The organism is Streptococcus marimammalium DSM 18627, from assembly GCF_000380045.1.
GTDB lineage: Bacteria > Bacillota > Bacilli > Lactobacillales > Streptococcaceae > Streptococcus > Streptococcus marimammalium.
Window position 1 is genome coordinate 173,015 of record NZ_KB904340.1, and the last position, 57,671, is coordinate 230,685.

General features: G+C 30.3%; 58 protein-coding genes and 1 other annotated feature (2 of these 59 running past the window's edge). Of the genes, 5 read left to right on the top strand and 53 right to left on the bottom strand.

The genetic code is table 11. The features are described from left to right. From A3I1_RS0102360 to miaA, 5 genes are all read right to left on the bottom strand, one after another. On the bottom strand, positions 1-448 hold the 5' portion of the coding sequence (locus A3I1_RS0102360; RefSeq protein WP_018369723.1) for an SDR family NAD(P)-dependent oxidoreductase. Its footprint begins 323 nt before the window's first position; the window shows 448 of its 771 coding nt (coding positions 1-448); the start codon lies at positions 446-448; its stop codon lies off the left edge, out of view. Further along, positions 445-1,377, bottom strand: coding sequence for a ribonuclease Z (gene rnz / locus A3I1_RS0102365; protein ID WP_018369724.1), 933 nt, complete (start codon positions 1,375-1,377; stop codon positions 445-447). The genes A3I1_RS0102360 and rnz overlap by 4 nt, the downstream gene beginning before the upstream one ends. A gap of 27 nt (positions 1,378-1,404) precedes the next feature. Further along, the gene (locus A3I1_RS0102370) at positions 1,405-2,040 is read right to left on the bottom strand and encodes an HIT family protein (RefSeq protein WP_018369725.1); all 636 of its coding nucleotides are present in this window, start codon (positions 2,038-2,040) and stop codon (positions 1,405-1,407) included. Then, positions 2,027-3,274, bottom strand: coding sequence for a GTPase HflX (hflX, locus tag A3I1_RS0102375; protein WP_018369726.1), 1,248 nt, complete (start codon positions 3,272-3,274; stop codon positions 2,027-2,029). Before hflX ends, A3I1_RS0102370 begins: the two co-directional genes overlap by 14 nt. A 75-nt stretch (positions 3,275-3,349) precedes the next feature. After that, on the bottom strand, positions 3,350-4,246 hold the full coding sequence (gene miaA, locus A3I1_RS0102380) for a tRNA (adenosine(37)-N6)-dimethylallyltransferase MiaA (RefSeq protein WP_018369727.1): 897 nt from the start codon (positions 4,244-4,246) through the stop codon (positions 3,350-3,352). Between the two features lie 69 nt (positions 4,247-4,315). Here miaA and A3I1_RS08340 point away from each other — a divergent pair, with 69 nt between their 5' ends. Further along, positions 4,316-4,492, top strand: a complete 177-nt coding sequence (locus A3I1_RS08340; protein ID WP_018369728.1) for a DUF3042 family protein — start codon at positions 4,316-4,318, stop codon at positions 4,490-4,492. Positions 4,493-4,552: 60 nt separating this feature from the next. On the opposite strand, the gene trhO is transcribed toward A3I1_RS08340, so the two are convergent. Continuing rightward, positions 4,553-5,518, bottom strand: a complete 966-nt coding sequence (trhO, locus tag A3I1_RS0102390; RefSeq protein ID WP_018369729.1) for an oxygen-dependent tRNA uridine(34) hydroxylase TrhO — start codon at positions 5,516-5,518, stop codon at positions 4,553-4,555. Positions 5,519-5,727: 209 nt separating this feature from the next. On the opposite strand from trhO, the gene ald reads away from it, so the two are divergent. Further along, positions 5,728-6,831: an alanine dehydrogenase gene (ald, locus tag A3I1_RS0102395; protein ID WP_018369730.1), complete on the top strand. Its 1,104-nt coding sequence runs from the start codon at positions 5,728-5,730 to the stop codon at positions 6,829-6,831. A gap of 32 nt (positions 6,832-6,863) precedes the next feature. Here ald and addA read toward each other — a convergent pair whose 3' ends face one another. The 15 genes from addA to A3I1_RS0102470 all read right to left on the bottom strand — a co-directional run bounded on the left by addA (position 6,864) and on the right by A3I1_RS0102470 (position 25,056). Further along, entirely contained in the window at positions 6,864-10,484 is a 3,621-nt protein-coding gene (gene addA / locus A3I1_RS0102400) for a helicase-exonuclease AddAB subunit AddA (RefSeq protein WP_018369731.1), read from the bottom strand. After that, positions 10,481-13,726, bottom strand: a complete 3,246-nt coding sequence (gene rexB / locus A3I1_RS0102405) for an ATP-dependent nuclease subunit B (RefSeq protein ID WP_018369732.1) — start codon at positions 13,724-13,726, stop codon at positions 10,481-10,483. Before rexB ends, addA begins: the two co-directional genes overlap by 4 nt. 91 nt (positions 13,727-13,817) lie before the next feature. Next, positions 13,818-15,695, bottom strand: a complete 1,878-nt coding sequence (locus A3I1_RS0102410) for an ABC-F family ATP-binding cassette domain-containing protein (protein ID WP_018369733.1) — start codon at positions 15,693-15,695, stop codon at positions 13,818-13,820. After that, a complete protein-coding gene (locus A3I1_RS0102415; RefSeq protein ID WP_018369734.1) occupies positions 15,676-16,899 on the bottom strand; it encodes a CCA tRNA nucleotidyltransferase in 1,224 nt (407 codons plus the stop codon). Before A3I1_RS0102415 ends, A3I1_RS0102410 begins: the two co-directional genes overlap by 20 nt. A gap of 68 nt (positions 16,900-16,967) precedes the next feature. Then, entirely contained in the window at positions 16,968-17,822 is an 855-nt protein-coding gene (locus A3I1_RS0102420) for a DegV family protein (protein WP_018369735.1), read from the bottom strand. A 3-nt stretch (positions 17,823-17,825) separates the two neighbouring features. Next, on the bottom strand, positions 17,826-18,200 hold the full coding sequence (locus tag A3I1_RS0102425) for a DUF1149 family protein (RefSeq protein ID WP_018369736.1): 375 nt from the start codon (positions 18,198-18,200) through the stop codon (positions 17,826-17,828). Between the two features lie 95 nt (positions 18,201-18,295). Then, positions 18,296-19,297 carry an NAD(P)/FAD-dependent oxidoreductase gene (locus tag A3I1_RS0102430; RefSeq protein WP_018369737.1) on the bottom strand — a complete coding sequence of 334 codons (1,002 nt, stop codon included), beginning with the start codon at positions 19,295-19,297 and terminating at the stop codon, positions 18,296-18,298. A 41-nt stretch (positions 19,298-19,338) separates the two neighbouring features. After that, complete coding sequence (gene trmD / locus A3I1_RS0102435; protein ID WP_018369738.1) at positions 19,339-20,067, bottom strand: tRNA (guanosine(37)-N1)-methyltransferase TrmD; 729 nt, start codon at positions 20,065-20,067, stop codon at positions 19,339-19,341. Further along, positions 20,057-20,575 carry a ribosome maturation factor RimM gene (gene rimM, locus A3I1_RS0102440; RefSeq protein ID WP_018369739.1) on the bottom strand — a complete coding sequence of 173 codons (519 nt, stop codon included), beginning with the start codon at positions 20,573-20,575 and terminating at the stop codon, positions 20,057-20,059. Before rimM ends, trmD begins: the two co-directional genes overlap by 11 nt. A 134-nt stretch (positions 20,576-20,709) precedes the next feature. Then, on the bottom strand, positions 20,710-20,949 hold the full coding sequence (locus tag A3I1_RS0102445) for a KH domain-containing protein (protein WP_018369740.1): 240 nt from the start codon (positions 20,947-20,949) through the stop codon (positions 20,710-20,712). 5 nt (positions 20,950-20,954) lie between these two features. After that, the gene (rpsP, locus tag A3I1_RS0102450; protein ID WP_026216737.1) at positions 20,955-21,227 is read right to left on the bottom strand and encodes a 30S ribosomal protein S16; all 273 of its coding nucleotides are present in this window, start codon (positions 21,225-21,227) and stop codon (positions 20,955-20,957) included. 101 nt (positions 21,228-21,328) lie between these two features. Beyond that, positions 21,329-21,946, bottom strand: coding sequence for a VTT domain-containing protein (locus A3I1_RS0102455; RefSeq protein ID WP_018369742.1), 618 nt, complete (start codon positions 21,944-21,946; stop codon positions 21,329-21,331). Further along, a complete protein-coding gene (locus A3I1_RS0102460) occupies positions 21,939-23,156 on the bottom strand; it encodes an ABC transporter permease (RefSeq protein WP_018369743.1) in 1,218 nt (405 codons plus the stop codon). The genes A3I1_RS0102455 and A3I1_RS0102460 overlap by 8 nt, the downstream gene beginning before the upstream one ends. 3 nt (positions 23,157-23,159) lie before the next feature. Then, positions 23,160-23,873, bottom strand: coding sequence for an ABC transporter ATP-binding protein (locus tag A3I1_RS0102465; protein WP_018369744.1), 714 nt, complete (start codon positions 23,871-23,873; stop codon positions 23,160-23,162). Beyond that, positions 23,866-25,056 (bottom strand): efflux RND transporter periplasmic adaptor subunit, encoded by a 1,191-nt coding sequence (locus tag A3I1_RS0102470; protein WP_018369745.1) that lies wholly within the window; start codon positions 25,054-25,056, stop codon positions 23,866-23,868. Before A3I1_RS0102470 ends, A3I1_RS0102465 begins: the two co-directional genes overlap by 8 nt. Before the next feature lie 290 nt (positions 25,057-25,346). Between A3I1_RS0102470 and A3I1_RS0102475 the strand changes: the two genes are divergently transcribed. Continuing rightward, a complete protein-coding gene (locus A3I1_RS0102475; protein WP_018369746.1) occupies positions 25,347-26,150 on the top strand; it encodes a PrsW family glutamic-type intramembrane protease in 804 nt (267 codons plus the stop codon). 77 nt (positions 26,151-26,227) lie between these two features. Here A3I1_RS0102475 and A3I1_RS0102480 read toward each other — a convergent pair whose 3' ends face one another. From A3I1_RS0102480 to cdaA, 18 genes are all read right to left on the bottom strand, one after another. Then, complete coding sequence (locus tag A3I1_RS0102480; RefSeq protein WP_018369747.1) at positions 26,228-27,490, bottom strand: uracil-xanthine permease family protein; 1,263 nt, start codon at positions 27,488-27,490, stop codon at positions 26,228-26,230. Positions 27,491-27,502: 12 nt separating this feature from the next. Continuing rightward, the gene (gene pyrR / locus A3I1_RS0102485; protein ID WP_018369748.1) at positions 27,503-28,024 is read right to left on the bottom strand and encodes a bifunctional pyr operon transcriptional regulator/uracil phosphoribosyltransferase PyrR; all 522 of its coding nucleotides are present in this window, start codon (positions 28,022-28,024) and stop codon (positions 27,503-27,505) included. Positions 28,025-28,222: 198 nt separating this feature from the next. After that, positions 28,223-29,119, bottom strand: a complete 897-nt coding sequence (locus A3I1_RS0102490) for an RluA family pseudouridine synthase (protein ID WP_018369749.1) — start codon at positions 29,117-29,119, stop codon at positions 28,223-28,225. A gap of 1 nt (position 29,120) precedes the next feature. Then, on the bottom strand, positions 29,121-29,567 hold the full coding sequence (lspA, locus tag A3I1_RS0102495; RefSeq protein WP_018369750.1) for a signal peptidase II: 447 nt from the start codon (positions 29,565-29,567) through the stop codon (positions 29,121-29,123). Positions 29,568-29,706: 139 nt separating this feature from the next. Beyond that, positions 29,707-30,000, bottom strand: coding sequence for a 50S ribosomal protein L27 (gene rpmA, locus A3I1_RS0102500; protein ID WP_018369751.1), 294 nt, complete (start codon positions 29,998-30,000; stop codon positions 29,707-29,709). 21 nt (positions 30,001-30,021) lie between these two features. Then, entirely contained in the window at positions 30,022-30,363 is a 342-nt protein-coding gene (locus tag A3I1_RS0102505) for a ribosomal-processing cysteine protease Prp (RefSeq protein WP_018369752.1), read from the bottom strand. Positions 30,364-30,376: 13 nt separating this feature from the next. After that, positions 30,377-30,691, bottom strand: coding sequence for a 50S ribosomal protein L21 (rplU, locus tag A3I1_RS0102510; RefSeq protein ID WP_018369753.1), 315 nt, complete (start codon positions 30,689-30,691; stop codon positions 30,377-30,379). 16 nt (positions 30,692-30,707) lie between these two features. Further along, positions 30,708-30,782: a sequence feature (ribosomal protein L21 leader region), on the bottom strand. A 416-nt stretch (positions 30,783-31,198) separates the two neighbouring features. Further along, entirely contained in the window at positions 31,199-31,753 is a 555-nt protein-coding gene (locus A3I1_RS0102515) for a GNAT family N-acetyltransferase (protein WP_018369754.1), read from the bottom strand. Continuing rightward, complete coding sequence (locus tag A3I1_RS0102520; RefSeq protein WP_018369755.1) at positions 31,738-32,946, bottom strand: CapA family protein; 1,209 nt, start codon at positions 32,944-32,946, stop codon at positions 31,738-31,740. Before A3I1_RS0102520 ends, A3I1_RS0102515 begins: the two co-directional genes overlap by 16 nt. A gap of 201 nt (positions 32,947-33,147) precedes the next feature. Continuing rightward, positions 33,148-34,362, bottom strand: coding sequence for a tRNA uracil 4-sulfurtransferase ThiI (gene thiI, locus A3I1_RS0102525; RefSeq protein ID WP_018369756.1), 1,215 nt, complete (start codon positions 34,360-34,362; stop codon positions 33,148-33,150). Between the two features lies 1 nt (position 34,363). Next, positions 34,364-35,512: a cysteine desulfurase family protein gene (locus A3I1_RS0102530; RefSeq protein ID WP_018369757.1), complete on the bottom strand. Its 1,149-nt coding sequence runs from the start codon at positions 35,510-35,512 to the stop codon at positions 34,364-34,366. A gap of 51 nt (positions 35,513-35,563) precedes the next feature. Next, a complete protein-coding gene (locus tag A3I1_RS0102535) occupies positions 35,564-36,202 on the bottom strand; it encodes a TIGR01906 family membrane protein (RefSeq protein ID WP_018369758.1) in 639 nt (212 codons plus the stop codon). Further along, a complete protein-coding gene (locus A3I1_RS0102540; protein ID WP_018369759.1) occupies positions 36,192-36,965 on the bottom strand; it encodes a TIGR01457 family HAD-type hydrolase in 774 nt (257 codons plus the stop codon). Before A3I1_RS0102540 ends, A3I1_RS0102535 begins: the two co-directional genes overlap by 11 nt. After that, complete coding sequence (locus A3I1_RS0102545) at positions 36,955-37,689, bottom strand: acyl-ACP thioesterase domain-containing protein (protein WP_026216738.1); 735 nt, start codon at positions 37,687-37,689, stop codon at positions 36,955-36,957. The genes A3I1_RS0102540 and A3I1_RS0102545 overlap by 11 nt, the downstream gene beginning before the upstream one ends. A gap of 4 nt (positions 37,690-37,693) precedes the next feature. Further along, complete coding sequence (hemW, locus tag A3I1_RS0102550) at positions 37,694-38,824, bottom strand: radical SAM family heme chaperone HemW (RefSeq protein ID WP_018369761.1); 1,131 nt, start codon at positions 38,822-38,824, stop codon at positions 37,694-37,696. A 179-nt stretch (positions 38,825-39,003) separates the two neighbouring features. Beyond that, entirely contained in the window at positions 39,004-40,353 is a 1,350-nt protein-coding gene (gene glmM / locus A3I1_RS0102555; protein ID WP_018369762.1) for a phosphoglucosamine mutase, read from the bottom strand. A gap of 53 nt (positions 40,354-40,406) precedes the next feature. Continuing rightward, positions 40,407-41,366, bottom strand: coding sequence for a CdaR family protein (locus A3I1_RS0102560; protein WP_018369763.1), 960 nt, complete (start codon positions 41,364-41,366; stop codon positions 40,407-40,409). Further along, complete coding sequence (gene cdaA, locus A3I1_RS0102565) at positions 41,363-42,220, bottom strand: diadenylate cyclase CdaA (protein WP_018369764.1); 858 nt, start codon at positions 42,218-42,220, stop codon at positions 41,363-41,365. The genes A3I1_RS0102560 and cdaA overlap by 4 nt, the downstream gene beginning before the upstream one ends. Positions 42,221-42,323: 103 nt before the next feature. Here cdaA and murT point away from each other — a divergent pair, with 103 nt between their 5' ends. Next, positions 42,324-43,667, top strand: a complete 1,344-nt coding sequence (gene murT, locus A3I1_RS0102570; protein ID WP_018369765.1) for a lipid II isoglutaminyl synthase subunit MurT — start codon at positions 42,324-42,326, stop codon at positions 43,665-43,667. After that, the gene (gatD, locus tag A3I1_RS0102575; RefSeq protein ID WP_018369766.1) at positions 43,667-44,455 is read left to right on the top strand and encodes a lipid II isoglutaminyl synthase subunit GatD; all 789 of its coding nucleotides are present in this window, start codon (positions 43,667-43,669) and stop codon (positions 44,453-44,455) included. The genes murT and gatD overlap by 1 nt, the downstream gene beginning before the upstream one ends. 170 nt (positions 44,456-44,625) lie before the next feature. On the opposite strand, the gene A3I1_RS0102580 is transcribed toward gatD, so the two are convergent. The 14 genes from A3I1_RS0102580 to A3I1_RS0102645 form a co-directional block, all read right to left on the bottom strand. Further along, a complete protein-coding gene (locus A3I1_RS0102580; protein WP_018369767.1) occupies positions 44,626-46,539 on the bottom strand; it encodes an ABC-F family ATP-binding cassette domain-containing protein in 1,914 nt (637 codons plus the stop codon). A gap of 59 nt (positions 46,540-46,598) precedes the next feature. Beyond that, positions 46,599-46,967, bottom strand: a complete 369-nt coding sequence (locus A3I1_RS0102585) for a hypothetical protein (protein ID WP_018369768.1) — start codon at positions 46,965-46,967, stop codon at positions 46,599-46,601. Positions 46,968-47,117: 150 nt separating this feature from the next. Beyond that, positions 47,118-47,615, bottom strand: a complete 498-nt coding sequence (locus A3I1_RS0102590; protein WP_018369769.1) for a DUF1307 domain-containing protein — start codon at positions 47,613-47,615, stop codon at positions 47,118-47,120. 208 nt (positions 47,616-47,823) lie between these two features. Beyond that, complete coding sequence (locus A3I1_RS0102595) at positions 47,824-48,354, bottom strand: YehR family lipoprotein (protein ID WP_018369770.1); 531 nt, start codon at positions 48,352-48,354, stop codon at positions 47,824-47,826. 671 nt (positions 48,355-49,025) lie between these two features. Further along, positions 49,026-50,027, bottom strand: coding sequence for an acyltransferase (locus A3I1_RS0102600; protein ID WP_018369771.1), 1,002 nt, complete (start codon positions 50,025-50,027; stop codon positions 49,026-49,028). 1 nt (position 50,028) lies between these two features. Then, a complete protein-coding gene (locus A3I1_RS0102605; RefSeq protein WP_018369772.1) occupies positions 50,029-51,057 on the bottom strand; it encodes a zinc-binding dehydrogenase in 1,029 nt (342 codons plus the stop codon). Between the two features lies 1 nt (position 51,058). Continuing rightward, positions 51,059-51,766 (bottom strand): IspD/TarI family cytidylyltransferase, encoded by a 708-nt coding sequence (locus A3I1_RS0102610; RefSeq protein WP_018369773.1) that lies wholly within the window; start codon positions 51,764-51,766, stop codon positions 51,059-51,061. Then, a complete protein-coding gene (locus A3I1_RS0102615) occupies positions 51,767-52,969 on the bottom strand; it encodes a hypothetical protein (protein WP_018369774.1) in 1,203 nt (400 codons plus the stop codon). Positions 52,970-52,978: 9 nt separating this feature from the next. Continuing rightward, complete coding sequence (locus A3I1_RS0102620) at positions 52,979-53,794, bottom strand: LicD family protein (protein ID WP_018369775.1); 816 nt, start codon at positions 53,792-53,794, stop codon at positions 52,979-52,981. 28 nt (positions 53,795-53,822) lie between these two features. Further along, the gene (locus A3I1_RS0102625) at positions 53,823-54,836 is read right to left on the bottom strand and encodes a glycosyltransferase family 2 protein (RefSeq protein ID WP_018369776.1); all 1,014 of its coding nucleotides are present in this window, start codon (positions 54,834-54,836) and stop codon (positions 53,823-53,825) included. Positions 54,837-54,884: 48 nt separating this feature from the next. Beyond that, complete coding sequence (locus tag A3I1_RS0102630; RefSeq protein WP_018369777.1) at positions 54,885-55,682, bottom strand: LicD family protein; 798 nt, start codon at positions 55,680-55,682, stop codon at positions 54,885-54,887. Positions 55,683-55,690: 8 nt separating this feature from the next. Then, a complete protein-coding gene (locus A3I1_RS0102635) occupies positions 55,691-56,482 on the bottom strand; it encodes a DUF4422 domain-containing protein (protein ID WP_018369778.1) in 792 nt (263 codons plus the stop codon). A gap of 8 nt (positions 56,483-56,490) precedes the next feature. Further along, on the bottom strand, positions 56,491-57,600 hold the full coding sequence (gene glf, locus A3I1_RS0102640; protein WP_018369779.1) for a UDP-galactopyranose mutase: 1,110 nt from the start codon (positions 57,598-57,600) through the stop codon (positions 56,491-56,493). A gap of 11 nt (positions 57,601-57,611) precedes the next feature. Further along, positions 57,612-57,671: the final stretch of a flippase gene (locus A3I1_RS0102645; protein WP_018369780.1), read on the bottom strand. 1,389 nt of this gene lie beyond the right edge of the window; only the last 60 of its 1,449 coding nucleotides appear in the window; its start codon lies off the right edge, out of view; the stop codon is at positions 57,612-57,614.

Here is a 57,671-nt window from a genome sequence, read left to right on the forward strand (position 1 = left end):
AATAGATACTTGATTTATTTGAAGCAATAAGACCTGCCATACTAGCAATATTAATAATATGCCCATGTTTTTTTTGAGCCATTCTTTGACCAACTAATCTTGAAAATTGAATGGTGGCAAAAGTATTAACATCAAACATTTCACGTATTTCATCATTAGTAAAATTAGTAAAATCTTTAAATTCACCAAAACCTGCATTATTTATCATGACATCAATTTGGCCAAACTGTTTGTAGATGTCATCAACCATATCACTAATTGCCTTGTCATCACGTAAATTAAGTGACTTATAAAAATAATGTTCTGATGATCCATAAATACGTTGTAATTTCTCTTTTTGACGACTTAGTAAAATCAAGTAGTCACTATTTGGTAGTTGTTTAACGATTGATTGCGCCAAACCACCACCGGCACCTGTAATAACTATCACTCTTTTTTTTCTATTCATTTAATAATAATCTCTTCTAAATCCTTCACCACATGAGTGTTTTCAAAAATCGTTTTTGCATCTTTTTCTAATTGGCGAATATCCCTTGATAAAAAGCGTGCACTAACATGATTTAATAATAATTGTTTTGCTCCAGCTTCTTTGGCGACCTCTGCAGCTTGCATATTAGTAGAATGTGCATGATTTTTTGCAATTTTTTCATCACCTTTACCATAAGTTGACTCATGAACAAGTACGTCAGCTCCTAAAGCTAGACGAACACTAGCATCTGTTTTTCTTGTATCTCCTAAAATGGTAATAATTTTTCCTTTTTTAGGGTCAGATAAATAGTCTTTTGCTTTAATTGTTCGTCCATCTAATAAGGTAACATCCTGACCATGTTTTAATTGACCAAATAAGGGACCAAACGGTACTCCTGCTTTTTTTAAACCTTCAGCATCTAACGTACCTTCTAAATCTTTTTGCATTATTCGATAACCAATACTAAGAATGCTGTGGTCAAGTTTTTCAGCAAAAACGATAAATTTGTCAGATTCAAAAATCTTTCCTAGTTGCTTTTCTTCTAACTCATTAAATTTAATTCGATAAGGTAAACGAGAACCTGTCACTCGTAAACTTGATAAGACATAACTTCTAATCCCAACAGGACCAAAAATGTCAATATCCGTTTGTTTATCATTTGCTTGGAAGGAACGACTTGATAAAAAACCAGGAAGACCAAGTACATGATCACCGTGTAAGTGGCTGATAAAGACTTTCCTTACTTTTCTAGGTTTAATTGTTGTTTCTAGAATTTGTCTTTGGGTTCCTTCTCCACAATCAAACATCCAAATTTCGTTAATTTCATCGAGCAATTTTAAAACGAGACTTGACACATTTCTTGTTTTTGAAGGTTGCCCTGCACTAGTTCCTAAAAATTGAATTTCCATACTTTTTCGATACTTTCTAATCTATAGCTATTCTTTTTCAATATAAATAATTACTTGTCTTTGCTTAAATTGATAATATTTTTTCCCAAAATAATTTTTAGATGCTTCTAGTAATTCATCTTCATTAAAACTAGCAATTTCAATAACATCACCTTTTAATAGCTTAATTTCAGTAACTAAAAATTCTGTTTGTGGGATGATTTTAGCATTTGTTTTATCAAATTCTTTTACCATCATTTTAATTTTATTATCTTCTTTAAATATTTTGTAATCAGGAAAAATTTGTGCAAGTTGTAATAGTATTTTTTCAGTTATCTTTGCTGGTTTTTCACTAAAAACTTGTGCAACTTCCAGTTCACTTTCATAAGAAAATCCATAAGCCTTTCCTGATAAATTTAATCTAACAAAAGGATTTTTTTCAATAAAACTTGGCTCATCATCAAATAATTGAAGAGCTAAGCTCAGTTGAAAATAATAATCGGTTGCTGCTTTAGGGGATTGTTTTTGATAAATCTCAGCAAAGTAAGCATTGATAACACTCGGTGGCGGCGTAATCAAGCGTATCACATCTCTTTCTTCCATATTTTTAAAAAGATGGGTCAAGTAATTTCGATCAAGATTAGTAAAACCACCATAAGTCATTGCTAATTTAAGATAATCCATGATAAAATTCCTCTAGCTTCCATTTATCTTTCGAAGAAATATAGCCTTTAACTGCTATTGTACCATCTTTCAAGTTGTCTTCATCTAAAAAAGCCAGTTGACTCAACTTAAATAATTGATAACTATTTTCGGGTTTGATTATCATGTTAAAAGGGTGAAATAGCTTCTTAATTTCATCAATAATAATTGAACGAATTCTATTTGAAGCATTAGGTGATTTAGCAGAAATCATCACTCTTGGATGAAGATTTGGCACAAAATTATCTACCAAGTCCATTTTGTTGTAAACAGCTAGACGAGGTATATTAGTCATATCAAGCTCTGTTAATAAATCTTGAACAACCTTTTCTTGTTCAAGATGATTGGGATCGCTAGCATCAATAACATGGAGTAATAAATCTACTTGACGACTTTCTTCAAGAGTTGATTTGAAAGCAGCAACCAGTTCTGTTGGTAAATCTTGAATGAAACCAACAGTATCGGTTAGTGTTGCTTGAAACCTGTCTTTAAGATAAACTTGCTTTGTTGAAGCATCAAGAGTTGCAAACAATTCATTAGCTTCATAATGACTGTTGTCAGTCAAAAGATTCATAATAGTTGACTTACCTGCATTGGTATAACCAATCAGTCCTATATTAAATGAAGATGAAGCTACTCTTTTTTCTCTAGTCGTTTCTCTATTTTTAGCAACAATTTTTAATTTTTTTTCAATATCATTAATTTGATTTCTTATGGATCGTCTATTTAATTCAAGTTGACTTTCTCCTGGTCCCCGACTTCCAATACCACCAGCTTGGCGACTTAGCATAATGCCATGTCCAACTAATCTAGGTAAAAGATACTTTAATTGAGCCAGTTGAACTTGTAGTTTTCCTTCATGGCTTCTTGCTCTCATCGCAAAAATATCAAGAATTAACTGCATGCGATCAATAACTTTAACACCAAGTTTTGTTTCAAGATTAATGTTTTGTCTGGCAGTTAAACGATTATTAACAATAACTGTATCTATTTTCTGTGCAATAATAATTTGCTTAATCTCTTCTAATTTACCTTTACCGATAAAAGTAGTACTGTCGTATTTTTCTCTATTTTGTATAAGATTGTCAATAACAAATCCACCAGCAGTTTTGGCTAATTGTTCTAATTCAAGCATTGACATTAAAATATTATTATCATTTGGTAAGGATACACCTAATAAGATAACCCGTTCTTGCTTTTTTTTGGTTTCAAGCATTAGTTGTCTCCTCTCTTTTAATCATCTATATATTATACCATAAAACTACTGTTAAAATCTAACTAAAAAAAGGCTTTATTCAGCCTCTTTTTGACTTAAAAATATTTTAACGTTTTGATCGATAATTTCAATAATATTGTTTTCATTCATTTGAAAAAAGGTGACAGCCATCCTATTTTTAAACCAGGTTATCTGCCTTTTTGCAAATCGTCGAGTATTTTGTTTTAATTGATTAATGGCTTCTTCTAGTGATATTTTTCCTTCGAAATAAGGGAAAAATTCCTTATAACCAATTCCTTTTGTAGCTTGGCTATTTGGAAAGTTATCATAAAGCCATTTTGCTTCCTCTAGTATTCCTTTTGCCATCATCTTATCAACGCGTTGATTAATACGATCATAAAGTTTTTCTCTCTCATCATTTAAACCAATAATTAATGTGTCAAAATGTGGAGGTTGATTTTCTAAATCTCTACCAAACCTAGCAATTTCTAAACTTCTAATCGCTCTTCTACGATTTAATTCACGAACTTCTAATTTTTCTTTTTTAACTAGTGCAAAGAGACTCTCATCGCTTAATTTTTCTAGGTACTTGCGATAGTCATTTACTTTTTTTTGATTCATATTTCCACCAAGATGATAGCCCTCTAATAAACTTTGAAGATAAAGACCAGTGCCACCTACAATAATTGGTATTTTTCCTTTTTTAACAATAATATTAATGGCTTTTTTAGCCTCAGAAACAAAGTCAAAAACCGAATAATTATCTGCGATATCAACGATATCAATCAGATAATGAGGGACTTCTTCTTGTTCTTCTTTGGTGACTTTTGCTGTACCAATATTGAGATGTCGATAGACTTGTTGGCTATCACCACTAATAATTTCACCATTGTATTTTTTTGCAAGTCGAATTCCTAGAGCCGTTTTTCCAATCGCTGTAGGCCCAAGGATAACAATTATTTTTGTTTTCATACCTTTTCCTTGAATTTTTAGGCTTTTTTCGTTAGTATATATTATAACATAAGAAAAAGGAGAATCCCTATGTCAAAAAATTATAGTTTCTTAAAAGGGTTGGCAACTGGTGTTGTTGGTACTTTAGTAACCGTTGCTAGTGCAGTATTTGCAGTTAAAAAAACCATCATTGAACCTGAAGAAAAAAAAGTCGCTTTTATTGAAGAAAATCGCAAAAAAGCTGCTCGCAGACGCGTATCACGCTAAGTAAAACATAAAAACAGGATTTAAACCAATCCTGTTTTTATTTGTAATTTTACAGCTTGTTTATGCAATTACATCTATGGATTCACCAATTTTGTTGAGTGCTTTTTCCCATTCTTGTTTAGTTAAGCCATTTTCAGTAATGTAGCGATTTTTTTCATGTTGACGACACTCTTTAGAACAACCACGTAAGTATTTGTCTTCATTTTCCTTAGAAGTTAATATCTGACGATTACAAAACGGGTTACCACAATTAACATAGCGCTCACAAGGTGTACCATCAAACCAGTCAACGCCAACAATTTTAGGGTCTACTTGGTTGATTGGAACAGCAATACGTTCATCAAAGACATACATTTGTCCATCCCAAAGTTCACCCTTAACTTCAGGGTCTTTTCCATAAGTAGTAATACCACCATGTAATTGACCAACCTCTTCAAAGCCTTCACGTAATAGCCAACCAGAGAATTTTTCACAACGGACACCACCAGTACAGTATGTGACAATTTTTTTATCCATGAATTTTTCTTTATTGTCTCTAATCCATTTTGGTAATTCTCTAAAGTTTCTGATTTCTGGTCTTACTGCTCCACGGAAATGACCTAGATCATACTCATAATCATTACGTGCGTCAATAACAACAGTGTCTTTATCAAGAATCGCATCTTTAAATTCTTTTGGTGAAAGGTATTTCCCAGTCAACTCTAAAGGATTAACATCATCTTCTAGTCCTAAGTGGACAATTTCACGTTTGTAGCGAACAAACATTTTTTTAAAGGCATCTGTTCTTTCTTTATCATACTTAAACCACAAATCAGCAAATCGCTCATCGCTATGAACATAGTCCATATATTTTTGGGTGATTTCATAATTACCTGAAACAGTACCATTGATTCCTTCATCAGAAATAATGATGCGTCCTTTTAATCCAATGCTTTTACAAAAAGCTAAATGCTCTTTTGCATACTCCTTTGCATTCTCAATTGGTGTGTATTTGTAGTATAGTAACACTCTTATTTTATCTGTCAAAATATTCTCCTTATTCATTTAAATAGTCTCATTGAGTATACTCTTTTTTAATGAATATGGCAACTTTTTGAAATAAAAAAATGAGTGGTTAAAAATATTAAAAAAAAATAAAGTTTTAGTAAGTTTATGTAGATAGTTGACTGAAATCAAAGATAGTGTAAAATATGTACATAGAGTTTTAAACAAAAAGTTGAAGAAAGGAAGAAAATATGATTATAGGTGTTCCAAAAGAAATTAAAACACATGAAAATCGTGTTGGATTGACTCCAGCAGGTGTACTTTCCTTAAAACAAAACGGTCATGAAGTACTTATTGAGACAAATGCAGGCTTAGGATCTGGTTTTACTAATGAAGAATACATTGAGCAAGGTGCCAAAATTGTTGCTTCTGCTAAGGAGGCTTGGGATGTAGATTTTGTCATTAAAGTTAAAGAACCTCTTAAAGAAGAGTATGTTTTTTTCAAGGAAGGACTTGTTCTTTTTACCTACCTTCACTTAGCTCCTGCACCTGAATTAACAAAAGCACTCTTAGACAGTAAAATCATCGCGATTGCTTATGAAACTGTCGAAAAAGATGGTCTCTTGCCACTACTTAATCCAATGAGTGAGGTTGCTGGTCGGATGGCTGTCCAAATTGGAACTCATTATCTCACAAAAATTAACAATGGTCTTGGTATATTAATTGGTGGTGTTCCTGGTGTTAAAAAAGGAAAAGTTGTTATTATTGGAGGGGGCGTTGTTGGTACTAATGCTGCCCAAATGGCCGTTGGGTTAGGTGCAGATGTTACTATCTTAGATGTTAACCTTAAACGATTAGCTGAATTAAATGCACAATTTGGTAATAGTATTCAAACCTTGATGTCAAATCCGCTTAATATTGCTAAAGAAGTTAAAGAAGCAGACCTTCTTATTGGTGCTGTTTTAATTCCAGGTGCACGTGCTCCTAAACTTGTAACAAGTGAAATAATTTCTACTATGAAAAATGGAACAGTTGTAATTGATGTCGCTGTTGATCAAGGTGGAATTATTGAAACTGCTGATCATTCAACCACTCATGATGAACCTGTTTATGTGGTGAATGGAGTTACCCACTATGCTGTTGCAAATATGCCTGGTGCTGTTCCAAGGACATCAACAATTGCACTCACAAATGTAACTTTACCATATGCCATTGAAATAGCAAATAAGGGAGTTGAACAAGCACTTAGAGATAATAAAGCACTTTACAATGGTGTTAACATCTACCGTGGTCTTTTAACCAATGAGTCTGTAGCTAAATCTCTAGACTTATTCTATTCAGAATTAAATTTATAAGTTTAAAAAGAAGTTGCTAAAGCAACTTCTTTTTAATATTTAACTATTTCCAAATCCTTTCCACCCAATAAGACTAGATATTTTTCTACTGACTCAATTTGATAAGATTTTTGTAAAGCTTTAGCATATAAAGACATCTGTTCTTGGTATCGTTTTTTCAATGTACTAGCATCTTGAAATTTATCAGTTTTATAATCAAACAAAATAATCTTATCCTTACATTTGATAAAACCATCTATTATTCCTCTGATTACAAATGGTTCTTGACTTAATGGATCAATCTCCAACATAGCAAAAGGAGCTTCACGGTACAATTTATCAGTGTTTTTAATTATTGTTTGACCAAGTTCTGTTGTAAAAAAGTTTAAAATTTTTGAAATATCTATCTTTTTTTTGATTGCATCAGAAGCATCAACAAAGGTAAGAGTTTCTTTAATAAGATCAGTTGTTAGATTTTCTGTAATTGGTAGACGTTGCATCAATTCGTGTACTGCTGATCCTAGTTGGGTTGCTGTAACACTTTTTTGATTTGAGAAATCAGGAAAATTAAAATTGACATCAGGTTGATATTTTGTCATTACTACCATCTCACTGGTTTCCATAATCGGTTCATAAAAAGTTTTTATTTGACTTGGTGTTTTAACCATTGGTAAATTTATTGCTGCTTCATATTGTTTATTTAGTTTATCTACATTTTCTAAGATGTCAAGTGCTCGTTTAATATCATCATTTTGACGATTATTCTTTAAATCATTTGTAGGAATTGGATTCATTTGTTTTATTTGACCAATTTTATCTGGAGTCAGATCAGATTGCTCTACAAATTTAACCTTTAGAGTATTTGATGTTTTGGAAAAAGCTTCCATAACTGCTAAAACCCAATCCTGGAAACTGCTAAAACGTTCTCTACTAGAGACTGTTAATTTTCCATTTTTTGCCTTTCCATCATATCGATTTGCTAATTTTTCTTGGCTGCCTTTACCAACAAGATAAAGTTTTTTCTCAGCTCTTGTCATAGCAACATAAAGTAAACGCATTTGTTCTGATAAACCAGCCAAGGTTAATTCTTGTTGATTTTGTTGATAAGGCAATGTTTTCATTGAAACTAAAAGATAAGGTAACTGTGTATTATTTCCAAATTCCTCTTTCATATCAACCAACAGTTTGATACCAATACCATTGTCTCGACTTAAAATTATGGGTGCAGTTTCATCTCTTTTGTCAAAGCGTTTATCCATATTGAGAATAAAGACATATGGAAATTGTAGACCTTTACTTTTATGAATGGTCATCAAGCTAACAGCTTCTTTAGGTGCTACTACTTCAACATCAGCCAAATCATTTTCAGTTTCAATAATTTTATCAATCATTCTAATAAAACGAGATAAACCTTTAAAACCTGTTGTTTCAAACTGATCAGCTCTGGTTGTTAGAGCATATAAATTAGCTTGTCTTTGCTCACCATTAGGTAAGAGACCAACATAATCGTAGTAATGTCGATCATTGTAGATTTTCCACATCAAATCATACAATCCGTGAGACTTTGTAAAACAACGCCATGACTCTAATGTTTTATAAAATCGTGTTAATTTTTGATGGTCTTTTTCTCTGATTAGTTCAGGATGAGACCCTTTTTTATTAAGAGCAAGCAAGAGTTTCTCATAAAAATAGAGTTTACCATTATTATCCCCTTGAAGAGAGAGGCGCGTCATTTCATCTTCATCAAAAGAAAACATCGGTGATCTTAAAAGAGCAACAAGTGCATAGTCATTTAAAGGATTATCGATGACTCTTAAAGTATCTAACATTACCATGATTTCAATAGACTGAAGATAATGTTGTTCCCCACCATCAGAAACAAGAGGAATACCATATTTTTCAAAAGTTCTCACAATTGCATTATTACGTGTTCTAGAAGATACAAGAAGTGTTATATCATTAAAAGAAACATTTTTTTCATTTCTAAGCCTAATAATTTCTTTTGCTACCATTTCAACTTCAAAAACAGTTAAATCATCATCAACAACTGCTTCACTTAAATTACTGTCAGTATCATAAATTAAAAATTCTGTATGGTTTTCTTCACTGGCCAAAAGCTGTTCTTTGCTACCAGCCAATAGACTATGTGTGTCATTATAGTCAATATCACCAACTCTTTCATCCATTAATCGGCTAAAGATTGCATTTGTTGCATCTAGTACTTCCATTTGACTTCGAAAATTTTCCTTGAGTAAAATAAGTCGACCATTTTCAGGATTTTTTTGATAATCTTTAAATTTATGATTAAAAATTTGTGGATCTGCCTGTCGAAAACGATAAATGGATTGCTTGATATCGCCAACCATAAAACGATTATTACCAGAAGATAACAATTCCAGCATTTTTTCCTGACTATGATTAGTATCTTGATATTCATCAACCATGACTTCATGGTATTTTTTTTGAAAACTATGACGAACAGACTCGTTTTCTTCCAAAAGTTGAATAGCAAAATGACTAATATCAGCAAATTCAAAAGCATTTTCAAATTTTTTACGCCTTAAGTATTCAATATGAAAATCAGTCATAAAATCTTTTAAAAGTGTAATCAAGGGTATAGCTTTCTCTTGATAACGAATAATAGTATCAATATGTTTAAATTGATTAATAAACTGATGTAAAGAAGTATACAGGTTGTATTTTTGTCCACCAACTGTCACTTCATTTCCACTCGGTAACAATGCCTCTATAGTTAGAGCTAACTGGGAAAGATCGAGTTTATTATGATTATTTTCTAACTCATGAGCTGACTCTCTTAAAATAGTAAAAAGATTTTGATGCTTTTTATAGTTAGCTGTGGGAATTCCTTGTTTGGTAGTTTGTTTGTATTCAGGTAGATTTGTTAAATCCTCCAGTTGATTCGCCACACTATACATTTCGTCACAAAATTTTTCAATCATAATGATTGGTAAATCATGAATAGTTACAAATTGTTTAGCAGCCTTATTAAAAGTCAAATTTAGCCAATTTAAAGGATCACTTGTTGATTGGATAAATTGATGAATAGTATCAATAACTTGATAAAATCCTGTAGTATCTTTTCTTTGACCTGAAAAATTATTCACTAATCTATTGAATAAAACAACTTTATCATCTGTCATGTATTTGTCAAACAAAGTATCAAAAACTTCATGTTTTATAATATCTTGTTCACTTTTATCTTGTAAAATACGAAACTGTGGAGGAAGACCAAGTAAGTAGCCGTATTGAGCAACAACTTTTTGAGTAAAAGCATCCATTGTACCAATATCAGCATGTTGAAGCCGTGCAATTTGTAAGGAAAGATGATGGCGAACATCATTATCAGTAGTTTTTTGTATTTCCTTAGTTAATTTTGACTCCAAGCGTTCCTTTAATTCAGTTGCAGCCTTAACTGTAAAAGTGGAAATAAAAAGTTCTTCAATATTAACACCTCTTTTTAGTTTATCAAGAATGCGTTCAACCATAACAAAGGTTTTCCCTGATCCAGCCGATGCCGAGACTAAGATATTTTGACCGTTATTATATATGGCTTCTATTTGTTCACTTGTTCTTTTTTGTTGTTTATCAGAGAGTTTTTCTTCTTCTTGTAATAATTTTATCTCTTCAACAGTTAAAAAGGGAAGTTGTCTCATCTCTTAATCTCTCCTTTCATCTGTTCTATAATTAATCGATGTTGTTCTTTACGTGGAAAAGTTTTTAATTGACGGGCTTTTGACAGATGTAAATTTGCTTCAAATCGAGTAATAGCTTTAAACTGCTCACCAGTAACTGATTTATTATCTTTGCTGTACGGATTAATTGCATAATGACCTGATAAGATTTTTTTTGCCGCATCTCGATAAAGTTTTTCATTATAAGCTATCATAATTTCTAAATCATTTTCTGAAAAAGTTGATCGTTTATTGGCATAGAGATGATTTAATTCTTGACTATTTTCTTCTAAAAATAATCCTTTATACTTTAATTCCTCTATAGATTTAGGTAAAACATCTGATAAAGATTTTATTTTATCAAGTGAAAGAATGGGATTTTTCATATGTAAATACATGGCGCCAAAAATACTATTTATCTGTTTAAATTCTTTAGTATTTTTTAAAGCAGCAATATAAGTGATAAGTTGGGGGCTTAAGCAATTGTAAAAATCAGATAAATTGAATTTTTTATCACTAGATTTATAATCAACCACACCATAACTATTTGAGTTGGCTAAGTAATCTAGTCTATCAATTTTTCCTTTGATATTAACCAATCTACCATCATCTAAAGTAAGGGTATTTTGGTTATTAGTACCAAAAACAACTTCTTGTGCTACTACTTCAATTAGAGAATTATCTTTTAACATAAAAGCAGTCTGTTTAACAATATCAAGTAAAATTGTTTTTGAAAATTGACTTTTTTTATCATGTTGATAAAGCTTCATAAAGATAGGCTCAAGGCTAACAGTTTTAATTGCTAAAAGTAGTTTTTCATCAAAAGTATTTGAGCTCTTATCTGCCATAAGTAATTCAAAAATACGATGGAGATAGTTCCCGTGCTGGCTTGCATCAGGATGAATGGAATCTTGTTCTTTAAGACCTAGAACATATTTTAAAAAATATTTATATTCATTTTCATAAAAATCTGTTAAAGCTGAAGCTGATAATTGTAAATAATTTTCTTTAGGAAATTTAACCGCTAATGTATCTCTTGCTAAAGAAACAACTTCTAAATTCTCATTTGGAATAGGTAGGAAAATATCTTCTTCTTCTAGTTTTTTCTTCAATACCCTTACAACAACTGACCAAAAAGTCTTTTCTTGTTTATCCAAATCTTCTTGTTGAATCTCTTCTTGGTAAAAATCAACCAAACGATTTAAAAGGCTGCTATAGTTTCCTAAATCATCAGGATTAATAGTAGTTAATTGATGATTTTTTTTAATAGTTGGTAGTCCAATTTGTTTAAGAACTTGTATATATGGAGAGGTCATTTCTTGACTGTCATTAATAATACTTGGACTTGAAAGAACTAATTCTTTTGTGCCTGCATTAAAAAGAGACAAAGCTACAAAATGATTTTTTTTCATCATTTCTTGACTAGGAATATCAAAATAAGCTATTTTTTTAGTGGTTTTGTTAATAACCAAACGCTCTTCATCAGTTATAAGACCAGTATTTTTAGAAGCCTTAGGGAAATGAGATTGACTAAGGCCAATTGCATAAACAAATTGATTAGTGTGGGGTTCAATTAAATCATACGATTTCACATTAACAACATCTAATGTAGCAGGCACAATACGATAATTTGCTGATAACATCCCAACCCTAAGAAAATTTAAAAAAGAGGCTATATCCAATTTATCATTTTTAAAGATAATTCGAAATTGTTCTAGAATATGACAAAAAGTTTTCCAAACTTCTTGATGTTTTTCTATTTCTTCTTGACTTGATTTCTTAGCCAAATTTTCTAAATGGCTATTGAGACTCACATCTGTTAGAAGTTTAATAAAATTTTCTAATAACCCCTTTGCAGTTTTACTGTGGCTGTTAAAGAAAATTAAAAGAGGTGCCATTACTCTTTGTCTAATGTTATTTATTTTTTCAAGGTCAAATTGTTCTTTATTATTATGAATGAATTCACGAGAAAAAGCTGCTTTTCCTTTGATATCAGCATAATTAATGTATTGTTCAAAGATATCAAGTTCCATTTGAGAAAATTTTCCAAATAATCCTGATTTTAGAAGATTGAGGAGATCTTCTGCTCTAAAATGATATCGTTTTAATCGCTCAAGTGAATCAATAAAATGAACAAGAGGATGATGGCTCATTGATTCTGGTTTTGAAAGATAGAAGGGAATCTGGTATTTTTCAAAAATAGTTTTGATATTAAGATAATAACTATCTACATCACCTAAGAGCACCAGAATATCCTTATATCGATAACCTTTGTGAAGCTTTGATCGAATTGCCTTTGCAACTTGTTCAATTTCTTCTTTTTGATGACTTACCTCCCATATAGTGATAGGAGAATTTTTAGGAATAGTTAATTCTTTGGTTGTCTCAGAAAAATCATAAAGAGTTTCAATTGTTTTAGAGAGTTTAGAAAAAAAAGTTTCTGTGGTTTTTGCTATGTATTCAGGTTTTACAAAAAATAAAGAAGATAAATGCGTGAGAAAATCAACACCAGCTTGATAGATATTTCCTTCGATATAATTTGATTGATAGGCCTTTTGACTAGCATAACAACCAACAATAATCTCTGATACTTTTTCATCTAATAATTTGATGAGATGTTCTTCTTCAGCTGAAAATCTAGTAAAACCATCAATAATAAGCACAACATCTGCTAAAGAATTATCAAGAAAACCAGAAGATACTTGTCTTGAAAAATAATCTAGCGGAGAAATACTTTCAAAATGATTATTAACAAGTTCTTCTTCTAAAGCCATAAAAATCTTTAATAAATCTTGGAATTTAGGACTATCCATTTCTGATAGCTCCAATAAATTCATATTTGCTGTTTTTAGTTCCTTATGAAGATTGACTAACTGATCAATAAAATTAGGATCTTTTCTCAAAAGTCCATAAATAGGTAAATCCTCCTCAGAAAATTTAGCTAATATTTTTTGAAAAAGCATAAAAAGACCGATATCATCAATACTTGTTCTTCTATTCTTATTATTAAGTGTAAAATAACGTGCCATTTGGGTAAAACGTGTAACCGTAATTGCAAATGAAGCTTGTTTAGGTAACAAACTAAGAACACGTCGTTCCTTTTCAAAAGATAGAGAGTTTGGAGCAATATAAAAAACTCTTTTTCCTTTTAAAGCATAATCATAAGATTTATTTGCTAATATATCAGACATGTTATTATAAATATCTGTGTATAATAATTTCATTTCATCACCACTCTAAGTTTCTTAGTTATTATTATAACAAAAAAGCCCATCAAGTGGGCTGAATTAGTCATGAAAAGAGATACCAAAATATTTATTGACTCAATTGACTAAGGTAATCATAACGCTCATATTTATCAAGAAGCTCATCATTTTTTTCGTCTAGTTCTTTTTGAAGATTAGCTAATTGACTATAATCACTTGAAGCCTCAAGCATCTTTTTTTCTATCTGAGTGATACTTTCTTCTAATTGTTCTATAGTGACTTCAATTGTTTCCCATTCTTGTTTTTCAAAGTAAGACATTCTTTTTTTTCCTGACTCATGTTTTCTTTCTGTCTTACCTTTTAATGGTACTTCTTTTTGTTGTTCTTCTTTTAGGCGAATTTGAAAATTTTTTTCATCTAGGTAATCGGTATAGTTTCCATAAAATATCTTGATGGTATTATTTTCAAAAGCTAAAATTTTAGTTGCTACCTTGTCTAAAAAGTAACGATCATGACTAACAGTGATGACTGGGCCATTAAAATTCTCTAAAAAACGCTCAAGAACTGTCAAAGTAGCAATATCAAGATCATTGGTCGGTTCATCCAATAAAAGAACATTTGGTTTTTCAATGAGAAGTTTTAATAGGTAAAGACGTTTTTTTTCACCTCCTGATAGCTTTGAAATCAAGCTACCATGACTTGATCTTGGAAATAAAAATTGTTCTAATAATTCACTAACACTTGTGATACCAACTTTTGTTTTAACCTCATCAGCAACTTCTTGGAGATAATTAATAAGGCGTTTACTTTCGTCTATTTCCTTAATTTGTTGTGAAAAATAACCTATTCTAACTGTTTCACCAATTGATAAATGACCTGAGGTTGGAGTGATATCTCCTGAAATCAGATTTAGAAGAGTTGATTTACCAACACCGTTATCACCAACAATACCAATTCTATCCTTATTTTGAATTAATAAATTAAAATCTTTGATAATAGATTTATCTGAAAAGCAAAAAGAGACATTTTCAAAAGAAATAACTTTTTTTCCAATACGTGTGGAATCAAAGTTTATTTCCATATTGTTTGAGGTCACATCATTTTTTACCTCTTTTTCTAACTTTTCAAAACGACTTATTCGTGCCTGTTGTTTAGTTGCCCTAGCTTGAGGCTGTGTACGCATCCAAGATAATTCATGTTTATAGAGCTGTTTTTTCTTGTGGAGACTATTAACTTCTCTTTCATCTTGTTCAGCTTTTAAACGAACATAATCTTGATAATTACCTTGATATTCTGTTAAAGAGGCATTAGCTAATTCAAAAATACGAGTTGAAATCATATCTAAAAAATAACGATCATGGGTAATAAATAAGACAGTTTTACGACTATTTTTTAGATAGTCTGATAACCAAGAGATGGTATGTATATCTAAGTGATTAGTAGGTTCATCAAGTAATAAAAGATCACTATCACATAAAAGTACTTGAGCAAGTTGAACACGTCTTTTAAGACCACCAGACAGTTGTGAAATTGTCTGATTGAGATTGTTAATACTAAGTTTTGATAAGACAGTTTTAACTTCACTTTCAATAGACCAGGCATCAATTGCAGTCATTTCAGACATCACTTTTTCTAAACGTGCTTGATTATCTTTAGAATAGTCCATCATCAATGATTCATATTCTTTAATTAGTCTCATTTCTTTTAGATCTTCTGATAAAACCGTATCAAGTACAGTTTTTGAATCATCAAAAACTGGGTTTTGTTTAAGATATGCAATCTTATAATCATTTGCATGGGAAAAAGGGGAAACATCTCCATCAAAACCTAATTCTTTAGAAATAACTTCTAGAAGAGTTGTTTTTCCTGTACCGTTAACACCAATAATACCAATACGATCAAGAGGATGTATCATAAAGGAAATCTTTTGAAAAACAGTTTTGTCACCAATCGTTTTGGTCAAATTATCAACTGAAAAATGACTCATCAACTAATCTCCTTTCAACAAATCTAAAAATTTTCTCTTGACAGTTCTCTAAATTCCCTCCAACAATTTCTGTTTCAATCTCATTTAAGAGCATTCCAAGTTTTGGCCCAGGAGATAAATGATATTGAGACATAAGTTGCCGTCCATTAACAACTATTTCACTTTTGTTATGAATGATAAGTTCGCTATCTAATTTACTAATTCTTTCTTGGTTAACCGTTAAACCCTTAGCTTCTCGCAATGATTCAACTTGATAAAGAATATCTTTTCCAAATCGATAAACATCTTGGCTTGAAAAGGATCTCTCAAGTCTAATGTGGTAAACAGTAATGAGATTTTCAACAGTTTTTTGAAATTCATTTGATGTTTTCCATTTTTTTAAAAATCCTTTGATACTTTTTACTTGAATGCTCATCAAAAGATTTGCCCAAGCTTGTTCAGAAGTTTCAAATTGAAAACTTGGAGCTAATTCATCAAGCATCAATTGCAAGTTTTTTTTACAATTTTTTAATCCTGGTAAAAAAAGATAAACATCACATAAAATTAATTGTTTAAGACCTTTTTGCCAAAAAGATGACATTAACAATTTATCTAGCTCAATAAAAACACGTTCAACAGAAATATTTTCCAGTAAATTTGCGTTAGCCTTCATTGCAGATAACGTTTTTTCTTCAATTGTAAAACCTAGGCTTGAAACAAAACGCAAACCTCTCATAATTCTTAAGGCATCTTCGTAAAAACGTTCACTGGCATCACCAACAGCTCTTAAAGTCTTTTTTTCTAAATCCTGTAATCCACCAAATAAATCAATGACTTCAGACTCATTGTTTAAAGCAAAAGCATTAACAGTAAAGTCTCTTCTTTTCAAGTCTTCCTTTAGAGAGCGCACAAAATGAACCTGACTTGGTCTACGAAAATCAACATAGCCCTCCTCGGTTCTAAAAGTAGTTACTTCATATTCTTCTTCATCAAAAAGAACTAATACTGTGCCATGTTCTATACCTATATCAACTGTTCTTGGAAATATTTTTTTAATTTCTTCAGGATATGCATTTGTAGCAATATCAACATCATGAATGGGATGATCTAAGATAACATCTCGAACACTTCCACCGACAAAATAGGCTTCATAACCATATTCTTTTATCCTAGATAAAATTGGTAAAGCCTTCTGAAATTCAGAAGGCAACGTTTTTAATTTCATCATTTTTCCCACTATCTTTTAATGACTAAATAAATGCGTTACAATAAAAATTATTGATAAAAGTAATTTTACTCATCACCAGCTGAAGGAGTAAAAGCAATAGCAACCGCCCCTTTTCCTAGATGGGCTGCAATAGCACAACTAAAAGTAGTAATTAAAATATTACCTTGGTAATTAGATTGTAAAATTAAATCTCTTATCTTCTCAGCTTTTTCTATGGCATTAGCATGAACAATTGAAACATCAAATGTATGATTTGATGTCACATCATTTAAAATTTCAATGAGTCGATTATGAGCTTTTTTCTCAGTTCTAACTCTTTCAAAAAGCTCTAAACTGCCATTATTAAAATATATGATTGGTTTTATACTTAAAAGATTACCTATTAAAGCAGAACCATTTGACAAACGTCCACCTTTTACTAGATGATTTAAATCATCAACAACAACATAAGCTCCTGACCCAGAAATTTGTTGCAATAAATCTCTTTCAATAATCGAAAATGGATGACCAGCCTCATAGGAAGCAATAGTATTTTCAACAAGCATTCTAAGAGGAAAACTACAAATTTTAGTGTCGGGAAAACGAATCGTTAAATGACTATATTCATCAACTAAATAGTGAATATTTTGATAAAAACCAGAAATACCACTTGATAAGAATAGACCAATGACATGAGTATAGTTTTCTTTTGAAAGACAAGCCAACACATCATCCAAATCAGCAAGACTTGGTTGACTAGTTGTTGGAAATTCCTGTGCTGTTTCCATTTTTTTATAGAAATCATCAATTTCTAAATTTTTGCCTTCTATAAAAGTTTCATTATCAATGATAACTGGTATATCTAATACAAACACATTATTTTTCTTCTTAAAACTCTCATCTAGATTAGCAGATGAGTCTGTAATAACAGCTAATTTCATTAACTAAAACTCCAAGTTTAAACCAGCTCTATCAAGAGCAATTTCAGACACCTCATAGGTTAATCTTTTGAGAATATCTAGTAATGGAGAAGCTAAGTCTTTAGCTTCTTCTTGCGAAAATTCATTTGGTTGATTAATAATACGATCTTTAATGAGATTTAGTTGAGAAATCATGCCACTCACAACAAAATCTTCTTGAACAATGATAAATTGAAGCGTTGACACAATAGTTGTTTGTCTCTTCTCCATATTTTTTTCTACCAATTTAAATTTTACTTCAACAGTTGTCTCTGGTGTACCATTTTCTTTTTCCCACTCTAAATTACGAGCATCATAATGGTATTGGTTTACAAATTCTTTTTGACGAACAATTTCCATCTTTTTCTCCTTACTAACAATTACTGTTTATTATAGCATATTTCAATAACTTCTTAAAGTTATTACGCATTATTGCTATTTAAGTAAAATCTATTTTATTTATTTATAAGACTAGTCGAGTGAACTACACGATTATCTCTTTCTGGATAGATAAGTTTAATAGCCTCGTTTACTGCAATTGGTGCCTCACCAAAACCTGTAGCAATAAGTGATAGTTTGCAATCATAAATTGCTGCATCACCAACTGCAAAGACTCCTTTATGACTTGATTCAAAAGACGAAGAAACTTTGATACTTGTTCTTTGACTATCAACTGGCCAATTTTTAAGATTCTTATTTGAATTAGTAAAACCATAGCTAACAATTAGGTCATCTAAGAAAAGAGTTGTCACTTGTTTGTCTTTAACTTCTTGAATAGTGAGTTGAGTGATAACTCCATTATTAGCTGCAAAAGAAACAGGAATAAATGGGGTTAAAAGTCTTACAGATGATTTTTTCAAAAGTGAAACACTATGTTCATGAGCACGAAATTCTTTACGTCGATGAACAAGAGTAACGCTTTTTGCAATTTTTTCTAATTCCAAAGCCCAATCAACTGCTGAATCTCCCCCACCACAGATAATAACGTTTCTATTTTTAAATTTTTCAAGCGATTTAATATGGTAATAAAGATTTGTTTGCTCAAATTCTTCTTCTTTTTCTAATCCTAATTTTCTTGGTGAAAATGCACCATTGCCACAAGCGAAAATAATAGTTTTAGAATGGTGAATAGTCTTTGAGGTATTTATCACAAAAATATCATTAATTTTTTTAAATGTTTGTACCTCTTCTTTTAAACAAATAGTCAATTTATCTGAAACTAAATCTAGTTGTTTAATTAAGTTAGATACTAAATCTTTTCCTAAAATAGAAGGATAAGCAGGAATATCAAAAATCTTTTTTTCTGGGTATAAAATAGCTGGTTGACCACCCAGCTCAGACAAGCTTTCAATAATCTTTACTCGTACACCACGTAAACCAGCATAAAAAGCAGTGAAAAGACCAACAGGGCCTCCTCCAACTATAGTAATATCGTACACATCTTCTTTTGAACGCATTATTTCTCCACTATAACTATAAACATCATTTCATTATAAATTTACTGAGATGATTTTAACTCTTCTTTAATTTCTGATAACATCATTTCTTCTTCATTTGTCATGAAATAATTTTCTAATAAATCAGGACGTTTCTGATAAGTTTTTTTAAGACTTTCTTTTAAACGCCACCTTCTAATGTTTTCATGGTGCCCACTCATTAAAACATCTGGTACTTTCATTCCTCTAAAATCATATGGGCGTGTGTATTGGGGATATTCTAATAAACCTGAAGAAAAACTATCTTCTTGATGACTAGCCTCTTTACCAATCACATTTGGGATAAGACGAACTGTAGCATCTATAATAGCCATAGCAGCTAATTCCCCTCCTGTTAAGATAAAATCTCCCAAAGAAATTTCATCTGTTACCAATTCTTTAATTCGTTCATCATAACCTTCATAATGACCACAAATAAAAATAAGATTTTCTTCTTTGGCTAATTCTTCTGCATATGACTGAGACATTTGACGCCCAGCTGGTTCCAATAGAATTATTCTAGCATTTTGTGAATCTATTTTAGCAATAGTATCAAAAATTGGTTGAGCTCTTAAGAGCATCCCATGCCCACCGCCATAGGGTTCATCATCAACATGTCTGGCTTTTTCAGCATTTTCTCTAAAATTATAATAATTAATATCAACTAAACCTTTTTCTTGAGCCTTACCAACAATAGAGTGCTTTAAAGGAGAAAACATTTCTGGAAATAAAGTTAAAATATTAATCTTCATCGTCTAATCCTTCTAGTATATCAACATCTATCTTTTTTTCAGCAAGATTAACAGATAAAACCACTGAAGGGATATAGGGAAGTAACAAGTCTTTTTTTCCCTTTCTTTGAACAACCCAAACATCATTAGCACCAGGCTGTAAAATCTCTTTAATTTCACCAATATAGTGATTTTTTTCATAGACTGATAAGCCAATGATTTCATGATAATAAAATTCATCTGTGGCGAGTGGTGACAAAAATTCTTCAGAGATTTTCAAAGAATAATTCTTAAATTTTTCAACCTCATTGATATGATAAAGCCCTTTAAATTTAAGGATGTCAAAATTTTTATGTTGACGATGGCTTTCAACGTCAAGATTTCTAACAAATTGATTATTTTTGTCAAAAAGTGCTAATTGGCTGCCAACCTTATATCTTTCAAAGACAAAATCAGTCACACTCAAAACACGAACCTCACCTTTTAAACCTTGTGTATTCACAATCTTGCCAACATTAAAATAGTTCATAGTAACTCCATTTATCTTGTTTTATTCATTTTATCATTTTAAATTGTAATAAACAAGATTCTCTATTACACTTCCCAAATATAAACTTTCTAATGTAAATTAAATAGTAATAATAAAAAGCAGTAGGCAAGCTACTACTTTTCATCGATAACAATTCTAACTTTTTTACCTTGTGTTGGTACAGAATAAACAATTGATCTTATTGCAGTAATTGTACGTCCTTTTCTGCCAATAATGCGACCAACATCGTTTGCATCTAAATCAAGATGGTACTCTAAAAATTCTGGAGTATCCTGAATTTTGATTGAGAAATTTTCTGGATGTGAAATAAGAGGTTTCACAATTGCAATAATAAGATTTTCTATTGTATCCATAAGCCTTATTTCGTAAATTTAGATTCATGGAATTTTTTCATAATTCCAGCTTTTGAGAAGATACTGCGAACAGTGTCAGAAGGTTGTGCACCTTTAGATAACCAATCAAGAACACGTTCTTCTTTAAGTGTTACTTGGTTTTCTGCTAAAAGTGGATTATAAGTTCCAACTGTCTCAACAAAACGTCCATCACGTGGTGCACGTGAGTCTGCAACATTAATACGGTAAAAAGGTTTTTTTCTTGAACCCATACGAGTTAAGCGAATTTTAACTGCCATTTGTCTCTCTTTTCTTTTTTTATTAATATTATAACAATATTCTTCATTCATTATAACATAAAAAAAATAAGTGTCAAGAAAAAATCTTGACACCATTACCATTAGAAAAAGTTTTTAACTAACTGACCACCATAAATCCAAAAATAACTGTATGAAATAATTGAAATAGGTTTTGTAATTAAAATAATGGTAATAAATTTACGATAACTCATTTTGGTCAATCCAGTAACCATAACAAGAATATCAGCTGGTGATACTGGAGATAACATATTTAAGATAAAAAAATATTCATAGGTTGGGCTAGATAATTTATTTTCATAATAATCTAGTTGTTTCTCTTTAGTGAACAATAATATAAATTTTCGACCATAGTTTCTAGTAATTGCAAATAAAATAATACTTCCAATGATAATGCCAATATAATTAAGAAGAAATCCAATTATTGGTCCAAATGCTATGAAACCAACTACTGTAGTAACACCACCAGGAATAATAGGGATTATAACTTGAACAATTTGAATAATAAAAAATAAAATTGTTCCGCAAAAAAGATGTTCTTTTATTAATTGTGCTAAAGCATCAGGATTATTTAAAATATCTAATCCTTTAATAAGATAAATAACAAGGGCAATTGATAAAATAATTGAAACAATCCCTAAAATATGGAATATTTTTTTTAATTTTTCATACTTTTCTTTTCGGTTAATTAGCCTATTCATATCTTAAAGCCTCAATTGGATCTAACTTACTAGCTTTATTTGCTGGAAGAATACCAAAAATAATACCAATAAGAGCTGAGAAAATAATACTTCCAATAGCAACCGGTATTGAAACACTTGGATGCATATCTGGTAATGATTGATCGATAAGAGTAGTTACGCCGTAGGCAATAATCAAGCCAATCAGACCACCTAGCATAGTTAATACCATAGACTCAATTAAAAATTGAGTTAATATATTTCCTCTTGTTGCGCCTAACGCTTTTCTAAGACCAATTTCTCTAGTTCTTTCAGTGACAGAAACAAGCATAATATTCATAACACCTATTCCACCCACCAATAGCGAAATGCCGGCAATTGAGCCAATTACTGTTGTCATAACGCCAAAAGCTTCGTTAATATTATTTAAAACTTCTTCTAGGTTATAAGTCTTATAGGTTCCATTTTGAGCACCTGATAAGTTGGTCAATTTCTGACCTGCTTCTTCACCTAAAATCGAAGCATTTTTAACATCATCTACATGAATGTATATCATACTGATTTCATCAACATTAAATTCAGCTGATAATTGTGTGTTGGCCATAATTGCAGTTCCATCATTTGGTAGACCTGAAATCATTCCTGACTCCTCTATTTGTTCTTTATAGATACCAACAACAAGATAAGCCTTATCACCCACAGAAACAACTTGATTTAAAGCATTTTCTGGACTATCAAAAAGTTTCTTTGCTAGTTTTGTATCAAGCATTATAATACGAGAAAATTTTTGAAAATCAATTGTTTGAAAAGAACGGCCAGCTACAATTTCTATTTCTTTCACATCAAAATAAGTTTGATTTACGCCAGTCACATTAATGTTTTCAGCTTTTTTTGATTTAAAATCGATCGTTGCTGTTGTCATATTGGTGACATAATAGTTATCGATTCCTTTTGTTTCCATAACTATTTGTTGTAGCCATTCTTCTTTAATTTGGGGTGGTTTATAGTCCATAAAATTTTCTTCTATTAAATCAAACGAATCAGGCTCATAGTATAACTGAATGTCTTGTTGATCAGAAGTGAAGATACTTGTCACTTGTTCTTTCATTCCCTGACCAAGTGCCATAATGATAACTACAGAGGTTACACCAATAATAATACCAAGCATGGTTAAAAGTGATCTCATTTTATGACTCAAAATGGAAGTCAGAGCAAATTTCCAATGTTCCATAACTTACTCCTCCTTCACTTTTGCTTGTTTAGACCATTTCTCAACAATCTCTCCATCTCGAAGAACAATGGTATGCTTAGCATATGAAGCAATTTCTGGCTCATGAGTAACCATAATGATAGTTTTTCCTTCATTGTTTAGCTCTGTTAATAGCTCCATAATTTGTTGACCAGTTTTAGTGTCTAAAGCACCAGTTGGTTCATCTGCTAAAATTAATGACGGGTTATTAACAAGAGCTCGAGCAATGGCAACTCTTTGTTTTTGACCACCTGAAAGCTCAGATGGTAAGTGACTTTTTCTATCTGATAATTCAACTTTTTCAAGTAGCTCTTCAGCCATTTTTCTACGTTTAGTTGAAGAAACACCAGCATAGATGAGGGGTAGTTCGACATTTTGAACAGCATCTAATTTTGATAATAAGAAAAATTGTTGAAACACGAAACCTAGTTCTTTATTTCTGACTTCAGCTAATTTTTTTTCTGATAAATCATCAACATATTGACCATTTAATTGATATTCACCTGATGTAGGTCTATCTAGTAAACCAATCATATTCATTAATGTAGATTTCCCTGAACCAGATGGGCCCATAATTGCTAGAAAATCTCCTTTTTCAACTCTTAGATTAATACCTTTTAAAACCTGTAATTCCTCATCACCATTATGATAACTCTTAATGATATTATGTAATTTAATAAGGGTATTTTCTTTATTCACTAGACTTATCCTCTGCTTCATCATCGTATGGTATAGCAATATCACCATCAATTGTTTGACCTTCTTTGAAATCATCCCAAGGAAAGTCGACAACAATTTGACCAATTTCTATACCACCAGTGACTTCTTGATAAACAGCATCCGCTTTTCCTATAGTCACTTCTTTTTTTGTGATTTTGCTTGTGTTTTTATTAAAAATCCAAACATAGTTTTTATCTTTTTCTTTAACAATTGCAGTAACTGGAACAAGTTTATTTTTTTCATTATTAATAACTTCAATACTTACTTTAAAACCTTGTTTTAAACTACTAGAATCACTTGTGAAGTTTATTTTAAATGGATACATTGAAGAATTTGATGACTGCTCACCTACTCCATTACTGGCTTCAGTTGGATAGTTTGAAACATAATTAATTTTACCAGTAAATGATTGATCTGGATAAACTTTTGAAGTGATTTTAACATCTTGATCAACTTTAATATTAGCTAAATCATATTCTGTTAAATCCCCTTCAACTTGCAATTGTCCCTCACTAACGATATGAATTAGAACTTGTCCACCTTGCTTAGAAGGGTTAACTGATGTATTCACTTCTACAACAGTTCCGCTAACATCACTAACAATAATTGTTTGGTTAAGTGCTTCTTGTGCTTTATTAACAACAGCTTGAGCATCAGCATATGCATCATATAAATCATTGAGTTGACTGTCAATAGATTTTTCAATAAGAGTAGATTCTAGTGCTTCTTCTCCATTATGGGTTTGGACGTTTGTAGCACCATTTCTAACTTCTTCAATTTGACGACCAACTTTATTTAGGGCTCTAACAGCTTGATCATATTCTGCTTGAGCAGCTGTTGTATCATATTGTAATAATTTTTGGCCTGGCTCAACAGCGTTACCAACTGAAACATCAAAGGAAGCAATCTCACCCTTAGAAGGATCATAATAAACATATTGTTCATTGAGAGCTTTCACTGTTCCAGACAACAAAGTACTAGAAGCTATCGATCCTTCAGTAACTTCAGCTAATGTATAAGGAGGTTTTGCATCATTTTCAACTAATGAGTTTTTATTTTGACTCCAAAAATATGCTGCTAAAATAAGAGCTAAAACTAAAATAGGCAATAAGATAAAAAGAGTTTTCTTTTTTTTAGAACCACCTTTAACTTTCCTTGACATCTTCGTCTCCTTTGTATTGTTTGTTTAATACAAGTATACTTTTTTTAAAATTAAAAGTCAAACAATAATTAAGAAAAAGTAAAACTAATTTTGATTTTTTTAAAATTTGAAGTTAATTAAATTTTTAGAAACAGCCTCATTATAATCATCCATTTTCTATTATAATGGTGTAATTACCTTACAAATTTGTTCTTTTTAGGTTACACAAGACTTTTTCACCAAAATAATCAATTTGACAATAAAGTAAGATATTGCTAAACTATAACATAATTTATATAAGGAGAAAATAAATGTCAATTTTAACAACTAAACAAAAAATAGCTGTTTCTGTCTGGCTTTTTTTAATCATCTATGGCATTGATTTTGAATTGTTTCCACTAATTGAGTATGATGGTCCAGTAATCAATCAAATTATTATTCTTTTTAGTACTCTCTTATTAGCATTTTATATAATACCAATGTCCCTTGCTATCAAATTTTTAAAAAAACAATTAAAGATTCCAAGTAAGATAATCATTGTTTCTATTATCTCAGGTATGTTAATTACTGGGTGGTTATCTAGTATCGGAAATGGTTTTTCCTATTCAGTATTACAAGTAATTGGTTTTGATAAGCAGTTTTTACAAGACTGGGAAGCAGCATTAACCGCTCCTTTTGTAGAAGAGACTATTAAAGCTTTAATGACTTTTTCAATTCTTTATTTTTTCAAGATTTTTAAAAAAGAAACTGTATTTATTTCTGGTTTAACAGTAGGATTTGGATTTCAAATTGTTGAAGATTTTGCTTATATTTTAACTGATGCTTCTGAGCAAATTGACTACACTATTGGTACAACTATTTCAAGAGTTTCAGGTGCACTTTCCTCACATTATCTTTACACATCAGTTTTATGCTTGGGTATATTTCTGTTAGTATCAAAATCTAAAGAAATATCTAAAAAGAAAATTATGACTTGGTCCTTTCTACCAATTTTACTTCATTTTTTATGGAATTCACCACTAAATGTCAGTCCGGTGATTTCTGCTATTTTAGCAACAATTTCTGTTCTTCTATTTATAGATGCTCTAACATTTATTTATCCAAAATTAAATTAAAAATAGTAAAAATCCTTGATTATAATGTTTTTTAGCATTATAATCAAGGATTTTTAAACTAATCATACGATAATATATTAATTATCTTCAGGAAGTATTTGATAAAGAAAAATACCAAAAATGGTTGAAACTGCAACACCTGGGATGTGAAGCCAAGGTGTTTGTATAATCAACCCACCAATTCCTGAAATAAGGATAACACTTGTGATAAAAAGATTTTTCTTATTGTCTAAATTAACTTTTGATTCTATTAGAATTTTAAGTCCGCTAGCACCAATAACACCAAATAAAGCTAATGAAATACCACCTACAACTGGTGTTGGAATAGAATGAATAAGAGCAGAAATTTTTCCTATAAAACTTAGAAGAATAGCAAATACTGCTGCTCCAGCAATCACATAAACAGAGTAGATTTTATTGAGTGCCATAACACCAATGTTTTCACCATAAGAAGTTACTGGTGGTGCTCCAAAAAATCCTGCAAGAACTTGTGCAAGACCATCACCTGCTAAGGTTTTATCAAGACCAGGATCTTTAAAATAATCTCTATCAGTTAAACTATTTAAAACCATCACATGCCCAAAATGCTCGGTCATTGTGACAAAAGCAATTGGTGCCATAGTTAAAATAGCACTAGGATAAAATTTTAAACTGTAGTTTAAAAAGAGAATATTGAATGAAGGTAAACTAAACCAGTTTGCTGCTTCAACTTCCGTGAAACTGACAAGTTCTTGTCCAGTTACTAAACCAAACAAGAGTGAAAATAAATATCCTGAAATTAGTCCTAAAAGTATAGGAATTACACCAATAATTCCCTTACCAAAAATATTAAAAAGTATGACAGCAAATAAAGTAAATAAGCCAATAACAACATAACTAACATTGTAAGTGCCATCTTTTAACATAACGTCATTAACTGCCACTGAAGCAAGACTAAGTCCAATAACCATAACAATTGGTCCCACCACTACAGGAGGCAAAATTTTATCAATCCAGTTATTACCTAACCTTCTAACAATAAAAGCTACTGCAAAGTAGACTAAACCCCCAGTGATTGCTCCTTGTGCTACAGCGCCAATTCCATCAGTTTTTAAAAGAGTTTGCATGGCACCGATATAGGCAAAACTAGAGCCCATATAGGCTGGAATTTTATATTTTGTTACTGATAAGTGGGCTAAAGTACCTAATCCACTTGAAAAAAGTGCCACAGCTGGGTCAATCCCCACAAGAATAGGAACAAGTACAGTAGCTCCAAACATAGCAAAAAGATGTTGAAAGGATAAACCTATAAGCAAACTTGGTTTTGGCATATCGTGAACATCATATCTAATCTCTTCCATTTTATCTCCTTATTAACTTGGATCATTTATAATAATAGAATCTTCATTATCAACTTCATACATTTTAACAATGATTTCTTCTCTTGAACTGGTAGGAATATTTTTGCCAACATAATCAGCTCGAATAGGTAATTCTCTATGACCTCTATCCACAAGAACGGCTAATGAAATCCTAGAAGGACGACCTAAACTTACCAAATTATCAATTGCAGCTCGAATCGTTCGTCCTGTGTAGAGAACGTCATCAACTAAGATAACGTCTCTATCAGTGACATCAACTGGCATATTTGTAGTATCCTCTTCAACTTTGATATCATCTCTAAAAGCTTTAGTGTCAATTTCACCTATAGGAATTAAAACCTCCTCTAACTGATTTAACTTTTCTTGTATTCTTTGAGCAATATAAACACCACGTGTTTTTATTCCTGCTAAAATAATGTTATCAAGGTTTTTATTACGTTCAATGATTTCATAAGTGATTCGCGTAATTGCACGTTGCATTGTAATGTCATCAACTATTTTTTTACTTTTCATTCATTGTCTTCCTTTCTATTAAAAAATCTCCTTTTTCAAGGAGATAACAAAATCTAAGTAAACAAATACCTATGCTTTTTATGCTCACCTTGCTTGCCTCTCAGGACAATTTTAAAGGGACTTATTTTTATAAAAGAATACCACATTATAGAATTTTTAACAAGTTATTTTATCTTAGTGGATGAGTTTGGTTAACACTTAACTATTTAGTTCTCTTAACTCTTGCAAGGTTTTTAGAAAAATTTCTGGAGGTTGGATTGAAAATGTCATCATTTCTTTTGTTTTTGGATGTGTAAAACCAATAGTCTTAGCATGTAAAAATTGTCCTTGGCCTTTTAAGGTTTTTTTGGGACCATATAGAGGATCACCAGCAATAGGATGTCCTATATAAGCCATGTGAACTCTTATTTGATGAGTTCTACCAGTTTCTAAGGTTAGTGACACTAAAGTATAATCACCGTATCTTTCTAAAACTTCAAACCTTGTAAGTGCCGGCTTACCACCTGTTTTGACTGCTTGTTTTTTTCGATTTTTATCACTCCTTGCAATTGGTGCTTCAATAATACCTCGATCATTAGGTAAATTACCATGTACAATAGCAAGGTAATGACGATAAGCTTTTTTGTTTTTTAATTCTTGTGCCAGTATTTGATGAGCTTGATTGTTTTTGGCAATCATTAATAAACCAGATGTGTCTTTATCAATTCTATGGACAATACCTGGTCTTACTACACCATTGATGCTTGATAAGTCCTTAATATGAAACAACAAAGCGTTTACAAGTGTTTTTGACGGATGACCGTGCGAAGGATGAACGACCATTCCTTGGGGCTTATTCACCACAGCAACATCATCATCTTCATAAACAATTTCAATAGGAATATCCTCAGCAACATAATCTAAAATAATTTCCTCAGGAATTTCATAATTCACTACATCACCAATTTTAACCATATATTTTGGTTTAACTTTTTTTTCATTAACAGTGATAGTTCCTTTTTTAATTTCTTCATTGGCTTGTACTCGTGATAACTTAGTATGATCAGCAAGCACTTTATCTAGACGAGTACCTGATTCATTGATGATTAATTTCATTTTAATTTTCTTTCCATAATGCTAAAATAAGAACAAAAACACCGACAGATAAATAAGAGTCAGCAAGATTAAATACAGCAAAATCCATAAAGTCAAGGTGAATCATATCAACAACATAACCCAGACGCAAACGATCAATAAAATTGCCAATACCACCAGCTATGATCAATAAAATTCCTATTCTAGTATAGACTTGATGATCTTTACTTTTAAGAAAAAAATTGATAGCAAATCCAATAAAACAAATAGTTACTACAAAGAAAAACAATTGTTGATTTTGAAGAATTGAAAAAGCAGCTCCATAATTTCGTAAATATGTTAAACTAAAAATTCCTGGTAAAAAGTGCTTCATCTCACCTTGAGAAATATTGGAAACAATCCAATATTTGCTTATTTGATCTAAAATAATAAGAATAAAACCGATACTAATAAAGTGTATTTTCTTCATTTGGACTTATTGAAAACCTTTCTTCAGAAATTTTTAAATATCTGTTATTATTATACCATAAGATAGCTGTCGAAAAATTAATACTTTAGATAATGAAAAAACTTTCTCATTTTTTGAGAAAGTTTTTATTACTGCTTATTTATTTTGCAATTGGATAGACAGAAACTTGTTTTTTGTCACGTCCTTTACGCTCGAAACGAACAACACCTTCAACTTTAGCAAAAAGTGTGTCATCTCCTCCACGTCCAACGTTAACACCTGGATAAATATGTGTACCACGTTGACGATAAAGAATTGAGCCTCCAGTAACAGTTTGACCGTCTGCTGCTTTAGCTCCTAAACGTTTAGATTGAGAATCACGTCCATTTGATGTAGATCCTCCACCTTTTTTGTGGGCAAAAAGTTGTAAGTTAGCAAGATTCATTTTTAACATAATGTTATTTCCTCTCTTTTATTAGTTTGTCATGATACTTGTTTTGACATATTCTGGGGAATCCTCAGAAAGCTTACTCATTCCAAGTAGAAACGATTCAAATAAAAGTTGAATAATTTCTCTATTAGATGAGGTGTCAAAATTTGAAAAGTCAATAGTCATTTCACCACCAGTAATATCATTGATATGATACTTTGGAATATAGGCTGCCAATGCCTCTAACGAATTAATAAAATTAATTGATAGAGTGGATACTGCTGCACACATGACATCATGACCATATTCACCACTAGCAGCGTGTCCCTTTATTTTAACTTTAACAGGATTACCATTAGATGATATTGATATGGTTGCTTTTATCATGTGCTATCCTTTTTTAAGCGTTAATAGCTTTAATGATAACCTTTGTATATGGTTGACGGTGACCTTGTTTACGGTGACTACCTTTTTTAGGTTTATATTTAAAAGTAACAACTTTTTTTTGTTTACCTTGTTTTTCTACAGTTCCAACAACTGTTGCGCCAGATACTAATGGTGTTCCAACAATTGTTTTTTCACCACCAACAAGAACAACTTCATCAAAAGTAACTTCTGTTCCTGCTTCCACATCAAGCTTTTCAATATAAATCGCTTGATCAACTTCAACTTTAACTTGTTTGCCACCAGTTTTAATGATTGCATATGTGCTCATGATGCACCTCCTATATTTTATTGTGAAGACTCGCCTTGTATTGTGAGATTGTATCTACTTATTAACAATAGTCGTGCGGTTGCACTGGATGTGCATTTAGTCAACATTACAATTCTACCACTATTTCTCTTTTTTGACAAGAATTTTATCAAATTATTTATTTTATTTTTTATTATGCTCTCGTAACTTAAAATGCAAGTAAGGCTTATTCATTTGACATACTTCATCAAAAAATTAAAATACTAAATAAAAGTCTCACTAACCCATTTTAGTAAAAATAACACTATAGCATTTTTCTAAATTAATTGTGATCTAATAAAAATTAACTTAAAGAAGTTAATTTTTAAAACACACCACTTAATGATAGACCTATTATGAGTTAATCACATTCATTTAAGTAAGCAATGATAAGATTTAAAGATTATATTCCAATTAATACTAAAAACTGTTTTAGCTAATTCAAGATAATTACTTAGGTATAAAGTAGTTTGTTTACCTAACTTAATATTAGGTTTTTACTTTTAAATCAATATCAATGGGAATGATACCGTAAGATATTTTTCGAAGCATTTTTTTAAATTCACCCATATCAACATCTAAACAGGTTGATAATAGTTGATACTTTTCACCCATCTCATAATAAAAATAAGGAATTAATTGGTAATCATTTTTTTCATAAAAAGCAAGACGATTCAAACGTTCTTGATAATTATCTGCGTTTTTATCCATTTCTTCAATCGCTAAAATAACCGGTCGACCATTAGAAGACGTTTTGATGGTTTTTAACAAACGACTACCATAAGATTGATTACGATATTGGGGATTAACTGCTAAAAATAGAAGAAATACAAAATTTTTTGAAAAAATAATATAAGAAAGTCCAACAAATTTATCATCATCATAATAAGCAATAAATTCTATATCACGACGATAAGCGTTTAATAATAAAGGTAGATAAGGAAATCTTTCAACTTTTGGAAAAGATGAAAGATATAATCTTTTGACGTCTTTTGATACTTTTGAAAATAAAGTAACTCTCTTTTTGATTAATTGCTTGGCCATTTTAAATCCACCAATTCATTCATCTCTTTATATGCTAAATCAACTTTTTCTTTCATGACATCATCTATGGTATCTCTATGCTTACCACCTACGATGAAATCTTCTAAAATCAAAACACGATAATCACGATATTCATAACCTTCTATGCCATACTCACCTTTACCCCAAGACCATACTTGTGTCGGATGTGCCTTAGCTTCTTTAATAATTGTTTTATTACCTTTTTTTTCAAAAATGACATCCATTAAAACACCTCGTTCTGTCCAAATATCATCAACTGTTTCAAGGCGTTGATTAGAAATAAAATTGCCCATTGAATACATAATTAATTTATTTTGATCATCTTTTACAACTATTTCAGCAGGTTGTGTTACATGAGGGTGTCCTCCAAATACAACATCTGCTCCCCAATCAATCATTTTATGATAAAGATTAACTTGTTCTTGATTGGGTTCTCTTTGATATTCTACACCCATTTGAGGCATAACAATAGTGATGTCTGCTTTTTTTTCAGCAATTTCAATTTCAGCTTGCATTTTTTCTTCATCTAAATCTGATAAGTGCTTTTCATACTCATCTTGTGACAAATTGGCTTCCATACCATTGTATCCATATGCGTAAGCTAAAATAGCAATTTTTATACCATTTACTTCCTTAATCAAAATTTCTTCTGACGCACGATTTTTTTTATAAATACCAACAGAGTCAATCCCAACTTCTTTAAAGGTATCAACCGTGTTAAAAGCACCAGCCAATTGGGAATCTAGTATATGATTATGTGCTAAATCAACTACATCATAACCAATTGTTTTTAAGTTATTGGCAATTTCACTTGGAGCATTAAATAAAGGATAACCAGCAAGTGGAAAATCTAGACTAATGGTACCTTCATAATCTCCAATTGCTAAATCAGCTTCACTAATCCAACTTTTAGCATATTCAAAATAAGGGGTGAAATCATAGCTATCATCAGACTTTCTAGCACTAGTGATTAAAATGTCGTGCAATAAAATATCCCCATTTGCAATAATTCTAGCTGTTGTCACCTTTTGATCAACTTTTTTGGTCTGCTTTTCATTTTTTATTGCAGAACTTAGCTGTGATTGATTAAGTAAAACAGCTAAAAAAGAAATGGTTAGTAACGTTACAAGTGATAATAGGAGTAATAAAGTTTCTTTTTTAATTTTGGGCATTGCATTTCCTCCTTTTTTTCTGTTATTATACCCTATTTTATACCGCTTGATAAGTAAAAATAAAAATAGATGGAAAATCATTTATTAAAGATTTTAAGATCTATTTTTATTGGCAAATAGAAGCGACAAAAAATTATTAATTCAGAACATGCATATTTTAACAAAAAAGACAAAACATTATTGTTTTAGTCTCTTCATTGTTTAAAGAAAATTGTCAATCATTTGTGTTAAATTATCCTCTTTAGCTTTTGAAGTAATTTCAATAATACTTAAGCTTTCAACAGCACGTGCAACCAAGCCCTCAATATCTAAGCGTTTTTCATAAACTTCAACCTTATGTTCCTTAGGATTAGTTTTGGGACGATCTGGTGCAAAAATAGTACAACAATCCTCAAAGGGTTGAATAGAAATATCAAAAGTGTCAATTTTTTCGGCTAGTTGAATTATTTCAAGTTTATCCATAGTGACAACAGGTCGAATAATGGGTGTTGATGTGACTGCATTAATGACTTGCATGCTTTCAAGAGTTTGACTGGCAACTTGTCCTAAGCTTTCTCCATTTATAATCACTAAACCACGTCTTTTTTCTCTAATTGCATCAGTAATACGCATCATAAAACGACGAGTTATTGTCATTAGATAAGCTTCGGGAGTCTTATTTTTAATCTCTTCTTGAATTTCAGTTAAAGAAACTTCAATAAATTGAATGTTGCCTCCAAACTTAACTAATTTTCTTGCTAATTCATGTGCTTTTCTTAACGAACCAGGACTTGTGTAAGGTGGGCTAGCAAAATGTACAACCTCAATAGAGACCCCTCTTTTTAGAGCAAGATAACCAGCAACAGGCGAATCAATTCCACCAGATAACATTAACATTCCTTTACCAGAAGTACCCACAGGTAAGCCTCCAGCACCTTTAATATTTTCATATGACAAATAAACCGCTTCATCTCGAACCTCAACCTTCAAATCAATGTCTGGGTTTTTCATTTGAGCCTTTATGTCTGGAATTACCTCAAAAACTGCACTTCCTAATATTTGATTTAACTCACAGCTATCAAATTCAAAGGAATGATCACTTCGCTTACTAGTGATTTTAAATGTCATTCCTTCTTTGTAAATTTTAGTCATTACGTCTTGAACAGCTTGTTTAATCACAGGCATTTCCTTTTTTATCTTATAAGAAGGTGAAAATGCTTGAATTCCAAAGATTTCTTTCAATGACTCCGACACAGCTTGGTAATCTGCTCCATTTAAAAACACATGACCCCGATCTCGCTCGGCAATAACTTTAACATCAGGAAAAACAGATAAAACATCTTCTATATTTCTTTTTAATTTATTAATAAATTGCATTCGATTTTTCCCTTTTGTTGATAATTCACCATAGCGAATCATAATTTCTGAATAATCCATTTTAACCTCTTACTTTCTCTAATTTTTCATAAATATGATGAAATACTGTTAAAAATTGTTCAATTTCAGCCATATTGTTACCATCACTAAAACTAATTCTTACAGCTGTCTGAGCAATATTTGCTTCAATTCCCATATTGATTAAAGTACTTGCAATTTTTCCAGCACGAGATGAACAAGCACTTGTTGTTGATAGATAAATATCATGTTCTTCAAAAGCATGTAATAGAACTTCTCCTTTAATACCTTTAATACCAAAAGTAAGAATATGAGTAGAAAATTTAGAAGTGCTATCAGAAAATAAGATAACATCTTTTTTATCTTTTAATGACTGATAAAGAACTTCTTTTAGTTGTTTTATTCTTTGGTTTACAGTGTCTTTTTGGCTCATGACTATGCGAAGAGCCTTTGCCATTGAAACAATCCCTGCTACATTTTCAGTTGTGCTTCGAAGTTGTTTTTCTTGACCTCCACCTGATAAAAGAGAAGAAATCATTTTTCCATTTTTTTTATATAAAAAGCCAACCCCTTTCACAGCATGAAATTTATGGCCAGAAAAACTAGCAAAATCTACACGTTCAGGTAAAAATAAATCAGTGTCCAATTTACCAATAGCTTGAACGGCATCCACATGAAATGAAATTTTGGGCCAATCAGTCAATAGAGTTGCAATTTCTTTAATGGGTTGAATAGCACCAATTTCATTATTAACTGCCATAATAGAAACAATGATTGTATCTTTTCTAAGTAGTTTAGATAATTTTTCAATAATAACAAAACCTTTTTTATCAACTGGTGCATAATCAATTTCAAAACCAAATTTTTCTAAAAATTTTGCGGATTCTATAACCGCAGGATGCTCTATACTTGAAATGATAATATGTTTACCAAAATTCATTTTTTCAAAAGCAAGGCCTTTTATTGCCCAATTATCACTTTCTGTTCCACCAGAAGTAAAAAAGATTTCATTTGCGTGTTTACCAATTAGATCAGCTATTTGTTTTCTTGCTGCTTCTAAAATTCTTGAAGACTGAGAACCAAGTTGATGAAGACTTGATGGATTTCCAATAATTTTTTTAGAAACTTCTTCATAAGTTTCTAAAACTTCAGAATAAGGAATTGTTGTTGCTGCATTATCAAAATAAATCATGTCCTGTCCTTTCATGAAAAGAGATGAAATTATAATTTTTAAGTTGTCGTTTTAATTTTTAGCTTTTTTGTAGAAAGATTGTTTGGCAAATAGATAAAAAGCCGTCATAAACATTTCATAAATAATAAAAAAGAGAATAAAACAAGACAAGAAAAAATTCTGTGGCAAAATTAGAATGACAGGATCCGTTGTTGGATTAAACAGCCAAGATGAATCCCCAGGAAATAAAATATTATGAAATAAAGTAAAGAAATTATCAAAACCAATAAAAAAAGTAAAAACAGCTATTAAAATTGGTAAAATAATTGCATTTAAATAATATTTCTGATAGATTCCAAAACTAAAATTTTTTATTTTCATCTTAAAAAATAATAGACTCGCAATACTAAGAATCAGTGCAATTATTTGAGTTGAATGAAACAATAACTTAACATCAAAAAAGTGTTTAAGACCACTTACTGATGTAGGGAAATCTGGCATTAGTAAGTCTGTTTTTAAAGGATTAGTTAAAAAAAACATTAATTGATTGAAATTTTCTACAATTTTTTCATGTGATAAAGAAACGATATCTGTCAACTTAAAATAATGAATCACTAGTGGATAAGCTAGCCAGGTAAGACAAATAGTCATTAGGATACTAATTGATAATAACCAGATAATAGAAAGACTAATAATGAATTTATTTTTCATCAAATTCCCACTCCGATAAACTATTTAAAATAAAGTCTGGTTTAACTGGTAAAGTGCTAGTTTCTTCGGGTTTTGTAAAACCAGTTGTCACTAAAAGACTTGAAATACCATTATCAATAGCAGCTTTGATATCTGTTTTGTAATTATCTCCCACGACAATAGCATCTTTTTTTTCAACCCCTAAAATCGATAGGGCTTTTTCTATAATAATTGCTTCAGGTTTTCCAATAATAATTGGTTTGACACGTGTTGCCGCTTGTAAAAAAGCAAGTAAAGCACCAGCACCAGGTTGTAAACCTTTTTCGGTGGGAATATTAAGATCAGGATTAGTACCAATAAAAGTGGCACCATTCAAAATAGCAAGAGTTGCAATAGATAGTTTTTCATAATCTAACGTTCTATCTAAACCAACAACAACATAAGCCGGATTTTGACTATTCTCAATATATCCATTGTTAAAAATAGCTGTTTTTAAACCTTCTTCACCTATAACAAAAGCTGTTTTTTCTTTCCCCAAATCATTCATATAATCAAGCGTGGCTAAAGAAGCTGTGTAAATACTATCTAGAGATGTATTAATATTAAAGTTAGTTGACAACATGGTTTTAATGGCTTCAGGTGTCCTTGTCGTGTTATTAGTTAAAAAGAGATAAGGAAGATATTTTTCTTGCAAGCGATGAACAAAAGCTTCTCCTTCAGGAATTCTATCTTTTCCTTTGTAGATGGTTCCATCAAGATCAATAATATAAGCTTTATAAGTCATTTTTTCTCCATTCTATAATCGCTTGGGCATGCAGGTTATTATCACACTTAATATCGTGATAAGTAGTTTTACCATCAACTTTAACAGCACTTGTTATTTGTCCATCACCAATTATTTCTTTGATATATCTCATATTGATTTTTTTAGGGGTATGTTCTTTTAAGAAATTAAAAGATAAACTTTCATAAAACCAAGTAAGATATTGGCTATTGTTTACATGACCATTTAAATCATAAGCAAAAAAAGTAATAGGTAAAACTGTCTCTTTTGCTTCTTTCAAAATTTGGTATTTTGGCCCTTTGAGTCGTTTTTTTGTCTTTAAAGACTCATAAGGTAAAACAATTTCATCTGGTATCGATTTCAACTTTCTTGTTTCATAATCTATCAAAACAAAACTTGCCATAATAGTCAAAAGGCATTTTGAAGCAGTGTCATAAATTTTAAAAACCCGGTAACAAAAGTATCGGTTGTAACTGATAGCCTCTGTCTCAATTATAATTTCTTCATTATAACATGGTAAACGATTAATACTAATATCATAGTCTGTAACCACCCAAACCAAATGATAATCATTAAATATTTTTTGATCGCCAACCCCAAGTTCTTTTGATTGGATGCCTGAAATATAGAGACATCTTGATAAAAGATTTGATAGTTTCATATTTTGATTCAAATCAACATCATAAAACGGCACTCGAAGAGACATCTTAAATTTTTTCCCCATAATTTTACTCCAAAATAAATTTCTCTGCAATACTATCTCCTAAAAACAACCCTTTTTTGGTCATTCTAACTCTATCACCAGTAATCTGCAATAAACCATTTTGACAGAGTTCAGAAACAACATCTCCATATTGTTTTTCAAATGAGAGATTGAATTTCTTTTCAAAACTTGCAATTGAAATTCCTGTTTTTTTACGTAATCCCAAAAACATCTCTTCTTCAATTTTTTCTTTTTGACTGAGAACTTCTTCTATAACTCTTGTTGAACCATTTTTAACAGCATTTAGGTAATGTCTAATGGGCCCGTGATTTTTATAGCGAATGCCATCAATATAGCCTGAAGCCCCTGCTCCAAAGCCAAAATATTCATCATTGTTCCAGTACATAAGATTGTGCTGACTTTGAAATTCTGGTTTAGAAAAATTAGAGATTTCATAATGCTCAAAGCCATTATTTTCTAGTTCAAAAATAATATACTCAAACATTTCTGCTTCTAAATCTTCAGTTGGTAATGGGAGTTTTCCTCGACGCATTTTATTCATAAAAACGGTATGATGTTCAAGAATTAAGCTATAAAGACTAAGATGAGGAATGTCAAGAGCCAGAGCTTTTTTTACATTTTCTTTTACATCAGCCATCGTCTGATTAGGAAGAGCATAGATAAGATCAATAGAAATGTTTTCAAATCCAGCATTTTTTAAAATATCAATACTTTCATAAATTTGTCGCTCATTATGACCTCTTCCAATTTGAATGAGATGTTTGTTATTAAAGGTTTGAACTCCCAAAGACACACGATTGATTGCAGAATTTTTGAGAACAGCCACTTTATCTTTAGTTAAATCACCTGGATTAGCTTCTATTGTAAATTCCGATAGTTGTGAAAGATCAAGATTCTTTTGCAGGTTGTGTAATAAGTATTCTAATTGATTGGCTTTAATAGCTGTTGGCGTACCTCCACCAATATATAATGTTTTTAATTGTTTAATATTATAAGAATCAAATTCACAAATCAAAGCCTTTAAGTATTCATCCACAGGTTGATTTTTGATGAAAACTTTTGAAAAATCACAATAATAACAGATTTGTGTACAAAAAGGAATATGGACATAAGCTGACGTTGGTTTTTTTTGCATAAAACTATTTTAACATTTTTAAGTCAGAAAAGAGAAATTGAGCTCTTATTCTCTAAAAAGAGGTTAACTCCTTTTGTTTGTAGAAATGAATGAATTCAATAAATGACAATAATAGACTATCATTAAACTATTGACTATAAATGGATAAAGGCTAGGTACTTTTGTACCAGCCTTATCTTTTAAATTCCAATCTCAGCTTTAACAACATCCGCAATAGTATCAACATAATAGTCAACTTCTTCATGGGTAGGTGCTTCAGCCATCACACGTAAAAGAGGTTCGGTGCCGCTAGGACGAACAAGAATACGGCCATTTCCAGCCATTTCCTCTTCCATTTTTGTAATAATTTCAGAAATAGCTGGAACTTGCATTACCTTATTCTTCATTTTATTATCAACACGTATGTTAACAAGCTTTTGTGGAAAAATGGTTACCTCACTAGCTAATTGTGATAATGATTTTCCAGTTTCTTTCATGATTTTAGTCAACTGAATCGCTGTCAATTGACCGTCTCCAGTAGTATTATAATCCATAATAATCACGTGACCTGATTGTTCTCCGCCAAAATTATATCCTGATTTTCTCATTTCTTCAACAACATAACGATCTCCTACAGCTGTTACAACTTTATGAATATCCTCTCGCTCAAGAGCTTTATGAAAGCCAAGATTTGACATGACAGTTGTTACAATTGTATTTTTTGCTAGCTCTCCCCTTTCAAAAAGGTATTTACCAATAATATACATGATTTTGTCACCATCAACAATTTTTCCTTTTTCATCAACAGCAATCAATCGATCACTGTCACCATCAAAAGCTAAACCAATTGCTGATTGACTTTCTAGGACAAGTTTTTGAAGGGCTTCAGGGTGTGTGGATCCTACGCCATCATTAATATTTAATCCATCAGGTTGTTCACCAATAATTTTAATATCAGCATTTAAATCCAAGAAGATTTGTCGAGCTGAAACGCTTGCTGATCCATTTGCCGAATCTAGTGCGATTTTCATTTTGTTTAAGTCAGTTCCTGTAGAGACAAGGAATTTCACATACTTTCTTATACCTTCTGGAAAATCAACTAGCCTTCCAAGGCCTTTTGCACTTGGACGTGGAAGAGTATCTTCTTTTTTATCAAGTAATTTTTCGATCTCTAATTCTTTTTCATCATCCAATTTAAAGCCATCATTTCCAAAGAATTTAATACCATTATCTAAAGCAGGATTGTGACTTGCTGAAATCATAACACCTGCACTTGCACCTTCTGTTCTTACAAGATGAGAAACTGCAGGTGTGGCTAAAACCCCTAATTTATATACTTCAATTCCAACTGATAAAAGACCTGCCACTAAAGCTGCTTCAAGCATTTCACCAGAAATACGAGTATCCCTAGCAACCAAGACCTTAGGAATTTTTTGTTCATGTTGACTCAAAACATAGCCCCCGAACCGACCTAATTTAAAAGCTAATTCAGGTGTTAATTCAATATTAGCCTCTCCACGAACACCATCTGTTCCAAAATATTTTCCCATAATTATCTAGTGATTTCTCACTATCCTCCTTTTGTCTATTTCTTTTAAAGTTTCTATTTTTTCTCAACTGTTAAGGTTAACTTCATTGTTTCTGGAACTACTGAAACATTATCAGCTAGTAATTCAATTGTACGAATAGTATTTTTCTTAACATTTGAGATATCGACTTGAACTCTAATTTCTGATGTGCTATCCAAATTTTCCTGTGATCCAAAAATCAAAGCTTCACTACTTTCAAGCTCATAACGAATATTTTTTAGACTATTATCAATAGTACCCGTTAATTCAATAACAACTGGAACTGTTTTACTGAGTCTTTTTAACTCAACAGATAATTTTGCACTAACAGGATCTATCTTGCTCGGTAAAATAGTGCCATTTTCCGAAACAGCCTGTAAGATAACATTTTCTTCTAAATCATCTGACAGTTTGTAGTCATCGGGAAAAGAAGCTATAACATGATCTATTTGGCCAATAGTTGCCTCATCACTAGTGACCTCAACTTTTTTGACATCTGTTTTTATATTTTTTAATTCATAACCTTCAACCAATTGTTCGTTTTTAATGGTTGGTATCACATCAAATTTTTTAGTTTCTTTTTTTCCTATTGTAACTTCCATTGTTGCTGGTGATACTTGTCCAGTTACCTCAGAAGGCATTTCTTTTATAACTAATGGTACTTTTGTTTGTCCTACACCAAGATTACTCAAATCGGCAACAACCTGAAAATTTCTTGTTGAGGGGTTAATTTCTGAATCCAGCTTAACACGATTGGTTGATGTAAGATAAACCTCAACTTCATAAGAATAACCACTAATAAAATATTCGTCACTATCATATTTAATATCAATAGGAATATTCTCAAGAGTATGTGTGTAGGTTTCAGTAACACGATTAATTTGCGAAGTAGTGCTATTATAATTACTTGATTTCGCAGTCAGAAATAAGAAAAATGCAAAGAAAACAGATGCAAGCATAAGGCTAATTTTTTTTACTAAAAATCGCTTCATCATAATTTCTTACCTCCAAAGAGTTTTGTCCAATTAAAACCAAAATGTTTCTTTTTGGCTTTTGGCGAAAGAACGGCATGTAATTCTTTATCAAATTTGTCTAAAGATAAATCATGGACAAGTCTTTCTTTATAGGCAAAAGATATTGCCCCTGTCTCCTCTGAAACAATAACCGTCAAGGCATCAGAGCGTTCTGATAAACCAAGAGCTGCTCTATGTCTTGTTCCAAATTCTTTTGATATATCCTTTGATTCTGTTAAGGGTAAATAACAAGAAGCTGCAGCAACTTTATTTCCACTGATAATAACCGCTCCATCATGAAGAGGAGTGTTTGGAATAAAGATGTTAATCAATAATTGACTAGAAACATCGGCATCAAGTGGAATTCCTGTTGAAATGTACTCTCTAAGCCCTTGCGTATTTTCAATTGAAATCAAAGCTCCAATCTTACGAGGACTCATATATTTAACAGCTTTAACTAAAGCAGTTATCAACTTTTCTTCATTTGTTAATGTCTGTGTTTGAATAAAGGATTGAGGTGTTCTTCCAAAACGCTCAAGTCCTGACCTAATTTCTGGTGCGAAAATAATTACTCCAGCAATTACACCATAAGTTATAACCTGGTTCATCAAGTAAGTAAGTGTTGTAAAACCTAGCAATCCTGAAATAAATCTTATGACAACAAATAAAACAGCCCCTTGCACCAAAGACATTACTTTAGTTCCTGCAAGAGCTTTGATAAAACGATAAATCAACCATGATACAATAAGGATGTCAACAAGATTAATGAAGATGGTAATTGGATTATCAAAAAGTGACTTCCAAAAATTAGCATCAATATTAAATAAATTACTCATGTAACCTTCTTTCAATCTAAACTTTTTTAATTTTTTTCTATTATACCATTTTTTAAAGTTTTTTTCTTTATAGTAATGCTAAATTTTATGATAAAATATAAGAATGAAACTAAAAACATTAGCAGGATTAACTGCAGGAATAACAAGTAAATATATTTTAAATAGATTAGGAAGAGGCTCTACTTTACCTGGTAAATTAGCTCTTTATTTTGATAAAGATATTCTAAAAACATTGGTTAGTGATTATGAGGTGATTGTAGTGACAGGTACCAATGGTAAAACCGTCACTACTGCTTTAACGGTTGGAATCTTAAAAGAAACTTTTGGAGAAGTGATTACCAACACTAGTGGTGCTAACATGATTACAGGTATCACCTCTACTTTTTTGAGTGCCAAAAAAAGTAAGTCAGGAAAAAAAATTGCTGTTTTAGAAATTGATGAAGCTAGTCTTTCAAAAGTAACAGATTATTTAACACCTAGTTTGTTTGTATTCACCAATATTTTTCGTGATCAAATGGATCGCTATGGCGAAATTTATACCACTTATCAAATGATTCTTGATGGTACAAAAAAAGCACCCAAAGCAACCATTATAGCAAATGGAGACAGTCCTCTTTTTAGTTCCAAGAAGATTGTTAATCCGATAAAATATTATGGTTTTGAGACTGATAAACATGAGCCAAGACTAGCTCACTACAATACTGAAGGAATCTTGTGTCCGAGATGTCAACATATTTTAAAATTCAAACTTAACACATATGCTAATCTTGGAGATTATATCTGTGAAAACTGTGCTTTTAGTCGTCCAAAACTTGACTATGCTCTTACTGAATTAACAAGGATAACCAATACGTATTCAGAATTTGTTATTGATGATCAACGTTATAAAAATAATGTTGGTGGATTGTACAATATTTATAATGCACTTGCCGCTGTTTCTGTTGCAAAATTTCTTGAAATACCAGCAGAAAAAATAAAACAAGGATTTGAAAAAAGTAAGGCAGTATTTGGTCGTCAAGAAACTTTTAAAATCGGTAATACCTCTTGTACACTCGTTTTAATTAAAAATCCAGTTGGGGCTAGTCAAGCCCTAGAAATGATTAAATTAGCACCTTATCCTTTTACTCTTTCGGTTCTTCTTAATGCAAACTATGCCGATGGTATTGATACTAGTTGGATTTGGGATGCTAATTTTGAAACAATAATTGAGATGTCAATTCCAAAAATTTATGCAGGTGGAATCAGATATTCTGAAATTGCCAGACGCTTGCGAGTAACAGGTTTCCCTGAAAATAAAATAACTTCAGTGCCCTCTCTTGAAGAACTTATCACAAATCTCGAGAATCAAGAAACAAAACATGCTTATATTTTAGCAACTTATACTGCAATGCTTGAATTTAGAGAATTATTAGCCAATAAAAAAGCTGTGCAAAAGGAGATGAAATAATGGTTTATAGAACAATTGAATCCCCTGATGATAAAAACTATACCTATGCCTTAAAAGTTGCCCATCTTTATGGTGATTTACTAAATACTTATGGTGATAATGGCAATATTTTGATGCTAAAATATGTCGGAGAAAAATTAGAGGCAAGAATGCAGTTTGATATTGTTTCTTTAGGAGATGATTTTAATGCTGATGAGTATGATATTGTTTTTTTTGGTGGTGGCCAAGATTATGAACAAGCAATTGTAGCCAAAGACATACCTCCTAAGGCTAAAGAAATCAATCGATTTATTCAGGAAAATAAAGTTTTATTAGCCATTTGTGGTGGTTTTCAACTTCTTGGACAATATTATATCCAAGCTAATGGGGAAAAAATTGATGGAATTGGTGTCATGAATCACTACACCCTGAATCAAAAAAATAACCGTTTCATCGGTGATATTAAAATTCATAATGAAGAATTCAATGAAACATACTATGGTTTTGAAAACCATCAAGGGAGAACCTTTTTATCCGAAGACGAAAAACCTCTTGGAAAAGTTATTTATGGTCATGGTAACAATAAAGAAGATGGTACTGAGGGTGTACACTATAAAAATGTTTACGGTAGTTATTTTCATGGGCCAATCTTATCACGAAATGCTAAATTAGCGTATCGTCTTATTTCAACCGCATTAAAAAATAAGTATGGAAAAGATGTTCATTTGAAAAAGTATAGCGACATTCTTTTTCTAGAAACATCCGAAGAATTTCAGGATATTAAAAATAAAGCTGACTTTGAAGTATAATAAAACTTGGAAAATTTTTCATCCAATAGTTAAAGAACCTAATTTATTGAAAAGATTGTCCTTTTGATTCGATAAGGCTCAATCTTTTTATTTAATAAAAAAACACCTCAATTACTAGACTTTATGTCTAATTTTTGAGGTGTATTTCATTTTTTATGAAATATTTCTTATTAATTGTCAAAATTTTCAAGTTTTTTAGCAATTTCTTCCCATTTTGTCATCACATCAGTTTGCTTTGCTAATTGAATATCTAATTTTTCTTGAAGAGAGATAAGACTTTCTGCATCATTTGTTTCACCCATTTCAGACTCAATCGATGAAATCAACTCATCAATTTCTTCTAAAATATTTTCAAATTCTGTTAGTTGACGAGATAGTTTACGTAATTCTTTTTGGTTTGTTTTTTGAAACTGATAGTCCGTTTTTTCTGACTGTTGATTTGCAATTTGTTTAGAATCATCAAAACTAGCATGTTCTTTTTCTTTCATTTTCTTAGAAAGATAATAATCATAATCACCGAGATAAAGAGTACTTCCTAATTCAGAAATTTCAAGAACTTTATTTGCAACACGATTAATAAAATAACGGTCATGGCTAACAAATATTAATGTGCCATCATAATCGATGAGTGCATTTTCAAGAACTTCTTTACTATCAATATCAAGATGATTAGTAGGTTCATCTAATAAGAGAAAATTATTATTTTCCATTGATAGTTTAGCCAGTAAAAGTCTTGCTTTTTCACCTCCTGATAAGACGGAAACCGTTTTTTTAACATCATCTCCTGAAAAAAGAAAGGCTCCTAGTCGATTTCTTATGTAAACTTCAGCTGTTGTCGGAAAAGCACTCCATAACTCTTCAAGAACAGTATTTGATGGTGTTAGCCGAGATTGTGTTTGATCGTAATAACCAGTCTCAACATTAGCTCCAAATCTTACATTTCCATTAATTAATGGAACATCGCCAATAATAGATTTTATTAATGTAGATTTACCAATACCATTTGGACCGACAACTGCAATAGCATCATGTTTTCTAATATTAAGATTGATTGACTTTGCTAAAGTTTTATCACTATAACCTATAGTAGCATCTGAAATTGTTAAAACAACATTTCCAGACGTTTTTTCAGAATAAAAGGTCATATTAGCTGATTTTGTTTGGGTGACTGGCTTATCAAGACGTTCCATTTTTTCTAATTTCTTACGCCTAGATTGGGCACGTTTAGTTGTTGATGCTCTTACTATATTTCGTTTAATAAAATCTTCAAGAGAGGCGATCTCCTTGGCTTGTTTTTCAAATAATTTTTCTTGAATGGCTAATTTTTGAGCTTTTTGTTCAACAAAACTTGAATAATTTCCATCATATTTATCAAGTGATTCAGAAGTCAAATCAAGCGTTGTCTTAGTAACTTTATCTAAAAAATACCTATCGTGACTAACAATAATTAGAGCACCAGGATAATTAACAAGATAATTTTCTAACCATGAAACCGTTTCAATATCTAAATGGTTGGTTGGTTCATCAAGAATTAAAAGTTCAGGTTTTTCTAAAAGCATTTTTGCAAGAGCTAACCTAGTCTTTTGACCTCCAGATAAAGTAGCTATAGGCATTTGCCACATGCTTTCATCAAATTTAAAACCATTTAAAATGGAACGAATGTTGGCTTCATAAGTAAAGCCACCTTGTTGCTTAAAATATTCTGATAACTGATCATAATCAGACATCAGTTTATCTAAGCTATCGTTTGAAAGATTTCCCATTTCTTCTTCCATTCGGCGAAGCTTTTTTTCTATTTGACGTAAGTCTTGAAAAACGAGAAGCATCTCTTCATAGATTTTATTTTGTGAATTAATTTGACTATCTTGTGCGAGGTATGACAAAGAAAGATCTTTTTTCTTACTTATTTGACCAAGATTAGGTTTTTCTTCACCTACTAACAGTTTAAGAAGTGTTGATTTACCTGCACCATTTCGACCAACTAAGGCAATACGATCTCGTTCATCTACTTGAATGTTAATGTTACGAAATAAAATGTCTCCTGCAAAAGAGCGTTCTAACTTGTTTCCTTGTAAAATAATCATATTAATATTGTAACAAAAAAGCCCTCAAAATGGGCATAAAAGATAAGATTTAAATAATTTTAAAACTTGGATACAAATAGATTAATCAAGTCTTGGTTTTTTATCAAAAAATAAATTCCAATCAAAATAATAGCTATAAATAAGAAAAATTTAATCAATCCTTTAACAAATCGAATTATTATAAGTATACCCATTGAAACAAAAAGCCAAATCCAAGGAGAACCTTGAATAAATGCTTTAAAATTTTCTAAATCATCTCCTGTAAAAGTACGGATAAATTTTGGAAGCTTGGACATAATAGTAGGTGATTCAATACCAAGATTCTCAAGAATTGATTGACTACTAATTTTTAACCAGCTAAAAACTCCGGTATTAAATAAGAATAAAAAAACTTGCTCGGGAAATTTCTTAAATATCTTAAATAGCATTGTTAATGTCACTCCTTTTAATATTAGCTAAGAAATCATTATCATTATCATTGGATAACACATTCTTTTATTTTATAAAAAATAATAACCAAATGCAATCAATTACCTTATTTGGAGACTTACAAAAAAAGTGGCTAAGCCACTTTTTTATTATTTCAATTCTTTAAATTTACCATTTTTAATTTCTTTAAAATCTTGTTTTTCAATAAGCTGAATCGATTTTTCAAGACTAATGTAATCAGAATATTCTAGGTTAATTGATTCAATACCTGGTATTTGAGAAAGATCTGCAAAGCTTGCCTCGGTATAATCTAACGTTATAGTTTGCGTTAATGATTTTTTACCAAATTCTATTTTTTCAGTCACTCCTTTAACACCTTCGTACATACTAGTTAACTGTTCAAGAGTTTCCTTAGCAGCTTCAGCATCTTTTACACCAAGAAAACTATATGACATTTCTGTGAAGGCCTCTTGTTTAATAATTTCATCAGTCCCTTTTTTATAATAATATGTAATGCGATTATCTACACCTTCTTGAATATTTTGATAAGAAACACTTTCAATAGCATTTGATTTACCACCACAAGCCACTAAAACAACCAGTAGAGCCGACATCACCAAAGTAATAATAATATGTTTTTTTCTCATTGTTTACTCCTTTTCGTTTTATATTATACAGATTTAATGAAAATAAAGCAACCAATTACAATTACCATCACTTATAAATGCTTATATTTGTTTTCTTACCCCCTTAATTTTAATTGGACAAATCGCAAAAAATTCTTTTTAGTTTTTAAATAGATAATAATGAAAAAGCTATTAATAAGAAATTCTTATCAATAGCAATTCTTTTATCTTAGTTTTGATTAAGTGGTTGGAATTCTTTGAATTTACCATCTTTAACTTCTTTAAATTTACTTTTTTTAAGAAATTCTAAAGTTTGTTTGTAACTAATATATTCAGGATCTTCAAAATTACTAGAAAGTAAACCTGGAATATTAGCAAGATCTTTTAAATCAATTTTCTCATAATCCATGACTAAATATTCAACAACATGTTCTTCACCGTATTCAATCTGATCTGTAACACCATCAATCCCTTCATATTGACTAGTGATTGGATTTAAATATTTTTTTGCTTCCTCAGCAGTTGAAACACCAATAGCTGCATAAGAGAGTTGTGTATTTGTTTCTTGTTTTAAAACAATATCTTTTTTTTCATCATAATAAAATGTCATTCGGATATCAATACCAGGTTGTGAACTTTGGAAATAGGAAACTGACTTTTCTTTATTAGAATCATTTTGATTTATGCCTTTACCACACGCTGCTAAAATAACTAAGCTTAACATTAATAATAAGCTAAAAATTAAATTTCTTTTTTTCATAATGGTCTCCTAAATAATTTGATACCATCATTATAACTCTTTATCCGCAATTAAACAACGATAACCTGTATTGGTAGGCAAAATTTTCATGATTACGATTTAAGTAAGTCAAACTACAAAAAATAAACATCTAAATATGATGAATTTTGAATCAACTACTCGGAGAAGGATTTTCTCATGTCAAATATTCACATACCATTTGTTTTTTATCTCAGACTATTGGAACTCACTATCACAATGAGAAAAATTACAGTAATTATGCTCTATCAACTTTATTTTTAAAAGATACAAAATCTCAAATTACTCTCTTATGAAATTTAATAAACAATTCGACAAGTCAAAAGTGCAAGAAAAAACTAGTTAGACATTTATGTTTCACTAAAATCTAATGGCAAGCTAGCAATCAAGTAGAATGAGAACATTGTTCAACACAATTCTACTTTAAACTCATTAAGTTATATTATCTCTCAGTGTTTACAGGAATATAATGATTTCCTAATTAACTTTTTATCGCCTTAATAGACTAGACAACTTCAAAGACAAAACAAAAAATTATACCAAATAAATTGATATTAATTGCATACGTATTATCCATTTTTTATCTTTTAGTTTCACATCATCGACAAAAGTATACAGCTAAGTTCTAATAATTTATTTTACTTTACAATATTTTATAATCTGATTATTTTTTCTAAAAATGGTATTTTTGAAATTAAAAAAGAAATTAGAAAACTTAAAAATATCACTAAAAAAAGGCCAATAAAATTAATTAGACTATCTGAAAAATCAAGAAATCTTGTTAAAAAATTCAATATATGATAATGAATAATAAAAACACCCACTGTTAAAGAAGAAAAAGTACTGAGTAATAATTTATATTTATTACTAATAGATGTAGATAAAAAACATAAAAAAATCATTGTAGCAACTAGTTTTACAAAAAAAGAATCATAATAATATTCAGCATAAACTATGCCATGATAATATTTAGAAATAAAAGATAATAAAAATGGCATGAACATAAATAATGTTAATGTAAGAAATTTAAATAACTTTGTGACTTTTTTCGTTAAAAAATTTTGAATCTCTTTTCTACCAATAAGACCACCAATAAGATAATAAGAATACCAAGTCCAAAATCTGAAAGTTTGTATAATAAACATTTGAACTGGTTTAGCACCACTAACAAGATTAAACAATTGAATAAATGATCCAATTACTAAAAATAACATTACTAAAAAAATATGAATTTTTAAAGATCTTACAATCCTTTTTAATATGGGTAAACTAATATAAATAACTATTAGTGCTCCGAAAAACCAAAATTGAAAAAAATAACCTTTTTGTACAAATGAAGTGATAATTTCTAATAAGAGATTATCAGTGAATCGTTGTCGTACTAGATAAAATAAGAGAGACCAAAAAGAAGTAATAAATAAAATTGATACGATTTTCTTTAAAATATAACGAATGGTTATCTTCTCTTTATTTAATAAAAAGTAACCATTCGTTATAAAGAATAAGGGAATTCCTACTGTACCTATATAATAAATATATTCATTAATACTAAAGTCAGATTGAATAGTAAAACTTTTAAAAGAAACATGTAACAATAAAACACAGATACTAGCAAGCAGTTTAATAATGTCAAGGCTAACAATACGTGATTTCATATTATATATCCCACTTAAACACTGTTTTAAAGGGTGTAGATAAATCGGTGGCAAATACCTTATGAATATCACTTATAGTCTTTACATCCTCTTCTAAAAAAATAATGTTTTTAAGCCTACTTTGAATTTGTTTATCACTAATCATTTCAATAGCTTGTTCAAAATCTTTTCTTCCTGATCTTGAAGAACCAACAATAGTTATCCCTTTTTCTAAAACATCTCTTGTATTGATTGAAACCTTATTTTCACTTACTCCCATTATCATAATAGTTCCTTGGGGATTAAGATAATCTATAATATCATTTATGGCACTCTCACTTCCTTGTCCACCAGCGCATTCAAATCCATGGTCAAATTTTAGACTTTCCGGTACTTCATTACTCATAAAAGTGTTTTCAATAAAGTTAAACATTCTTAGTTTTTCAGGATTACGACCAATGACAGTAATCTTCATATCTGGGTATGTATAATGTAATGATGTTGCAACAACATAAGCTAAACTACCATCACCAACAATAACAACACTATCTCGTTTAGAATGAGCAATTTTATCAAAACGAGCAATAGAATGCATACTAACACTTGTAAATTCCGATAAAGCTGCTACTTCATCAGATATATTTTCATAAGGTACTACTCTATCAAGAGGTAAAGAAATAACTTCTTGCATAAAACCATCATTTCCACTTGATAGAAAATAACTTTCTGAAAGATAATTTTCAAAAAAAATATTGTCTTTTTCAATATTTTTTGGTGGTTGGTTAGGTATCATAGCAACTTTTTGACCAGGTTCATAAGTTCCGGTAGGATCAGCTACAACTATACCTGTTGCCTCGTGAATAGGAGCCATAGGTAATTTTTTAGCCAAAATTTTCGGATCTCTTCTTCCTTGATAATATCTTTGATCTGCATGACAAATTGCCATAAAATTAGGTTTGACAATAATATTATGTGAACTATTAATATCAATTTCTTCATATTTTATAGAAAGATTTTTGGGTTTAATCAGTTGATAAATTTGATTTAACATATTAGTTGTCCTCAATCATACTTCTTGCAATTTTCAAATCTGTAATTGTGGTAATTTTAATATTAGAATAATCTCCCTTAGCGAGACCAACTTTTTTACCATTAATAGTGAAGATTTTACACGCATCAGTTAATATTTCTTTATCATTTTCGCTTAATGCATTATAAAAAGACATAAAATCACTCATTTTAAATGTTTGAGGCGTTTGACCAAGATAAAGATATTGACGTTCAGGTATATTAGAAATTGATTCCTTATCTTTACTTTCAACAATTGTATCTACTGCTTCAACAACAGTGTCAATAGCATCATAATTATTTGCTAACCAAATATTCTCTTTAATAGTTTTCAAAGAAACAAATGGTCTAACAGAATCATGAGTAATGATAATGTCATCATCGTTTGAAGAAAACTCTGTTTTAATTTTAGTAATAATATTAGTAATTGTGTCATTACGATTACTTCCACCTGGAGCAATGACTATTTTTTCTATAAATGGTGATAGATATTTCTTTATTAAATCTTCAGTATAAATAATCCAATCTGGATGGACTCCAATAACAATTTTATTAATCTCTTTAACTAAAATAAATTTTTCAATGGTATGTATCAAAATAGGCTTACTACCTAGTTCAAGAAATTGCTTAGGCATATCTTGTAAACCCATTCGAGTTCCTTTTCCACCTGCTAAAATTCCAGCGTAAATCATTTATAATACCTCACTTCCTTTTTTTAATGCTATGAAACTATAATCTCCATCATTCACTTCATAATTTTTATTGATTAATGCTCCTAAAAGCAACCAAAACGTATTATAATGGAGCATTAACACTAAATCATCAATGATTCCATGAACAGCAATGATAGAAAAAATAACAATTAAGTAGTATTCTTTTTTTTGATAAAGAATATATAAGAGCACTGTTAATAGTAGAATAAATAAGAATGTCACAATGATTCCATAGCGTTGTAAAATTTGAATATACAAACTATCAACATAAGAATATGGATCTGTTTGTGTGTTACCAAAAGCATCTAAACCATTACCAACCCAACTCACTCTTTTACCAAATAAAGAAAAACCATATCTGTTAAGAGAATTATAGCCTAATATTAATCTTTGACCAAGAAAGCTATTTAAATTAAATTGCCATTCAACGATTGCGTTATAGTTATAAGATAATAAGAAACTTGTAAAGAAAGAAATAATAAAAGATGGTATCAAGAAAACTGAAAGTTTCCCAATTTTTCCTGAAAAATTTGGAAATATCTTCAAAAATAGAGAGAAAATTAGAATTAAAATTGATGTATAAAAAGTTAATCTAGAATTTGTTTGATTAAAAATCCAATAATTTATAAAAAATAGTAAAACTAGTTGATAGTATTTTATTGCATTTTTTTTAAAATAAACAAATAAAAGTGTAATGTTTGTCATTATCGTTGATGGAAACAGAGCATATCTAAAACCTAAAAAATGTCTTGTTCTAATAGTGTCAGAAACTATATAATCGGTAATAATACCAAGTTTACTACTCAATATAATAAAAATCAAAGTCGTTAAACTAATAATAAATGTAATTTTAGAGATCTTTTCAAACGATAAATCCTTTAGATAATATATATAGATAAATGAAATTGGAAATAGTAACTGATTGATACCAGAGCTTTTTAAAATTGTTATTGAAAGAATAACAATAATTATCAAAATACTAAATAATTTTCTAAAGTCGTATTTTGAACTAAATTCTTTAATAAATAATAAAGAAACAGAAGAAACAATAATATATTTATGAAAATCAATAAAATATTGGTAGTAAAAACTCGTGCTTAAAAGTGAGCTTACCAAAAATACAATAAAAGAAATTATGGCGATTAGTTCATTAAAATTTAATTTTTTTATAACAATTTTCATTACTACCTCTTATTCAACTTCAATCCAAGCTTTCAAAAAGTGGCCGTTTTGTTCACTAATTGGCGGTGGTGTCATATAATCCCCGTAAATGGATGTTAAATAGTATGACCAAGACGAAGGAGCATTTACTTCCAAACCTTCAAAATTAACCTTAACAGCTTGTAAGTAGCTTTCTTTGGGCATTTTTTCACGAGAACCATACAATCCCATGGCTACTGCTCCAACAAATTTACTCGATGCTACAGAATATCTTTGAGAATAGTGATCAATAAAACGAACTAATCTTGACATTCCAATTAATTTTAATGGCCATTTAATAAATTTTTTTAAAAATCTTTTCATGGGTGTTTTCCCAGTATTAGCTTTAGCTTTTTGAATTCTCAAAAGCATTCTAGCAATTCCAAGGATTTTATAAATTTTCTTAACTTTTTTATCGTCAGCAGGTAAACCATCTAATGGTAAAATATCAATCCAAAGATGTCTTTCGTTTTTATCATAAGTAAAATTATTTTCGGCAAAAACTCTTGTGTCAAAAAGTTTACAAAAAGGTTGATTGAGGTTGTTTAAACGATTCGAAGCAACTCTATAAACTGTTTCTTTTTCAAATATATCATGTAGTTTTAAAAATTGCTCATAATCAATTCTAGGCATTAAAATATCAATATCATCATCCCACGGTATAAAACCATTATGCCTTATAGCGCCAAGCAATGTTCCACCAGCTAAAAAATATCTCAATGAATGTGTCTCACAAAAAGAGACGAATGCTTTAAGCATATTTAATTCGTATTGTTGTATTTCTTTTAAAGTAAGCATTTGTCTCATCATAGTTATCCTTTATTTTAATAGTATTTTAATGCCAATAACGCCATTTAGGATAGCCTGCTGGAAAAAATAATTTAAGTATCCATAAAAAAGTATAGTTTGTCAACCTTAATACTTTGATAAATGTACCAAATTTTCCAAACCTTGTTACATTATTATATATATCAGTAGAAATGGTTTTTATTTCATTGTCATATTTTTTTAAAAGCAGTCTTGAATGATTATCAATAGGTAATAATAAAATAGTTTTCAATGTACCAATATAATATCCTGTTACTCTATGCAAAATATAGTAATAATTAGAATTTTTTTGATTTTCTTTAGTAAAGTGCGAAAGAATTCTGAAAATAGAAAAAATCATATCCATATTTTTTATTCTTGAAGCAGTACTAACACTTTGACCTTCTCTATCAAGACGATAAAAATAAATTGTATTATTGACGTATTCAATCGTTTTGGCATAAGCAAAAGGAAATAAGCTATACAATTGATCTGTATAAAACATATGAGCAGGTAATTTTAAATGAGATTTTTTTAAGATCTCAGTTTTATAAGTTAACGCCCACATACCAATCATACGTCTAACTCTTAATTGACTAATTTCTAATATTTCTTTTTCTGGAAAATCACTAGAATAGTCAATTTTTTCCATATCCGTTAGAGAACGACCTCTTAAAAAAGGTGTGACAACAACATCTGAATCGGTATATTTTAGATGCTCAATAAATGCTTCCAACTCATCTGTTTGAAACCAATCATCTCCATCAAGTAACTTAAAGTACTTAGCACTAGAATTTTCAATACTATAATTAACTGTCGTACCATATCCTCCATTTTCTTTATGGACTGGAATTACACTGTTTGGAAACTGCTCTTGATATTTTTTTGCAATTGAAAATGTGTTATCATTGCCTCCATCATCAATCACAAAAATCTCCAAATCATCAATAACTTTAGAAGTCACTAAACTCTCTAAGGTTGTTTTTATATAATTTTCAACATTATAAGCAGCTATGGAAATTGTTAAGATTTTTTTTGTCATTATTTATTCTTCCTATCCTTTGATTCTATTTTAAATTACTGATATCTATTATGATTTTTTAATACAAATAATTTCTATATCATGTCCTTTTTGTTCTATTAAATCAGGAATTATCATGTAGTCATCATATATTTGTTTTAAATAACAATCAGCTTTCTCAGGAGCATAAATATCAATACATTCAAACTTAATCAATTGTGGGGTTCCTAGAATATTTTTTAAAACAATTTCACGATTTCTGTAACGTCCAAGAATATTACCCACTAATGATGATTTTTCAAAGGAATATTTTTTAATAGTTTCATGTAATTTAGATAATATTTTTTCACTTGATAAAATTCTATTAATATTTGTTATCTTTGCTATTTTAAAAATAGTGTTTTCTAGCATACCTCTATCCCTTTCAATTAGCAGATTGATAACAGATAATTTTGCAAGCATACGAAGTAAGATAATTTTTTTTGAATGTAAAAATCTTTTTACAAATGTTTCAGGATAGCCATCAAGTGGAAAAATATCAATAAATACTCCTGTTTCAATATCACCTATTTTTATTTTAGTATTAGTATTAACTAATTGTAGAATATTTAAATTTAGAGGATTAGGCTTAATAATGATATGTTTCGATAATTTTTTCGGTGCTAGTTGAATAAATTTTTCATAATCCTCTCTTGGGATTCCTATATCAATATCATCATCCCATGGAATAAAACCAGAGTGCCTAACTGCCCCTAATAAAGTTCCTCCTAAAGCATAATATCTAATATTTAATTTTTTTGAAATCTCATGGAACTCTTTAAGCATTTCAAGTTCAATAGATTGTACTAATTTAATATTATTATTCATCCATTTACCTAAAAACTCTCTTTATATTTTCTTTTAAAGAATTTAGCCATCAAAAAACCATATGCTTTTTTAAAATAATTAACTTTTGAAGTGTAAATAACATTAACTTCTTTATAGGATATTTGATGATAATCCAGCCAAACATTAAATAAAATTTCACTAACACGACCAAATAAACGTTTTTCAAAGAAAGTCATATTGGTAGTATCGATGGTCAACATCAACTTCTCCAAAATGGAAAATAACCATGTTAAATAATTATCAATATGTTCTTTTTTCATGATAAACATATTAAACATATGGCCAGATTTTTGTTTCATTACTTTATCAAAAGAATTAAGATAGTTTGGAAAAAATTCACTAATCAATTGACGTGACAAATCTAAGTGCGTTTTATCAAATGTGTTAGAATAATGAGAATAAAGTGTCTCAATATAATAGTTTTGCTTTTTAGGCAAAATCATATCGTATTTAGATAGTAAATTATTAATATCCGAATGTGAAAGAATAATACTATTAATATCTGTATTATCAGAAAATTTTATTTTTTTCAATGTAAAATATCTTCTATAATGGACTAAACCTAAATAATCATAGTCTAAATTTTTCCAAGCCCAATATAATGCTGTAAGTTCTGAATAATAAGGGTTTAATTGAGAAACATTGTCTCCTGTATCGTCACCTTGATAACCTAAACTATCTTTGCCTTGTTTTCCAACGTGAATTGGAACATATAAGTCACTATCTTTAGGCATTGGATGTTTTTTATGCGTTGCTATAACTATTTTAACCTTATCCATTAGCACTCCTATTTAAATTCATTTACAACACACTGAAGAGCAGCAGCTATTACTTGATGCATATCATAATAACGATAGTGCCCTAATCTTCCACCAAAAATAACATTTTTTTGTTTAGATGCCAACTTTTTATAAGCCATAAATAAATGATTATTTTTTTCATCATTAATAGGATAATAAGGCTCGTCACCCTTTTTCCAAGTCTTAGAATACTCCTTAGTAATAATAGTTTTTTCCTGTGTTCCAAACTCAAAATGTTTGTGTTCAATAATTCTTGTATAGGGTGTTTCACTATCAGTATAATTAACTACCGCATTTCCTTGATAATTATCTAAATCTAAGACTTCAGACTCAAAATTTAAACTTCTATACTCTAAAGCACCATATTGATAATCAAAAAATTCATCTATCATTCCCGTAAAAACAATTTTTGGAAAATTACTTAAGTAAAAATTTTTTCTAGCAAAAAAATCAACATTTATTTCAACATCAATGTTTTCATGAGATAACATTTTCTCAATAATTTGTGTATACCCACCAATTGGAATTCCTTGATAAATATCATTAAAGTAGTTATTATCATAAGTGAACCTAACTGGTAATCTCCGTATAATGAAAGCTGGAAGATCCTCACAAGATTTTCCCCATTGCTTTTCAGTATAAGATTTAATTAATTTTTGGTATATATCAGTACCAACTAATGATATTGCTTGTTCTTCTAAATTTCTAGGAATTTTACCTTTAATACTGCTTCTTTGCTCATCAATTTTGGCTTTAGCTTCTTTTGGAGTTATAACACCCCACAGTTTATTAAAAGTATTCATATTGAAAGGAAGATTATAGATTTCACCTTTAAAATTAGCAATAGGTGCATTAGTATACCGATTAAAGGAAGCAAATTGATTAACATAATCCCATATTTTTTTATCAGATGTATGAAAAATATGAGCACCATATTGATGGACATTAATGTTTTCTATATTTTCTGTAAAAATATTCCCAGAAATATGATTTCTTTTTTCGATTACTTTAACTTTTTTACCTCTTAAAGCAGCTTCATAGGCAAAAACCGAACCAAATAATCCAGAACCAACAACTAAATAATCGTACTGTTTCATGAAATAAACTCCTATCTTAATTTTGACAATAATGACTTAGATAAATCAAAAGAAAATTCTTCTTTAAAAAT

Bases quoted from the DNA above. Each gene is read 5' to 3' on its own strand.
- rnz (WP_018369724.1), bottom strand. From the start codon at position 1,377: ATGGAAATTCAATTTTTAGGAACTAGTGCAGGGCAACCTTCAAAAACA.
- A3I1_RS0102370 (WP_018369725.1), bottom strand. From the start codon at position 2,040: ATGGATTATCTTAAATTAGCAATGACTTATGGTGGTTTTACTAATCTT.
- hflX (WP_018369726.1), bottom strand. From the start codon at position 3,274: ATGCTTGAAACCAAAAAAAAGCAAGAACGGGTTATCTTATTAGGTGTA.
- miaA (WP_018369727.1), bottom strand. From the start codon at position 4,246: ATGAAAACAAAAATAATTGTTATCCTTGGGCCTACAGCGATTGGAAAA.
- A3I1_RS08340 (WP_018369728.1), top strand. From the start codon at position 4,316: ATGTCAAAAAATTATAGTTTCTTAAAAGGGTTGGCAACTGGTGTTGTT.
- ald (WP_018369730.1), top strand. From the start codon at position 5,728: ATGATTATAGGTGTTCCAAAAGAAATTAAAACACATGAAAATCGTGTT.
- addA (WP_018369731.1), bottom strand. From the start codon at position 10,484: ATGAGACAACTTCCCTTTTTAACTGTTGAAGAGATAAAATTATTACAA.
- rexB (WP_018369732.1), bottom strand. From the start codon at position 13,726: ATGAAATTATTATACACAGATATTTATAATAACATGTCTGATATATTA.
- A3I1_RS0102410 (WP_018369733.1), bottom strand. From the start codon at position 15,695: ATGAGTCATTTTTCAGTTGATAATTTGACCAAAACGATTGGTGACAAA.
- A3I1_RS0102415 (WP_018369734.1), bottom strand. From the start codon at position 16,899: ATGAAATTAAAAACGTTGCCTTCTGAATTTCAGAAGGCTTTACCAATT.
- A3I1_RS0102420 (WP_018369735.1), bottom strand. From the start codon at position 17,822: ATGAAATTAGCTGTTATTACAGACTCATCTGCTAATCTAGATGAGAGT.
- A3I1_RS0102425 (WP_018369736.1), bottom strand. From the start codon at position 18,200: ATGGAAATTGTTCGTCAAAAAGAATTTGTAAACCAATACCATTATGAT.
- A3I1_RS0102430 (WP_018369737.1), bottom strand. From the start codon at position 19,297: ATGCGTTCAAAAGAAGATGTGTACGATATTACTATAGTTGGAGGAGGC.
- trmD (WP_018369738.1), bottom strand. From the start codon at position 20,067: ATGAAGATTAATATTTTAACTTTATTTCCAGAAATGTTTTCTCCTTTA.
- rimM (WP_018369739.1), bottom strand. From the start codon at position 20,575: ATGAACTATTTTAATGTTGGCAAGATTGTGAATACACAAGGTTTAAAA.
- A3I1_RS0102445 (WP_018369740.1), bottom strand. From the start codon at position 20,949: ATGGATACAATAGAAAATCTTATTATTGCAATTGTGAAACCTCTTATT.
- rpsP (WP_026216737.1), bottom strand. From the start codon at position 21,227: ATGGCAGTTAAAATTCGCTTAACTCGTATGGGTTCAAGAAAAAAACCT.
- A3I1_RS0102455 (WP_018369742.1), bottom strand. From the start codon at position 21,946: ATGAATAGGCTAATTAACCGAAAAGAAAAGTATGAAAAATTAAAAAAA.
- A3I1_RS0102460 (WP_018369743.1), bottom strand. From the start codon at position 23,156: ATGGAACATTGGAAATTTGCTCTGACTTCCATTTTGAGTCATAAAATG.
- A3I1_RS0102470 (WP_018369745.1), bottom strand. From the start codon at position 25,056: ATGTCAAGGAAAGTTAAAGGTGGTTCTAAAAAAAAGAAAACTCTTTTT.
- A3I1_RS0102475 (WP_018369746.1), top strand. From the start codon at position 25,347: ATGTCAATTTTAACAACTAAACAAAAAATAGCTGTTTCTGTCTGGCTT.
- A3I1_RS0102480 (WP_018369747.1), bottom strand. From the start codon at position 27,490: ATGGAAGAGATTAGATATGATGTTCACGATATGCCAAAACCAAGTTTG.
- pyrR (WP_018369748.1), bottom strand. From the start codon at position 28,024: ATGAAAAGTAAAAAAATAGTTGATGACATTACAATGCAACGTGCAATT.
- A3I1_RS0102490 (WP_018369749.1), bottom strand. From the start codon at position 29,119: ATGAAATTAATCATCAATGAATCAGGTACTCGTCTAGATAAAGTGCTT.
- lspA (WP_018369750.1), bottom strand. From the start codon at position 29,567: ATGAAGAAAATACACTTTATTAGTATCGGTTTTATTCTTATTATTTTA.
- rpmA (WP_018369751.1), bottom strand. From the start codon at position 30,000: ATGTTAAAAATGAATCTTGCTAACTTACAACTTTTTGCCCACAAAAAA.
- A3I1_RS0102505 (WP_018369752.1), bottom strand. From the start codon at position 30,363: ATGATAAAAGCAACCATATCAATATCATCTAATGGTAATCCTGTTAAA.
- rplU (WP_018369753.1), bottom strand. From the start codon at position 30,691: ATGAGCACATATGCAATCATTAAAACTGGTGGCAAACAAGTTAAAGTT.
- A3I1_RS0102515 (WP_018369754.1), bottom strand. From the start codon at position 31,753: ATGGCCAAGCAATTAATCAAAAAGAGAGTTACTTTATTTTCAAAAGTA.
- A3I1_RS0102520 (WP_018369755.1), bottom strand. From the start codon at position 32,946: ATGCCCAAAATTAAAAAAGAAACTTTATTACTCCTATTATCACTTGTA.
- thiI (WP_018369756.1), bottom strand. From the start codon at position 34,362: ATGGATTATTCAGAAATTATGATTCGCTATGGTGAATTATCAACAAAA.
- A3I1_RS0102530 (WP_018369757.1), bottom strand. From the start codon at position 35,512: ATGATTTATTTTGATAATGCAGCAACAACAATTCCTTATTCTGAAGTT.
- A3I1_RS0102535 (WP_018369758.1), bottom strand. From the start codon at position 36,202: ATGAAAAATAAATTCATTATTAGTCTTTCTATTATCTGGTTATTATCA.
- A3I1_RS0102540 (WP_018369759.1), bottom strand. From the start codon at position 36,965: ATGACTTATAAAGCTTATATTATTGATCTTGATGGAACCATCTACAAA.
- A3I1_RS0102545 (WP_026216738.1), bottom strand. From the start codon at position 37,689: ATGGGGAAAAAATTTAAGATGTCTCTTCGAGTGCCGTTTTATGATGTT.
- hemW (WP_018369761.1), bottom strand. From the start codon at position 38,824: ATGCAAAAAAAACCAACGTCAGCTTATGTCCATATTCCTTTTTGTACA.
- glmM (WP_018369762.1), bottom strand. From the start codon at position 40,353: ATGGGAAAATATTTTGGAACAGATGGTGTTCGTGGAGAGGCTAATATT.
- A3I1_RS0102560 (WP_018369763.1), bottom strand. From the start codon at position 41,366: ATGATGAAGCGATTTTTAGTAAAAAAAATTAGCCTTATGCTTGCATCT.
- cdaA (WP_018369764.1), bottom strand. From the start codon at position 42,220: ATGAGTAATTTATTTAATATTGATGCTAATTTTTGGAAGTCACTTTTT.
- murT (WP_018369765.1), top strand. From the start codon at position 42,324: ATGAAACTAAAAACATTAGCAGGATTAACTGCAGGAATAACAAGTAAA.
- gatD (WP_018369766.1), top strand. From the start codon at position 43,667: ATGGTTTATAGAACAATTGAATCCCCTGATGATAAAAACTATACCTAT.
- A3I1_RS0102580 (WP_018369767.1), bottom strand. From the start codon at position 46,539: ATGATTATTTTACAAGGAAACAAGTTAGAACGCTCTTTTGCAGGAGAC.
- A3I1_RS0102585 (WP_018369768.1), bottom strand. From the start codon at position 46,967: ATGCTATTTAAGATATTTAAGAAATTTCCCGAGCAAGTTTTTTTATTC.
- A3I1_RS0102590 (WP_018369769.1), bottom strand. From the start codon at position 47,615: ATGAGAAAAAAACATATTATTATTACTTTGGTGATGTCGGCTCTACTG.
- A3I1_RS0102595 (WP_018369770.1), bottom strand. From the start codon at position 48,354: ATGAAAAAAAGAAATTTAATTTTTAGCTTATTATTAATGTTAAGCTTA.
- A3I1_RS0102600 (WP_018369771.1), bottom strand. From the start codon at position 50,027: ATGAAATCACGTATTGTTAGCCTTGACATTATTAAACTGCTTGCTAGT.
- A3I1_RS0102605 (WP_018369772.1), bottom strand. From the start codon at position 51,057: ATGTTAAATCAAATTTATCAACTGATTAAACCCAAAAATCTTTCTATA.
- A3I1_RS0102610 (WP_018369773.1), bottom strand. From the start codon at position 51,766: ATGATTTACGCTGGAATTTTAGCAGGTGGAAAAGGAACTCGAATGGGT.
- A3I1_RS0102615 (WP_018369774.1), bottom strand. From the start codon at position 52,969: ATGAAAATTGTTATAAAAAAATTAAATTTTAATGAACTAATCGCCATA.
- A3I1_RS0102620 (WP_018369775.1), bottom strand. From the start codon at position 53,794: ATGAGACAAATGCTTACTTTAAAAGAAATACAACAATACGAATTAAAT.
- A3I1_RS0102625 (WP_018369776.1), bottom strand. From the start codon at position 54,836: ATGACAAAAAAAATCTTAACAATTTCCATAGCTGCTTATAATGTTGAA.
- A3I1_RS0102630 (WP_018369777.1), bottom strand. From the start codon at position 55,682: ATGAATAATAATATTAAATTAGTACAATCTATTGAACTTGAAATGCTT.
- A3I1_RS0102635 (WP_018369778.1), bottom strand. From the start codon at position 56,482: ATGGATAAGGTTAAAATAGTTATAGCAACGCATAAAAAACATCCAATG.
- glf (WP_018369779.1), bottom strand. From the start codon at position 57,600: ATGAAACAGTACGATTATTTAGTTGTTGGTTCTGGATTATTTGGTTCG.